The 57671-nt window shown below is 56.0% G+C and carries 49 protein-coding genes and 2 pseudogenes (1 of these 51 running past the window's edge); 45 read left to right on the top strand and 6 right to left on the bottom strand.

Annotation, left to right across the window (positions count from 1 at the left end; genetic code table 11):
* The 5 genes from glyS to QN399_RS16775 form a co-directional block, all read left to right on the top strand.
* Positions 1-2026: the 3' portion of a glycine--tRNA ligase subunit beta gene (gene glyS, locus QN399_RS16795; RefSeq protein WP_330201286.1), read on the top strand. Its footprint begins 29 nt before the window's first position; 2026 of the gene's 2055 nt are visible here — the last part of the coding sequence; its start codon lies off the left edge, out of view; its stop codon occupies positions 2024-2026.
* A 17-nt stretch (positions 2027-2043) separates the two neighbouring features.
* A complete protein-coding gene (gene gmhB, locus QN399_RS16790) occupies positions 2044-2583 on the top strand; it encodes a D-glycero-beta-D-manno-heptose 1,7-bisphosphate 7-phosphatase (RefSeq protein ID WP_330201285.1) in 540 nt (179 codons plus the stop codon).
* Between the two features lie 31 nt (positions 2584-2614).
* A complete protein-coding gene (locus tag QN399_RS16785) occupies positions 2615-3385 on the top strand; it encodes a lysophospholipid acyltransferase family protein (RefSeq protein ID WP_322177124.1) in 771 nt (256 codons plus the stop codon).
* A gap of 592 nt (positions 3386-3977) precedes the next feature.
* The gene (locus QN399_RS16780) at positions 3978-5255 is read left to right on the top strand and encodes a divalent metal cation transporter (protein WP_330201308.1); all 1278 of its coding nucleotides are present in this window, start codon (positions 3978-3980) and stop codon (positions 5253-5255) included.
* Positions 5150-5425 (top strand): type II toxin-antitoxin system MqsA family antitoxin, encoded by a 276-nt coding sequence (locus QN399_RS16775; protein ID WP_322278482.1) that lies wholly within the window; start codon positions 5150-5152, stop codon positions 5423-5425. The genes QN399_RS16780 and QN399_RS16775 overlap by 106 nt, the downstream gene beginning before the upstream one ends.
* 181 nt (positions 5426-5606) lie before the next feature.
* On the opposite strand, the gene QN399_RS16770 is transcribed toward QN399_RS16775, so the two are convergent.
* Positions 5607-6494 (bottom strand): LysR family transcriptional regulator, encoded by an 888-nt coding sequence (locus tag QN399_RS16770; RefSeq protein ID WP_330201284.1) that lies wholly within the window; start codon positions 6492-6494, stop codon positions 5607-5609.
* Positions 6495-6599: 105 nt separating this feature from the next.
* Here QN399_RS16770 and QN399_RS16765 point away from each other — a divergent pair, with 105 nt between their 5' ends.
* The 3 genes from QN399_RS16765 (at position 6600) to QN399_RS16755 (ending at position 8664) form a co-directional block, all read left to right on the top strand.
* Positions 6600-7967, top strand: a complete 1368-nt coding sequence (locus QN399_RS16765; RefSeq protein ID WP_330201283.1) for an MFS transporter — start codon at positions 6600-6602, stop codon at positions 7965-7967.
* Positions 7948-8358: a DUF4440 domain-containing protein gene (locus QN399_RS16760; RefSeq protein WP_330201282.1), complete on the top strand. Its 411-nt coding sequence runs from the start codon at positions 7948-7950 to the stop codon at positions 8356-8358. Before QN399_RS16765 ends, QN399_RS16760 begins: the two co-directional genes overlap by 20 nt.
* A 129-nt stretch (positions 8359-8487) precedes the next feature.
* Positions 8488-8664 (top strand): hypothetical protein, encoded by a 177-nt coding sequence (locus QN399_RS16755; protein WP_322177119.1) that lies wholly within the window; start codon positions 8488-8490, stop codon positions 8662-8664.
* A 382-nt stretch (positions 8665-9046) separates the two neighbouring features.
* Here the strand turns inward: QN399_RS16755 and gyrB are convergent, their stop codons facing one another.
* Genes gyrB through dnaA form a run of 4 tightly spaced genes read right to left on the bottom strand, consistent with a single transcriptional unit; the run spans position 9047 to position 15247 of the window.
* The gene (gene gyrB, locus QN399_RS16750) at positions 9047-11464 is read right to left on the bottom strand and encodes a DNA topoisomerase (ATP-hydrolyzing) subunit B (RefSeq protein ID WP_330201281.1); all 2418 of its coding nucleotides are present in this window, start codon (positions 11462-11464) and stop codon (positions 9047-9049) included.
* 4 nt (positions 11465-11468) lie between these two features.
* Positions 11469-12572, bottom strand: a complete 1104-nt coding sequence (gene recF / locus QN399_RS16745; RefSeq protein ID WP_219063378.1) for a DNA replication/repair protein RecF — start codon at positions 12570-12572, stop codon at positions 11469-11471.
* 24 nt (positions 12573-12596) lie between these two features.
* A complete protein-coding gene (gene dnaN, locus QN399_RS16740) occupies positions 12597-13700 on the bottom strand; it encodes a DNA polymerase III subunit beta (RefSeq protein WP_322177116.1) in 1104 nt (367 codons plus the stop codon).
* Between the two features lie 38 nt (positions 13701-13738).
* Positions 13739-15247, bottom strand: a complete 1509-nt coding sequence (gene dnaA / locus QN399_RS16735) for a chromosomal replication initiator protein DnaA (RefSeq protein WP_330201280.1) — start codon at positions 15245-15247, stop codon at positions 13739-13741.
* 593 nt (positions 15248-15840) lie between these two features.
* Here dnaA and rpmH point away from each other — a divergent pair.
* From rpmH to QN399_RS16550, 37 genes and pseudogenes are all read left to right on the top strand, one after another.
* Positions 15841-15975, top strand: coding sequence for a 50S ribosomal protein L34 (rpmH, locus tag QN399_RS16730; RefSeq protein WP_002551315.1), 135 nt, complete (start codon positions 15841-15843; stop codon positions 15973-15975).
* Between the two features lie 16 nt (positions 15976-15991).
* Complete coding sequence (gene rnpA, locus QN399_RS16725) at positions 15992-16393, top strand: ribonuclease P protein component (protein ID WP_322177114.1); 402 nt, start codon at positions 15992-15994, stop codon at positions 16391-16393.
* The gene (yidD, locus tag QN399_RS16720; protein ID WP_219063382.1) at positions 16386-16631 is read left to right on the top strand and encodes a membrane protein insertion efficiency factor YidD; all 246 of its coding nucleotides are present in this window, start codon (positions 16386-16388) and stop codon (positions 16629-16631) included. The genes rnpA and yidD overlap by 8 nt, the downstream gene beginning before the upstream one ends.
* 2 nt (positions 16632-16633) lie before the next feature.
* A complete protein-coding gene (yidC, locus tag QN399_RS16715) occupies positions 16634-18316 on the top strand; it encodes a membrane protein insertase YidC (protein WP_322177113.1) in 1683 nt (560 codons plus the stop codon).
* 79 nt (positions 18317-18395) lie between these two features.
* Positions 18396-19766 carry a tRNA uridine-5-carboxymethylaminomethyl(34) synthesis GTPase MnmE gene (gene mnmE / locus QN399_RS16710; RefSeq protein ID WP_330201279.1) on the top strand — a complete coding sequence of 457 codons (1371 nt, stop codon included), beginning with the start codon at positions 18396-18398 and terminating at the stop codon, positions 19764-19766.
* Between the two features lie 580 nt (positions 19767-20346).
* Positions 20347-22239 carry a tRNA uridine-5-carboxymethylaminomethyl(34) synthesis enzyme MnmG gene (mnmG, locus tag QN399_RS16705; RefSeq protein WP_322177111.1) on the top strand — a complete coding sequence of 631 codons (1893 nt, stop codon included), beginning with the start codon at positions 20347-20349 and terminating at the stop codon, positions 22237-22239.
* Positions 22240-22244: 5 nt separating this feature from the next.
* Complete coding sequence (gene rsmG, locus QN399_RS16700; RefSeq protein WP_322278481.1) at positions 22245-22880, top strand: 16S rRNA (guanine(527)-N(7))-methyltransferase RsmG; 636 nt, start codon at positions 22245-22247, stop codon at positions 22878-22880.
* An 18-nt stretch (positions 22881-22898) separates the two neighbouring features.
* Complete coding sequence (locus QN399_RS16695; protein ID WP_219063386.1) at positions 22899-23690, top strand: ParA family protein; 792 nt, start codon at positions 22899-22901, stop codon at positions 23688-23690.
* Positions 23691-23699: 9 nt separating this feature from the next.
* Positions 23700-24581 carry a ParB/RepB/Spo0J family partition protein gene (locus QN399_RS16690; protein ID WP_322177110.1) on the top strand — a complete coding sequence of 294 codons (882 nt, stop codon included), beginning with the start codon at positions 23700-23702 and terminating at the stop codon, positions 24579-24581.
* Between the two features lie 146 nt (positions 24582-24727).
* A complete protein-coding gene (locus QN399_RS16685; protein WP_219063388.1) occupies positions 24728-25135 on the top strand; it encodes a F0F1 ATP synthase subunit I in 408 nt (135 codons plus the stop codon).
* A 16-nt stretch (positions 25136-25151) separates the two neighbouring features.
* Positions 25152-26021, top strand: coding sequence for a F0F1 ATP synthase subunit A (atpB, locus tag QN399_RS16680; RefSeq protein WP_322218696.1), 870 nt, complete (start codon positions 25152-25154; stop codon positions 26019-26021).
* 133 nt (positions 26022-26154) lie between these two features.
* Complete coding sequence (atpE, locus tag QN399_RS16675; protein WP_019694395.1) at positions 26155-26412, top strand: F0F1 ATP synthase subunit C; 258 nt, start codon at positions 26155-26157, stop codon at positions 26410-26412.
* A gap of 58 nt (positions 26413-26470) precedes the next feature.
* Positions 26471-26941 carry a F0F1 ATP synthase subunit B gene (locus QN399_RS16670; protein ID WP_322177108.1) on the top strand — a complete coding sequence of 157 codons (471 nt, stop codon included), beginning with the start codon at positions 26471-26473 and terminating at the stop codon, positions 26939-26941.
* A gap of 12 nt (positions 26942-26953) precedes the next feature.
* On the top strand, positions 26954-27490 hold the full coding sequence (locus QN399_RS16665) for a F0F1 ATP synthase subunit delta (protein ID WP_322177107.1): 537 nt from the start codon (positions 26954-26956) through the stop codon (positions 27488-27490).
* 21 nt (positions 27491-27511) lie between these two features.
* Positions 27512-29056, top strand: coding sequence for a F0F1 ATP synthase subunit alpha (gene atpA, locus QN399_RS16660; RefSeq protein ID WP_322177106.1), 1545 nt, complete (start codon positions 27512-27514; stop codon positions 29054-29056).
* A 50-nt stretch (positions 29057-29106) separates the two neighbouring features.
* Complete coding sequence (atpG, locus tag QN399_RS16655) at positions 29107-29967, top strand: F0F1 ATP synthase subunit gamma (RefSeq protein ID WP_219063393.1); 861 nt, start codon at positions 29107-29109, stop codon at positions 29965-29967.
* A 28-nt stretch (positions 29968-29995) separates the two neighbouring features.
* Entirely contained in the window at positions 29996-31375 is a 1380-nt protein-coding gene (atpD, locus tag QN399_RS16650; protein ID WP_322177104.1) for a F0F1 ATP synthase subunit beta, read from the top strand.
* Between the two features lie 44 nt (positions 31376-31419).
* Positions 31420-31845 carry a F0F1 ATP synthase subunit epsilon gene (locus QN399_RS16645; protein WP_219063395.1) on the top strand — a complete coding sequence of 142 codons (426 nt, stop codon included), beginning with the start codon at positions 31420-31422 and terminating at the stop codon, positions 31843-31845.
* Positions 31846-31957: 112 nt separating this feature from the next.
* Positions 31958-33319, top strand: coding sequence for a bifunctional UDP-N-acetylglucosamine diphosphorylase/glucosamine-1-phosphate N-acetyltransferase GlmU (gene glmU / locus QN399_RS16640; RefSeq protein WP_322218691.1), 1362 nt, complete (start codon positions 31958-31960; stop codon positions 33317-33319).
* A gap of 196 nt (positions 33320-33515) precedes the next feature.
* Entirely contained in the window at positions 33516-34283 is a 768-nt protein-coding gene (locus QN399_RS16635; protein WP_322177102.1) for a DeoR family transcriptional regulator, read from the top strand.
* A 9-nt stretch (positions 34284-34292) separates the two neighbouring features.
* On the top strand, positions 34293-36128 hold the full coding sequence (gene glmS, locus QN399_RS16630) for a glutamine--fructose-6-phosphate transaminase (isomerizing) (protein ID WP_322177101.1): 1836 nt from the start codon (positions 34293-34295) through the stop codon (positions 36126-36128).
* Positions 36129-36904: 776 nt separating this feature from the next.
* On the top strand, positions 36905-38461 hold the full coding sequence (gene tssA / locus QN399_RS16625) for a type VI secretion system protein TssA (RefSeq protein WP_330201278.1): 1557 nt from the start codon (positions 36905-36907) through the stop codon (positions 38459-38461).
* Positions 38462-38493: 32 nt separating this feature from the next.
* Positions 38494-39000 (top strand): type VI secretion system contractile sheath small subunit, encoded by a 507-nt coding sequence (gene tssB, locus QN399_RS16620; RefSeq protein ID WP_322177079.1) that lies wholly within the window; start codon positions 38494-38496, stop codon positions 38998-39000.
* Positions 39001-39028: 28 nt separating this feature from the next.
* Positions 39029-40504 (top strand): type VI secretion system contractile sheath large subunit, encoded by a 1476-nt coding sequence (tssC, locus tag QN399_RS16615; protein ID WP_322177078.1) that lies wholly within the window; start codon positions 39029-39031, stop codon positions 40502-40504.
* Positions 40505-40517: 13 nt separating this feature from the next.
* Complete coding sequence (tssE, locus tag QN399_RS16610) at positions 40518-40925, top strand: type VI secretion system baseplate subunit TssE (protein ID WP_323565631.1); 408 nt, start codon at positions 40518-40520, stop codon at positions 40923-40925.
* A 120-nt stretch (positions 40926-41045) separates the two neighbouring features.
* Positions 41046-42836 carry a type VI secretion system baseplate subunit TssF gene (tssF, locus tag QN399_RS16605; RefSeq protein WP_322218680.1) on the top strand — a complete coding sequence of 597 codons (1791 nt, stop codon included), beginning with the start codon at positions 41046-41048 and terminating at the stop codon, positions 42834-42836.
* On the top strand, positions 42800-43807 hold the full coding sequence (gene tssG / locus QN399_RS16600; protein ID WP_330201277.1) for a type VI secretion system baseplate subunit TssG: 1008 nt from the start codon (positions 42800-42802) through the stop codon (positions 43805-43807). The genes tssF and tssG overlap by 37 nt, the downstream gene beginning before the upstream one ends.
* 6 nt (positions 43808-43813) lie before the next feature.
* Entirely contained in the window at positions 43814-46432 is a 2619-nt protein-coding gene (gene tssH, locus QN399_RS16595; RefSeq protein ID WP_322182957.1) for a type VI secretion system ATPase TssH, read from the top strand.
* Positions 46433-46442: 10 nt separating this feature from the next.
* Positions 46443-47960, top strand: a complete 1518-nt coding sequence (locus QN399_RS16590) for a sigma 54-interacting transcriptional regulator (protein ID WP_322177076.1) — start codon at positions 46443-46445, stop codon at positions 47958-47960.
* 79 nt (positions 47961-48039) lie between these two features.
* Positions 48040-48180 carry a type VI secretion protein gene (locus tag QN399_RS16585; RefSeq protein ID WP_322218678.1) on the top strand — a complete coding sequence of 47 codons (141 nt, stop codon included), beginning with the start codon at positions 48040-48042 and terminating at the stop codon, positions 48178-48180.
* A gap of 19 nt (positions 48181-48199) precedes the next feature.
* Positions 48200-49378 (top strand): type VI secretion system-associated FHA domain protein TagH, encoded by a 1179-nt coding sequence (gene tagH / locus QN399_RS16580; RefSeq protein WP_322177074.1) that lies wholly within the window; start codon positions 48200-48202, stop codon positions 49376-49378.
* A gap of 5 nt (positions 49379-49383) precedes the next feature.
* The gene (tssJ, locus tag QN399_RS16575; protein WP_322177073.1) at positions 49384-49884 is read left to right on the top strand and encodes a type VI secretion system lipoprotein TssJ; all 501 of its coding nucleotides are present in this window, start codon (positions 49384-49386) and stop codon (positions 49882-49884) included.
* 2 nt (positions 49885-49886) lie between these two features.
* Positions 49887-51218, top strand: coding sequence for a type VI secretion system baseplate subunit TssK (gene tssK, locus QN399_RS16570; protein ID WP_322177072.1), 1332 nt, complete (start codon positions 49887-49889; stop codon positions 51216-51218).
* Positions 51215-52111 (top strand): type IVB secretion system protein IcmH/DotU, encoded by an 897-nt coding sequence (icmH, locus tag QN399_RS16565; protein WP_330201276.1) that lies wholly within the window; start codon positions 51215-51217, stop codon positions 52109-52111. The genes tssK and icmH overlap by 4 nt, the downstream gene beginning before the upstream one ends.
* Positions 52108-55605, top strand: coding sequence for a type VI secretion system membrane subunit TssM (gene tssM / locus QN399_RS16560; RefSeq protein ID WP_330201275.1), 3498 nt, complete (start codon positions 52108-52110; stop codon positions 55603-55605). The genes icmH and tssM overlap by 4 nt, the downstream gene beginning before the upstream one ends.
* Positions 55605-56321: a PP2C family serine/threonine-protein phosphatase gene (locus QN399_RS16555; RefSeq protein WP_322177069.1), complete on the top strand. Its 717-nt coding sequence runs from the start codon at positions 55605-55607 to the stop codon at positions 56319-56321. The genes tssM and QN399_RS16555 overlap by 1 nt, the downstream gene beginning before the upstream one ends.
* Before the next feature lie 17 nt (positions 56322-56338).
* A pseudogene (locus QN399_RS16550) lies at positions 56339-57199 on the top strand (serine/threonine-protein kinase); the annotation flags it as partial.
* 224 nt (positions 57200-57423) lie between these two features.
* Here the strand turns inward: QN399_RS16550 and QN399_RS16545 are convergent.
* Positions 57424-57671: pseudogene (locus QN399_RS16545) on the bottom strand (hypothetical protein); the annotation flags it as partial.

Raw genomic sequence — 57671 nt, 5'->3', positions numbered from 1 at the left:
GGGCACCGAAGAACTGCCACCCAAAGCCCTTGGCGCTCTGGGTGACGCGTTCCTCGCGGGCATCGAAAAAGGCTTACAGGCCGCTGGCCTCAGCTACAGCGCCAAACAGGTCTACGCTGCGCCGCGTCGTCTGGCCGTACTGATTACCCAGCTCGCTACGCAACAAGCGGATCGCAGCGTCAACCTCGACGGTCCACCACGCCAGGCCGCCTTCGATGCTGAAGGCAATCCGACTCAAGCCGCACTGGGCTTCGCCAAGAAGTGCGGCGTAGAACTGAGCGAGATCGATCAGAGCGGGCCGAAGTTGCGGTTCAGTCAGAACATCGTCGGCAAGCCGACGACGAGTCTGCTACCAACCATCGTTGAAGACTCTCTGAACGACCTGCCGATCCCCAAGCGCATGCGCTGGGGTGCGCGCAAAGAAGAGTTCGTGCGTCCAACCCAATGGCTGGTCATGCTGTTTGGCGATCAAGTGGTCGATTGCACCATCCTTGCTCAGACCGCAGGCCGTGACTCCCGTGGTCACCGTTTCCATCACCCGGAAAGCGTGCGCATCACTTCGCCTGCCAACTACCTGCAAGACTTGCGTGGCGCCCACGTATTGGCTGACTTCGCCGAGCGTCGTGAGCTGATCAGCAAGCGCGTCGCCGAACTGGCAACACTGCAGGAAGGCACCGCGATTGTGCCGCCAAGCCTGCTCGATGAAGTCACCGCGCTGGTCGAATGGCCTGTACCGCTGGTGTGCTCGTTCGAAGAACGCTTCCTCGACGTGCCGCAAGAAGCACTGATCATTACCATGCAGGACAACCAGAAGTATTTCTGCCTGCTGGATGCCGACGGTAAGTTGCTGCCACGCTTCATCACCGTGGCCAACATTGAGAGCAAAGACCCGGCGCAAATCATTTCCGGCAACGAAAAAGTGGTTTGCCCACGGTTGACCGACGCCGAATTCTTCTTCAAGCAAGACAAGAAGCAGAAGCTGGAAACCTTCAATCTGCGCCTACAAAACGTAGTGTTCCAGGCCCAGTTAGGCAGTGTTTTCGATAAAGCCGAGCGCGTATCGAAACTGGCTGCCTTCATCGCCCCCCGCATTGGTGGCGATGCCAAGCGCGCAGCACGTGCAGGTTTGCTGTCCAAGTGCGATCTGGCGACCGAGATGGTCGGCGAATTCCCTGAAATGCAGGGTGTTGCCGGTTATTACTACGCCTTGGCCGACGGCGAGCCTGAAGACGTCGCACTGGCACTGAACGAGCAATACATGCCTCGTGGTGCTGGCGCCGAACTGCCAACCACTCTGACCGGTGCAGCCGTCGCCATGGCCGACAAGCTCGACACGCTGGTCGGCATCTTCGGTATCGGCATGTTGCCCACCGGCAGCAAAGACCCGTATGCACTGCGCCGCGCTGCGTTGGGCGTGCTGCGGATCCTGATCGACAAGAAGCTGGACCTCGATCTGGTGCAGACCGTGACCTTCGCCGTGACTCAGTTCGGTGCGAAGATCAAACCTGCCGGCCTGGCCGAACAAGTGCTGGAGTTCATCTTCGACCGCCTGCGTGCGCGTTACGAAGATGAAGGTGTCGAAGTCGCTACGTATCTGTCGGTACGGGCTCTGCAACCGGCTTCAGCCCTTGATTTCGATCAGCGGGTTCAAGCGGTGCAAGCCTTCCGCAAGCTGCCTGAAGCTTCCGCGTTGGCGGCGGTGAACAAGCGTGTGTCGAACCTGTTGAGCAAGGCGCAAGGCAATATCGCCAGCACCGTCGAACCTAAATACTTCGATAACGCGCACGAGTTTTCGTTGTACTCGGCGATTCAGCAAGCGGACCAAGCGGTGCAACCGATGGCCGCAGCGCGTCAGTACAGTGAAGCACTGGCTCGTTTGGCTGCGTTGCGCGAGCCAGTCGATGCGTTCTTCGAAGCCGTGATGGTCAATGCTGAAGATGCCAGCGTACGCGCCAATCGTTATGCCTTGCTGGCTCGCTTACGCGGCCTGTTCCTGGGCGTTGCCGACATTTCGCTGCTGGGATGATGTTGAAGGGGCAAGGCTTGAAGCTGCTGATTCTGGACCGGGACGGGGTAATCAATCATGACTCCGACGCTTACATCAAGTCGGTGGAGGAGTGGATTCCCCTTCCGGGCTCGATCGAGGCTATTGCACGCCTGAGCAAGGCCGGCTGGACGGTGGCCGTCGCCACTAACCAGTCCGGCGTTGCCCGCGGGTTTTACGATGTCGCCACACTCGAAGCCATGCACTCGCGCTTGCGCCATCTGGTGGCAGAGCAGGGTGGTGAAGTCGGCCTGATCGTTTTTTGTCCACACGGTCCGGATGAAGGCTGCGATTGCCGCAAACCAAAACCGGGCATGCTCAAAGCGATTGCCCATCATTACGCGGTAGATCTGGCGGGCATCTGGTTTGTTGGCGATAGTAAGGGTGACTTGGAGGCGGCGCTGGCCGTCGACTCTCAACCAGTTTTGGTAAAGACCGGTAAAGGTCTCAAAACAATGGGGAACCCTTTGCCCCCAGGCACTCTGGTTTTTGACGATCTGGCGGCGGTTGCCGCAGAACTTATCCACACTTGTAAATAGACGGGCATCGCCCGCAACGGTAAAAGCTCCTATGTCGATCATGCAGGCAATCAGAACCTTCTTCTTTTACCTGCTGTTGTGCACCACTTCTCTTCTGTGGTGCACACTGAGTTTCTTTGTCGCCCCGTTTTTGCCTTTCCGCGCCCGCTACCGTTTTATCAACGTGTACTGGTGCCGCTGTGCGTTATGGCTGACGCGGGTGTTTTTGAACATTCATGTCGAAGTAAAAGGTCAGGAAAATATCCCGCTACAGCCCTGTGTGATTCTGTCCAATCACCAGAGCACCTGGGAAACCTTCTTCCTCTCGGCGCACTTCGAACCTCTGAGCCAGGTGCTCAAGCGTGAGCTGTTGTACGTCCCGTTCTTCGGTTGGGCGATGGCGATGCTACGGCCGATTGCGATCAACCGTGACAATCCAAAAGCGGCACTCAAGCATGTCGCCAAAAGAGGCCATGAACTGCTCAAGGATGGCGTATGGGTGTTGATCTTTCCGGAAGGTACTCGCGTTCCTTTTGGACAGATTGGTAAGTTCTCCCGAGGTGGCACAGCGCTGGCCGTGAATGCAAACCTGCCGGTGCTGCCCATTGCACACAACGCAGGCAAGTACTGGCCAAAAGAAGGTTGGGCGAAAAAGCCGGGCACCATTGAGTTAGTTATTGGCGAACCTATGTATGCCGAGGGCACGGGCCCACGCGCCATCGCAGCGCTTAATGACCGGGTCGCGGCCTGGAATGAAGCAACGCAACGCGCTATGGGGTCAGTGGTTGCACCAGCACCGAGCGAAGAGAATGCGGTTGTTTAGGATCTGTGGATAACCTGTGCACCATTTTTGCAATCCTTTAAAAAAATCGCGCCAACTTATTAATTTATATACTTATTTCTTAAGCTGATTAATGAGCAAAAAAAGTGCATAAGTTTTCAGGATTGTGACGAAGCCGGCCCATGAGGCCGGCTTTTTTTATGACCGATTACATCGTATTTCACTCAGGCCATGCCTGTTGAGAATGAGGTAATGATTGATCAAAAAACATCTATTAATCTCTTACAAGTAGTCAAATACTTGACTTTATTTTGTTTTTCCACTGTCTTAGTCAGTGATTTGACAATGCCATTGCTTAGTGTATGGTTTCTTTGAGTTCCGCCAATAATGTCATGAAGTAACCGTGTTTTACCTTGGGTTGCAGGGGAGGAATATGAGTGCGTTAGGTGATCTGCCGTGGGCTTGTCTGACTTTTTATCCGTGGCTTTCAACCCATTCATTTTTTGATCGTTATAACCCACTGAGTGATTATTCTTACGGTGCCCCGGTACAGGAAATGAACACATCTCAGTGCTTCATTCTCGACATTAAAAGCTTATTGCACAGGGCAGCCCAGGAGTAAGTCGTGCGACTGATGCGTACCTGTGGGGTTCTTTGGAAGCGGCTGAAGGAGCACCCGTTGTCGCGAATCGGGCCGGGCCTCATTACCGGTGTGGCGGACGACGACCCAAGTGGTATTGCTACGTACTCCCAGGCTGGCGCGCAATTTGGCCTTGATATGCTGTGGACGATGCCCGTGGCCTATCCTTTGATGGCCGCCATTCAATCGATGTGTGCGAACATCGGCCGAGTTACAGGGAAAGGACTCGCTGCCAATATCCAGGATGCGTTCCCGCCCATCGTACTTCCGTGCGTTTTGTGTCTACTGCTCGTGGCCAACACCCTGAATATTGCCGCAGATGTCGCTGCCATGGGCGAGGTTGCGGAACTGGTTTCTGGCGTCAACCGGCACCTCATGACTGCTTTTTTTGTGTCCGTGACGATCCTGCTGCAGCTGTTCGTTCCTTATCACCGTTACGTCTTCATCTTGAAGTGGCTGACGGTCTCGCTATTGGCCTACGCCGCCGTATTGTTTACGGTTCATGTTCCCTGGGGGCAGGTCGCAACACACACGTTCTGGCCCCAAATCACCCTGGACTCGAGCACTGCTGCCATGGTCGTCGGGGTTTTCGGCACGACCATCAGTCCATACCTTTTTTTCTGGCAGGCCTCAGAAGAAGTTGAGGACATGGAAGCACACTCAAGCAGCATGCCACTCCTGCGCGATGCGCCCTCCGCCGCACCGGAACTCCGACGCATCCAATGGGATACCTGGAGCGGCATGCTCTACTCCAATCTCACCGCCTACTTCATCATTCTTGCGACCGCCGTTACGCTCCACGTGTCTGGCGTTACCGACATCAACACGGCAGCGCAGGCAGCAAGTGCTCTGCGACCGCTCGCCGGTGACTTTGCCTACATGCTCTTCGCGCTTGGCATTCTCGGTGTCGGCATGATCGGCGTGCCTGTGTTGGCGGGCTCTGGAGCCTATGCTCTTTCCGAAGCCATGGGCTGGAGGAAGGGCCTCGAACGAAAAGTGAATGATGCGCGTGGGTTCTACGCCATCATCTCCATCAGCGTACTTGCCGGACTCGGCATCCAGTATTCGCCAATAAGTCCAATGAAGGCGTTGTTCTGGAGCGCTGTCATCAACGGTCTGGTCGCCGTGCCCCTGATGGTTGTCATTCTCCTCCTGGTTTCGAAGAAATCTGTAATGGGTGCTTTTACAGCAAGCCGACCTCTGCTCATCCTCGGCTGGATAGCAACGGCAGTCATGGGAGCGGCAGCCGTTGGAATGTTCATCCCCGGTTAAATTTTCGTTATAAAAAAGCCAACGCTAAGCGTTGTGCTGGTGTGACGGGCGATTTTTGCCCAGCTTGCGCTGAGTGTGTTTTGAACGCAGTGGAGTCGAATAGTGTCATGAACGAAATGTGTGCTTTCTCGAAATTTGTCAACGTGGCCATTACTGATCCTGGCTTTTGAATCGCCCTTAGTTTCGTAGACGCTTTCAAGCGGCTGCTTCATGCCGAGGTTGTGTGAAAACACTTTCGAGCAATCGCAGCGTCCTAAAACGGAGCGATTTTCTTGCTTATTCGCACAATGATCGGAAATCCGGTTAAACGAAAGCCCCTGAATCTCTCATTCAGGGGCTTTTATTTGGTACTTACTGCGCCAGATGCAGCAACAGGAAATCAATGAACGCCCTCGATTTGTGGGGCAAATGCGGGCTGTTGGGAAACACCACGTTGACGGATTGCGAGGGCAACGAATAATCGGGCAACAGGCGAATCAACCGCTCGCTGACAATGTCGTCCTTGACCACCCACGCGGGTAGCACCGAGACGCCCAGCGACGACAACGTCATGGAGCGGATAGCCGTGGAAGAATTGGATTCAAACTGATTGATCCCGTTGATCTCGACAGTCCCCAAGTGCGGATGGCGCAACGTCCACTGGGTCGGTGCCTGCAGGTTGCTGTTGGCGATCCACGGCACCGAATTCAGGTCCTGAGGAGTTTGCACCGGGTGACGCGCAAGAAACGTCTCGGTCGCCACTAGGACAATTTCATAATCCGCCAGTTTACGGCTCTTGAAAGCCGAGTCCGCCAAACTGCCTAAACGGATAACGAGGTCTAACTTTTCCGCCACCAGATCATTGAGTGACGCGTTAAAGTTATAACAGAGTTTTATTTCCGGATAGCGCTCTATAAATTGCGGTATCAACGGAAGAATATAAGCCTCGCCGTATTCACTGGTGGAACTGAAGCGCAACTTGCCGGACACCCGATTATGCCCTTTTAATACATTATCGAAGGCGTTATCGATGTCCGCGACAATACCTTTGAATTCTTCATAAAAGTCCTGACCGATTTCGGTGAGGGATAGATTTCGGGTATTTCTAATCAACAACGTCGCTGACAGCACGTCCTCCAGCGCCTTGACATGCAGACTGGCCATGGCTTTGCTGATGCTCAGGTAATTGGCAGCCTTGGTGTAAGAACCAAAATCGACCACGGCCAGGAATGTCTGGACCCGATTAAGATGAGTGTGCATAGCAATAGGGCTCACTGTTAAATCCCGTCAAACATTGTTTCAAGAATAGTCGTATCGACAGTTCAAGTCGACCGCCCCTATGCTTTGCGGCAAAGGGGAAACAACATGACCTATCGCTACAAAGTTGCACTAATATTCCTGATCGGCTTTTTTATAGACTGCATTAACATCTTTATGTCGGCGGTCGCATTACCGAGTATATCGGCGGCGCTGCACGTTAGTACTTCAGACGTTGCCTGGGTGGCTAACGCTTATATTCTGGGGCTGACACTGATCATCCCGGTCAGCACCTGGCTGGCCGGTCGTTTTGGCAGTCGGGAAATCCTCACCGCCTCGATGATCGTGTTCACAGCCTCCGTGTGGATGTGTGGGCTGGCCAACAGTTTCAACGAGCTGGTGATCTGGCGCTTCGTCCAGGGGATTGGCGGCGGCCTGTTGATTCCTGTCGGCCAGGCGTTGACGTTCAACCTGTTCAAGGGTGAGCAGCGCGCGAAAATATCCACGTTGGTCATGGCCGTTGCCCTGATAGCGCCAGCCATTTCACCGACGATCGGCGGCGTCATCGTCGACAGCAGCTCCTGGCGCTGGGTGTTCTACAGCAACATTCCGTTCTCGCTGATCGCGGCGTTGCTGTCCTGGTTCTGGATCAACGAAGCGCGACCGACGAGTTTGCCTAGTCCGGACATCAAGGGCTTGCTGCTGGTCAGCGCCGCACTCGGCAGCCTGCTGATGGGTATGTCGTTGTATGGCGGCGACTCTCCGGCACTGGTGGCTGCCTTCTTCGTCATGGCCGGCGTTACGTTCGTCGTGCTGTACGGGCTGCACTACCGCACCTGCAAAAATCCGATCATTGAACTGAGCCTGCTCAAAAGCAAAAAACTCAGCACCTCCATCTTTATCTATTACGCGATTCCCGGTGTGTTCACGGGGGTCAACTTGATGAGCATCTTCTTCCTGCAAAACACCCTGCACTTCAGCGCCCGACTGACAGGGATGTTCATGATCCTGTACGCCATCGGCGCATTCATCGCGATGCTGATCTGTGGCCGGGTCTATAACCGGATGAGCGCCAAGCGGCTGTTTGCCCTCGGCATGCTGTTGCACAGCGCCGGCATCGCCACCTTGTTACTGGTGAACGATCCCTCAGACCTTTTGGTGATTGTCATCGCCTACAGCTTGATGGGGGTCGGCGGCGGCATCGGTGCCAACACCGCACAAACCACGTCATTGATAGACTTTGAGGGCCGCGATACCCACAAGGCCAGTGTCATCTGGAACATCAACCGACAGATGTCATTCAGCATCGGCGCCGCCCTCTTCCTGATGGTTTTCAACCTGCTCTTGAAGCATTTCGATACCACCCAGGCCTACCACGCGACTTTCGCCATCGCCGCACTGGTGGGCCTGTTTCCACTCTTTCAACTGAGTCAGTTGAACACTCAAAAGGACTGTCATGCACAACAAAATAGTTGAACAGGCACACCACAGCATTCATCACGTGCACGAGTTGATCCACACCCTGTTCACCGACGCAAACGGTAACGGGCAGGCCGCGCTCGAGCCGCTGATGTCGGCATTCGCCGAGCACTTCACCATGCTCACCACCTCGGCTGCCATCGTCAGCCGGGCGACGATCGAACAGATGTTCAGGGGTGCAGTCGGCGCCAAGCCAGGCCTGGAGATCGTCATCAGCGATCTGCAGACGGTCTGGCAGGAAGGCCACAGCGTGGCGATCCGCTACAAGGAAACCCATCGCCTCGACCAGCGCGAAAGCTCAAGGGTTTCGGTGGCGATCATTGGCCTGCATCACCGCAACGCCCAATGGATCTACCTGCATGAAACGCCGCTAAGCCAGGAAAGCTGATTCTCGTATGAACTACACAATCACTGATTGCCGAATGCTCTCAGCCTCTATCAAAGAAATCACCGTCAGCCCGATAGCACCGGGGTGCGCGGCGCTGGAAGCGGGCGCGCATTTCAAAACCTGACATCATTGAATCGAAGCGCCCACCTGCACTATTTCGCCAGGAGCGACGATGACGCGGCCTATGCCTTGCCAATGCAGGCACTGCTGCAGGAACGCTTGCACTTGCCCTTCTCCAGTCAGCCCGAGGGCCGTCGCTCTGTCAGCCAGGTGCTGGCCGATCTGGCACCACACTGTTGCCGCTGACCGTGAATTGATCTAGTAACAGCTGTCCTGCCGGCTGAAAACAGCCCCAAGTGTTCAGCTGCTCCCACTCAGCTTTCGAGCAAGAGCACATGGGTCATAAAATGTGGAATCAGCAGCCCGCCCTAGATTAAATTGCAATCGGCAGGGTGAGTCAGTTGTCAATCAGCGCCGACAGTCGAGTTAACGAATAACGTTTTGGATAGGGATTCCTCTCTGTCTTTTCTTATAAAAATCATCGACGTTATAAAGCTGAATCGCTTATCCAAAATCTATCAAACGCGCAGATACAAAAAAGCCAACGCTGAATAAGCGTTGGCTTTTTTGTGTAGCGTGATTCAACTATTTGTGAGAATTCTCATTTATTTTGAGAACCTACAGCCCCTTAGAAATCGAGGTTTGACACCGCCAGGGCATTTCGTTCGATGAAGTCACGACGTGGTTCTACCGCGTCGCCCATCAGGGTGTTGAAGATCTGGTCAGCACCAATGGCATCTTCAATCGTGACCTTGAGCATCCGACGTACGCTTGGGTCCATGGTGGTTTCCCAAAGTTGATCCGGGTTCATTTCACCCAGACCTTTATAGCGCTGGATGGTATGGCGTTTGGTACTTTCCGCCATCAACCAGGCAAGGGCTTCCTTGAACTCATTGACCGGCTTCTTGCGTTCGCCGCGTTGTACGTAAGCGCCTTCTTCAAGCAAGGTGCTTATTTGCGCGCCCAGAGCCGTCACGGTTTTATAATCGTTACTGCCGAAGAAGTCGCGGTTGAAGGTCACGTAATTGGACAACCCGTGAGAGATCAATTCAACCTCTGGCAGCCAGACGTTACGTTCACGATCTTCACGCAGGCTGGCTTTGTAGACCAGACCTGACTTCTCACCGACGCGCAAACGCGCATCAAACAGCGCCAACCATGCCTGCATGCCCGCGTGGTCAGAAAGCTGCTCAAGCGAAATTGGCGGCAGGTAAACGAAATGCTCGGTCAGTTCCTGAGGATACAAACGCGACAAGCGCTTGAGCGTCTTCATGACCATACGGAAATCGTTGACCAGACGCTCCAGCGCCTCACCCGAGATCCCTGGAGCCGATTCATTGAGGTGCAGGCTGGCATCTTCCAGAGCCGACTGGGTCATGTACTCTTCCATGGCCTCGTCGTCTTTGATGTATTGCTCTTGCTTGCCTTTCTTCACTTTGTACAACGGCGGTTGAGCGATGTAGATGTAGCCACGCTCGATCAACTCAGGCAGTTGACGGAAGAAAAAGGTCAACAGCAACGTACGGATGTGCGAACCGTCGACGTCAGCATCGGTCATGATGATGATGTTGTGATAGCGCAGCTTGGCGATGTTGTACTCATCGCGGCCAATACCGCAGCCCAGCGCTGTGATCAAGGTGCCCACTTCTTGCGAAGAGATCATCTTGTCAAAACGCGCTTTCTCTACGTTGAGGATCTTGCCTTTAAGCGGCAGGATCGCCTGAGTCTTACGGTTGCGTCCCTGCTTGGCGGAGCCACCAGCAGAGTCACCTTCCACAAGATACAGTTCGGAAAGGGCAGGGTCTTTTTCCTGGCAGTCAGCGAGCTTGCCTGGCAGACCGGCGATATCCAGCGCACCTTTACGACGAGTCATCTCACGGGCTTTACGAGCCGCTTCACGGGCGCGCGCAGCATCAATCATTTTGCCGACAACCGCTCTTGCTTCGCCCGGATTTTCCAGGAGGAAGTCGGAGAAGTGTTTACCCATTTCCTGTTCGACCGCAGTTTTCACTTCGGACGAAACCAACTTGTCTTTGGTTTGCGAGCTGAACTTTGGATCTGGCACTTTGACCGAAATAATTGCGGTCAAACCTTCACGTGCATCGTCACCGGTGGTGGCAACTTTATGCTTCTTCGCCAGACCTTCCTGTTCGATGTAAGTGTTCAGATTCCGCGTCAGAGCCGAGCGAAAACCTACCAGGTGAGTACCGCCGTCACGCTGAGGAATATTGTTGGTAAAGCACAACAGATTCTCGTTGAAGCTATCGTTCCACTGCAAAGCAATCTCGACAGCAATGCCATCGTCGCGCTGGATGTTGAAGTGGAATACCTGGTTCACTGGAGTCTTGTTAGTGTTCAGATACTCAACGAACGCGCGCAAACCGCCCTCGTATTTGAACAGCTCTTCTTTGCCGCTGCGCTCGTCTTTGAGGACGATGCCCACGCCAGAGTTGAGGAATGAGAGTTCTCGAATACGCTTGGCCAGGATATCCCAGCTGAAGTGAATATTCTTGAAGGTCAGGTCGGATGGCTTGAAGTGAATCTCGGTACCGGTTGAATCACTTTCGCCAACGATACGCATGGGTTCCTGTGGAACACCATGGATATAAGTCTGTTCCCAAACCTTGCCGCTACGACGTACGGTCAGCAGCAACAATTCGGAAAGGGCGTTTACCACTGAAACGCCTACACCGTGCAGGCCGCCAGATACTTTGTAAGAGTTATCATCGAACTTACCGCCAGCATGCAGCACGGTCATGATGACCTCAGCTGCCGAAATGCCTTCTTCTTTGTGCACGTCTACCGGAATACCGCGACCGTTGTCGCGGACGGTGATCGATTCATCAGAGTGGATAACGATGCTGATTTCGTCGCAATGGCCAGCCAAAGCTTCGTCGATCGAGTTATCGACCACCTCGAACACCATGTGGTGTAGACCGCTGCCATCGTCGGTGTCACCGATATACATACCGGGACGCTTGCGTACGGCATCTAGCCCTTTCAGCACTTTAATGCTGGAGGAGTCGTACGTTTGATTTTCGCTCATGCCTTCACTCCCGGTGGTCGTGGGTCTGGGTGATACGGCCTTGTTCCACGTGGAACAAAGCGACTGGCGTTTCCGTCTGCCAGCCTTCCCTCAATAATTCATGGTCTACACAGGTGATAAACACTTGGCAGCGTAAGTCTTCTAACAAGCGACAAAGCGCGCGGCGATGATGCTCGTCCAGTTCAGACGGCAAATCGTCCACCAGATAAATACATTGGCCGCGCCGTGCCTGGCTGACCAAATGGCCTTGAGCAATGCGCAGAGCGCAGACCACTAACTTCTGCTGGCCACGAGATAAAATTTCAGCGGCATTATGAGCGCCCAATCTAAGGCGCAAATCAGCTCGTTGCGGTCCGGCCTGGGTATGCCCCATTTGCTGGTCGCGGTGTAGGGAAGACGCGAGCACTGTACTCAGCTCTTTCTCCTTGTCCCAACCGCGGTAATAGCTCAGGGTTAAACCTTCAAGTTCAACCAACTCGCTCAAGGTTTTTTCAAAAACTGGCTTTAGAGCCTTGATGTAGGCTCGACGATATTCATCGATGTCAGCGCTGGCCAAGCATAACTCCCGGTCCCAAGCCGCTTGTGAAGCGACGTCAAGTGTACCATGCCGCAGCCATGAGTTCCGCTGCCGCAGGGCCTTCTGCAAGCGTTGCCACGTCGACATAAAGCGAGGTTCCACGTGGAACACTCCCCAATCGAGGAACTGACGTCGGATCTTGGGAGCACCTTCAAGGAGTCGAAAGCTGTCGGGGTTAATCAGTTGCAGAGGTAACGCTTCAGCCAGCTGTGCTGCACTTCGCGCATTCTGCCCGTCGATACGGATCTGAAACTCCCCCTGGCGATCCCGCGACACACCCAGACTGCTGTGCCCACCTTGAGCGAGTTCAACCTGACCAAAAACCGTGCAGGCGGGTTGCTCGTACTGAATCACGGGCAGCAATCGTGCGCTGCGAAATGAGCGAGCAAGACCGAGCAAATAAATGGCTTCCAGTACACTGGTTTTGCCACTGCCATTCGCGCCGTGAAGGATATTTATGCGGGGGGAAGGGGAGAGCGTCACCGGGTGCAAATTGCGCACCCCGGTGACAGAGACGCGGCTGAGGGACATCTAGGCTCTGCTGGACATTGGGAGTTACAGACGCATCGGCATAACGACGTAAGCGGAATCATCGTTATCCGATTCCTGCACCAGCGCGCTGCTGTTGGAGTCAGACAAAATCAGACGCACTTGCTCAGTTGTCATCACGCCCAACACGTCGAGCAGATAACTCACGTTGAAACCAATTTCCAGTGGGCCGCCGTTGTAATCGACGCCGACTTCTTCTTCTGCCTCTTCCTGCTCAGGGTTGTTCGCCTGAATCTTCAATTGACCATTGGCCAACTGCAAACGGATACCACGATACTTTTCGTTGGACAGAATCGCCGTGCGGCTGAACGCTTCACGCAATGCCTGACGATCACCCAATACCAACTTATCGCCACCTTTAGGCAGAACGCGTTCGTAATCAGGGAACTTGCCATCGACCAGTTTCGAGGTGAAGGTGAACTCGCCTGTGGTAGCACGGATATGATGCTGGCCCAGGACGATGCTCACAATCCCATCCTGCTCAGTCAGCAGTCGCGCCAGTTCAAGGATGCCCTTACGCGGCACGATCACTTGATGACGATCAACTTGCTCGATCTCGGCCGTCATGGAGCACATTGCCAGACGGTGACCATCAGTTGCGACGGCACGTAGCACGCCAGCGTGCACTTCGAGCAACATACCGTTGAGGTAATAACGAACGTCCTGCTGCGCCATGGCGAAGCTGGTGCGCTCGATCAAACGGCGCAACTTGCTCTGCACCAGATTGAACGTCAGCGACCCAGGACCTTCTTCCACTGTTGGGAAGTCATTGGCAGGCAATGTGGACAAAGTAAAACGGCTGCGTCCCGCTTTTACCACCAATTTCTGCTCATCGACTTTGATATCGATCAACGCATCATTGGGCAGGCTTTTGCAAATATCCATGAGTTTGCGCGCAGGAACAGTGATCTCGCCTGGCTCGGCGGGCTCTTCCAACTGAACACGGCCTACCAGCTCGACTTCCAAGTCGGTACCCGTCAGCGATAACTGCTGGCCTTCTACAACCAATAGCACGTTGGATAACACTGGCAAGGTCTGTCGGCGTTCAACGACGCCGGCGACCAGTTGCAGAGGTTTCAACAAGGCTTCGCGTTGAATGGTGAAGTGCATGGTCTAGTCCCTTGCCTTAATAAGCTGCGCTGGTGTCATCAGGTCGTGAGTGTCCGCAGCAGGTTCTTGTAGTCCTCGCGAATATCCGCGTCGGATTCCTTAAGCTCGTTGATTTTTCGGCATGCATGCAAAACGGTCGTATGGTCGCGTCCGCCAAACACATCGCCAATCTCAGGCAAGCTGTGGTTGGTCAATTCTTTGGACAACGCCATCGCGACTTGTCGAGGACGTGCAACCGAACGTGAGCGTCTTTTGGAAAGCAGGTCAGAAATTTTGATCTTGTAGTACTCAGCCACGGTGCGCTGAATGTTATCCACACTGACCAATTTGTCTTGCAACGCCAACAAATCTTTCAGCGATTCACGAATCAATTCGATCGTGATATCGCGTCCCATAAAGTGCGAGTGAGCGATCACCCGCTTCAGGGCACCTTCGAGCTCTCGTACGTTGGAACGAATACGTTGCGCAATGAAAAAGGCAGCGTCATGGGGCAGATCAACTTTCGCCTGATCCGCTTTTTTCATCAAGATTGCCACGCGGGTCTCAAGCTCCGGTGGCTCAACGGCCACCGTCAACCCCCAGCCAAACCGAGATTTCAACCGTTCTTCAAGGCCTTCAATTTCTTTCGGGTAACGGTCGCTGGTCAAGATGACCTGCTGACCACCTTCAAGCAAGGCGTTGAACGTATGGAAAAACTCTTCCTGGGAACGCTCTTTGCGGGCGAAAAATTGAATGTCATCGATCAGCAACGCATCAACTGAACGATAAAAACGCTTGAACTCGTTGATGGCATTGAGCTGCAGCGCTTTCACCATGTCAGCCACAAAGCGCTCCGAATGCAGGTACACAACCTTGGCATTCGGGTTCTTCTTTAATAGATGGTTACCCACAGCATGCATCAAGTGGGTTTTACCCAGACCCACCCCACCATAAAGGAACAATGGGTTGTAACCATGCTTAGGGTTATCCGCAACCTGCCAGGCCGCCGCGCGGGCCAGCTGGTTGGATTTACCCTCGACGAAATTCTCGAAGGTAAAGGTCCGGTTCAAGTAGCTGGTGTGCTTGAGTGCGCCCTCGACCTGAACGGTACGCTGCTCGGCACGCGCCGGCGCCAGCTGAGAGCTAGCGCCAGCCATGGGGTCAAAGCTCGCACGCGAAGGCTCATCGCTGACCGCAATCGTTTGGCTAGGCGCTGGCGAAGAGGTCTGCTGAACCGGCAACGCGGCAACCTGATTGACCGTAACAGCATGGGACGCCGCAGCAGCCAATGGTGCATTAGGAGCTGCACGCGGAGCAGAGCTGCGTTTGCTGCCTATTAATAAGGAAAGCGCAGGCGCGAGTCCTTGCCCATGCTCACCGAGCAGTTCAAGCAAGCGCCCCAGGTATTTTTCGTTGACCCAATCGAGAACGAAACGGTTCGGTGCATAGACACGCAACTCGTCGCCTTCGGCTTCGACCTGTAGCGGACGGATCCAAGTGTTGAATTGCTGGGCAGGCAGCTCATCGCGCAAAAGCTCCACGCACTGCTGCCAAAGTTCCACTGACACGGATATCCCCTAAGTTGAAAGCCGGTGAGGCAAAAACAGCCGCCATTGTAACGATCAGCGCCCGACTTATCCACATGTAGGTTGCTCTGAGATCACGATGAATCAAGGCCTTATCCAGAAATTACGCGACCAACGGCGTGCGCATAAGCTCTGTGGATAAGCGTGCTTCAGCCCATTGCATAAGTCAGGTCTGAACTCTGTGGATAACCTGCCTGTGGATAAGAGGCCATTCCATGCACAGCTTATCCGACAGTGCAGCACAGGTAGAGCACCGTTTCTCAACCGTATTATCATCCTCTGTACACATTGATTTTAAAGGGCTAGAGGCGGTTATCCACAGAAGATGCCTTCCCTAGCTTTTATAAGCATTACAAAAGAGCTTTAAATACTTTCCTTCTTTATTTCTATATTTGATCACAGGGTAGGTCCTGGTTTCTCAGACAAAAACGGCACGCCTGAGAAAAAGGCTGTTGAGAAGTAAATGAAGGAAACGCTGGTTGGAAATTGACCTAGAGGCTTGCTTTCTCTAGAATCCCCGGTCTCTTAAAACGGGGGCCATTCCGGCCCGTTGTGGACGAACCAGGTAACACGCCATGAAACGTACTTTCCAACCCAGCACCATCAAGCGCGCTCGCACTCACGGTTTCCGTGCTCGCATGGCCACCAAAAACGGTCGTGCAGTCCTGTCGCGTCGTCGCGCCAAGGGCCGTAAGCGTTTGGCAGTTTGATAACTCGGCACAGGTGGTGAGTCGAGACTTCAGTCGGGAAAAGCGTCTTCTGACACCCCGACACTTCAAGGCAGTCTTTGACTCCCCCACCGGCAAGGTTCCGGGGAAAAATCTCTTGCTCCTTGCGCGCAACAACGACTTGGATCACCCCCGTTTGGGGTTAGTGATCGGTAAGAAGAGCGTAAAGCTCTCCGTTGAGCGCAATCGCTTGAAACGCCTAATGCGCGAGTCCTTTCGCCTGCACCAAGATGATTTGGTCGGCTGGGATATCGTAATCGTCGCGCGCAAAGGTTTGGGTGAGATAGAAAACCCCGAATTGATTCAGCATTTCGGCAAACTCTGGAAACGTTTGGCACGCAGCCGACCAGCTCCAGAAGTTAAAACCGAAACTGTAGGGGTAGACAGTCCAGATGCGTAAACTGGCACTCGTTCCGATCCAGTTCTATCGCTATGCCATTAGCCCGCTAATGGCCAGCCACTGTCGTTTCTACCCCAGTTGTTCCTGCTACGCGTATGAAGCCATCGAAAATCATGGCCTTCTACGCGGTGGCTGGCTGGCCTTTCGTCGTTTAGGTCGCTGTCATCCGTGGAATGCCGGTGGTTTTGACCCGGTTCCACCCGTTCCTACCTCCCGTTCCTCTTCGATGGCCGAGTAATCATGGATATAAAACGCACGATCCTGATCGTCGCCCTGGCAATCGTGACTTATGCCGGGGTCCTGAAATGGAACCAGGACTATGGTCAGGCTGCCCTGCCGACTCAGAGTGTTGCTGCCAGTACCACCGCTTCGGGTATACCGGATACGGCGACTGGTTCGAATGCTTCTGCAAGTGCCGATGTTCCGAGCGCCAACACTGACGCCGCTGCTCCGACTGAAACACAAGTCGCCATCAGTAAAGATCTCATCCAGGTAAAAACGGATGTGCTCAATCTGGAGATCGACCCGGTAGGTGGTGATGTCGCACAGTTGCGGTTGCCCCTTTATCCACGACGCCAAGACCATCCGGAGATTGCGTTCCAGCTGTTCGATAACGGCGGCGAGCGGACTTATCTGGCACAAAGCGGGCTGACAGGTACCAACGGTCCGGATGCTCGTGCATCAGGTCGGCCTGTTTACACCAGCGTACAAAAGACTTATCAACTGGCCGATGGTCAGAATGAACTGGTCGTTGACCTGAAGTTCACAGATGCCGGCGTCAATTACATCAAGCGCTTTACCTTCAAGCGCGGCCTGTACGATCTGGGTGTCACCTACCTGATCGACAACCAGAGCGGTCAGCCATGGGCTGGTAATCTGTTTGCACAACTCAAGCGTGACTCGAGTGGCGATCCGTCTTCGACCACCGCGACCGGTACGGCGACTTATTTGGGCGCCGCATTGGGTACACCTGCTGAACCCTACAAAAAAGTGTCGATGAAAGACATCGACAAAGCCGCGCTAAAAGAAACCGTTCAAGGTGGCTGGGTAGCCTGGTTGCAGCACTACTTCGTGACTGCCTGGATTCCGAACAAGAACGACAGCAATGTCATGCAGACGCGTAAAGACAGCCAAGGCAACTACATCATCGGCTTCACTGGCCCTGTTTTGACCGTTGCTAGCGGTGCAACCGCTCAAACCAGTGCCACTCTGTACGCGGGTCCAAAAAGCCAAGCGGTGCTCAAAGAGTTATCCCCAGGTCTGGAACTGACTGTCGATTACGGCATTCTCTGGTTCATTGCCCAACCGATCTTCTGGCTGCTGCAACATATCCACAGCCTGGTCAGTAACTGGGGTTTCTCAATTATCCTGCTGACCATGCTGATCAAAGGGATTTTCTTCCCTCTGTCGGCAGCCAGCTACAAATCCATGGCCCGCATGCGTGCCGTCGCACCGAAACTCGCGGCGTTGAAAGAACAGCATGGCGATGACCGGCAGAAAATGTCGCAAGCTATGATGGAGCTGTACAAGAAAGAGAAGATCAACCCGTTGGGTGGTTGCTTGCCGATTCTTGTGCAAATGCCGGTCTTCCTCTCGCTGTACTGGGTTCTCCTGGAAAGCGTGGAAATGCGTCAGGCTCCATTCATGCTTTGGATCACTGACCTTTCGATCAAGGATCCATTCTTCATCCTGCCTATCGTCATGGGCGCGACGATGTTTATCCAGCAGCGTCTGAACCCGACTCCGCCGGACCCGATGCAAGCAAAAGTAATGAAGCTGATGCCAATCATCTTCACCTTCTTCTTCCTCTGGTTCCCTGCAGGTCTGGTGCTGTACTGGGTAGTCAACAACTGCCTGTCGATCTCGCAGCAGTGGTACATCACACGTAAGATCGAAGCCGCTACCAAGAAAGCGGAAGCTTGATCTAACCTGTTAGTAAGTCATGCAAAGCGCCCCCTCGTGGGGCGTTTTGCTATCCGCTATTTGCCTAGAGAGCCTGGCCATGAACGTCCCTCGTGAAACCATAGCTGCGATTGCAACCGCCCAAGGCCGAGGTGGTGTGGGCATCGTGCGCATATCGGGCCCATTGGCAAGCAGTGCAGCGCAAGCAATCATCGGTCGTGAGCCAACACCGCGTTATGCCCATTACGGCCCGTTCAGCGATGAGACGGGGCAGGTGATCGATGAAGGCATTGCTCTGTATTTTCCTGGTCCGAACTCATTCACTGGCGAAGACGTGCTCGAACTTCAGGGACACGGCGGTCCCATCGTGCTGGATATGTTGCTGCAGCGCTGCCTGCAATTGGGCAGCCGGCTAGCTCGACCTGGGGAATTCAGCGAACGCGCGTTTCTCAATGACAAGCTCGATCTGGCGCAGGCTGAAGCGATAGCAGACTTGATCGAAGCCAGTTCCGCTCAAGCGGCACGTAATGCGCTGCGTTCTTTGCAAGGCGCCTTTTCCCGGCGTGTGGATAACTTGACGGAAAAACTGATCAATCTGCGGATCTATGTCGAGGCTGCTATCGACTTCCCCGAAGAGGAAATCGACTTTCTTGCCGATGGCCATGTGTTGAGCATGCTCGATTCGGTGCGCGAAGAGTTATCCACAGTCTTGCGTGAGGCCGGGCAAGGTGCGCTGCTGCGTGACGGCATGACGGTCGTTATTGCGGGCAGACCCAACGCTGGCAAATCGAGCTTGTTGAACGCGTTGGCCGGCAGAGAAGCAGCCATTGTTACCGAGATAGCGGGAACTACCCGGGATATCTTGCGCGAACATATCCACATCGATGGCATGCCGTTGCATGTGGTCGATACAGCCGGGTTGCGTGATACCGACGACAAGGTCGAGAAAATTGGCGTGGAACGGGCGTTAAAGGCGATTGGTGAGGCTGATAGGGTCTTGCTGGTCGTGGATGCGACTGCACCTGAAGCGAATGACCCGTTTGCCTTATGGCCTGAGTTTCTTGAACAGCGGCCAGATCCGGCGAAGGTCACGCTGATTCGTAACAAAGCTGACTTGAGCGGTGATCCCGTCATCCTGGAGCGCAGCATCGATGGCCACGTGACGATCAGCCTGAGCGCAATGGCCGCTGGTGAAGGTCTGGAACTGCTGCGCAACCATTTAAAAGAGTGCATGGGCTACGAGCAAACCTCTGAAAGCAGCTTCAGCGCTCGCAGGCGACATCTGGAAGCATTACGTCATGCCAGCACGTCGCTTGAGCACGGCCGTGCTCAATTGACCCTTGCCGGTGCCGGTGAGCTCCTCGCTGAAGATTTGCGTCAGGCACAACAGGCCCTGGGCGAGATTACTGGCGCTTTCAGCTCAGACGACCTGCTGGGGCGAATTTTTTCCAGTTTCTGTATCGGTAAATAACACTCCCTGCTTCACAGGAATGCGCTTGCCCGCGATAGCTGTGTACTGACACCACGCATCAAAGGATCGCTGGCAAGCCCGTTCCAACAACCAACCCCGCCGCTCATTTATCCAACTGAACAGAAATACTCTGGCCTCGGTTGCCTACCTGTACCTTTTTTTTAACAAGCAGCCTGCTTTTTTGTGGATTAAGCCCTGTGAATAACTGCCCCTCAGCTCGGTTGATAAGTAGGCCTAAAAACAGAGGATAAAGCGCCCTGTGGACAAGTACCTGTTTAATCCACAGGCTTAAACCACTTATCCAAGGGCCTCACAGGCACATGACCACAGACTTTTGAATCGCTGTACATATTGAATATAAAGGCCTGTAAGATTTTATCCACAGAAATGTAGCTCAGTAGAAATAAACATAAAAACAAAGATTTATAAATTTCTTTCTTTTTAATTTCTATATCTGCCAGTCATCCACAGCTGGTTAAATTTTGTGCACGAAGGTTCCTTCGTGGGGGGGAAGTCCCTATACTTGCCGACTGCCCTGATTTCCCATTCCTATTTCTCAAGAGCAGGCACGAGGTGCGTGGTGCAATTCCCTTCCCGTTTTGAAGTGATCGTCATCGGCGGCGGTCACGCCGGTACCGAGGCCGCACTGGCGTCGGCACGCATGGGTGCCAAAACCCTGCTGCTCACGCACAACGTGGAAACCCTCGGCCAGATGAGCTGCAACCCCGCAATTGGCGGCATCGGCAAAAGCCACTTGGTCAAGGAAATCGATGCCCTTGGCGGCGCCATGGCGATTGCCACCGACAAAGGCGGCATCCAGTTCCGTGTGTTGAACAGCCGTAAAGGTCCAGCCGTTCGCGCTACTCGCGCTCAAGCCGACCGCGTGCTGTACAAGGCGGCTGTTCGCGAAATCCTCGAGAATCAGCCCAACCTGTGGATATTTCAGCAAGCCTGCGATGACCTGATCGTTGAACAAGATCAAGTTCACGGTGTAGTGACACAGATGGGTCTGCGTTTCCTGGCCGACTCGGTTGTTTTGACGACAGGGACCTTTCTCGGTGGACTTATCCACATCGGGATGCAGAACTATTCCGGTGGGCGTGCGGGCGATCCGCCATCAATTGCCTTGGCTCAACGGTTACGTGAGTTACCGTTACGGGTAGGTCGCTTGAAAACCGGTACGCCGCCACGCATCGATGGCCGTTCGGTGGATTTCTCGGTGATGACCGAGCAACCAGGCGATACGCCTATTCCCGTCATGTCGTTCATGGGGTCCAAAGAGCAGCATCCTGCGCAAGTCAGCTGCTGGATCACCCATACCAACGCCCGGACGCATGAAATCATCGCGGCCAACCTTGATCGCTCGCCCATGTATTCCGGGGTGATCGAGGGTATTGGTCCACGTTATTGCCCATCGATTGAAGACAAGATTCACCGCTTTGCCGACAAGGAAAGTCATCAGGTCTTCATCGAACCCGAAGGACTGACCACCCACGAGCTCTATCCGAACGGCATCTCCACTTCACTGCCTTTCGATGTTCAGTTGCAGATCGTGCGGTCTATTCGCGGGATGGAAAACGCCCATATCGTTCGTCCTGGCTACGCCATCGAATACGATTATTTCGATCCTCGTGATTTGAAATACAGTCTGGAAACGAAAGTAATTGGCGGCCTGTTTTTCGCAGGGCAGATCAACGGTACGACAGGCTACGAAGAAGCCGCTGCCCAAGGTTTGCTTGCGGGTGCCAATGCCGCACTCCGCGCCCAAGGCAAAGACAGCTGGTGCCCGCGGCGCGACGAGGCGTACATCGGTGTACTGGTCGACGACCTGATTACCTTGGGAACGCAAGAACCCTATCGGATGTTCACGTCTCGAGCCGAATACCGGTTGATCCTGCGTGAAGACAACGCTGACTTGCGCCTGACCGAGAAAGGCCGTGAGCTGGGACTGGTCGACGATGCGCGTTGGGCGGCTTTCTGCACCAAACGTGAAAGCATCGAGCTGGAAGAACAGCGCCTGAAAAGCACGTGGGTACGCCCTGGCACCGAGCAGGGAGATGCTATCTCCGCGCATTTCGGCACGCCGCTGACCCACGAATACAATTTGCTCAACCTGCTGACACGTCCGGAAATCGATTACGCCAGTCTGGTAGCGATTACCGGTGATGGGTGTAGCGATCCACAGGTCGCCGAGCAGGTTGAAATCAAGACCAAATACGCCGGTTATATCGACCGTCAGCAGGACGAAATCGCCCGGCTGCGCGCCAGCGAAGACACCAAATTGCCAGAAGACATCGACTACGTTGGTATTTCCGGCCTGTCGAAGGAAATCCAGAGCAAGCTGGGGATAACTCGTCCGGAGACCCTCGGGCAGGCCTCGCGGATTCCTGGCGTCACCCCGGCGGCGATCTCGCTGTTGATGATCCATTTGAAAAAACGCGGCGCGGGCCGTCAGTTGGAGCAAAGCGCTTGAGTTCTATGGTCACCCCGCAACATGCCGAAGAGTTATCCCGAGGTGCCCAGCAACTCGGTGTCGACTTGAGCGACAGCCAACACAGCCAGTTACTGGCTTATCTGGCGCTGTTGATCAAGTGGAACAAGGCTTACAACCTCACGGCTGTACGCGACCCGGATGAAATGGTCTCGCGGCATTTGCTCGACAGCCTCAGCGTAGTGCCCTTCATCGCCGGCGATCGCTGGCTTGATGTAGGCAGCGGTGGCGGAATGCCCGGTATTCCGTTGGCGATCCTATTTCCTGAAATGAAAGTCACAGTGCTCGACAGCAACGGCAAAAAAACCCGTTTTTTGACTCAAGTGAAACTCGAGCTGAAGCTGGATAACCTGGAAGTTATCCACAGCCGTGTGGAAGCGTTCAAACCTGAGCTACCCTTCACCGGAATCGTTTCCCGAGCGTTCAGCAGTCTGGAAGACTTTACTGAGTGGACCCGGCACCTGGGCGACACGGATACGCGATGGTTGGCGATGAAAGGGCTGCATCCCGCCGATGAGCTGGTAGCATTGCCGACAGATTTTCACCTCGATAGCGCACAAGCCTTGACCGTTCCAGGTTGCCAGGGCCAACGTCATCTGCTGATACTGCGCCGCACGGCATGATTGGGAACACAAGCAAGAATGGCTAAGGTATTCGCGATAGCGAACCAAAAAGGTGGTGTGGGTAAAACCACCACCTGTATCAACCTCGCAGCGTCACTGGTCGCGACCAAGCGCCGTGTGTTGTTGATCGATCTCGACCCGCAGGGCAACGCCACGATGGGCAGCGGTGTGGATAAACACGCGCTTGAGTATTCGGTTTATGACCTACTGATCGGCGAATGCGATCTGGCCCAGGCCATGCAGTTCTCCGAACACGGCGGGTATCAGTTGCTGCCAGCCAACCGTGATCTGACGGCGGCCGAAGTGGTTCTGCTGGACATGCAGTTGAAGGAAAGTCGTCTGCGCAACGCTCTGGCGCCTATTCGCGAGAATTACGATTACATCCTCATCGACTGTCCTCCGTCGTTGTCGATGCTTACCTTGAACGCTCTGGTTGCCGCTGACGGGGTCATTATCCCCATGCAGTGTGAGTACTTTGCGCTCGAAGGGCTGAGCGACCTTGTGGATAACATCAAGCGCATCGCCGAGCTGCTCAACCCGCAGCTAAAGATCGAAGGCTTGCTGCGCACCATGTACGACCCGCGACTGAGTTTGATCAACGATGTTTCCGATCAGCTCAAAGAGCATTTCGGGGAACAGCTCTACGACACGGTCATCCCACGTAATATCCGTCTGGCTGAAGCACCGAGTTTTGGCATGCCGGCGCTGACGTATGACAAAACATCGCGTGGCGCCTTGGCCTACCTTGCCTTGGCTGGTGAGATGGTTCGCCGTCAACGTCGCAACTCGCGCACCGCTCAGGCAAATTAAGGAATCCGCATGGCCGTTAAGAAACGAGGTCTCGGACGTGGGCTGGACGCGCTCCTAAGCAGTCCGACCGTCAGTGCGCTGGAAGAACAGGCTGTTCAGGCCGATCAACGTGAACTGCAGCATTTGCCACTGGACCTGATCCAGCGCGGTAAATACCAGCCACGCCGCGACATGGACCCCCAGGCGCTTGAAGAGCTTGCTCTGTCGATCAAAGCCCAAGGCGTCATGCAGCCAATCGTGGTGCGTCCGATTGCCGACAAGCGCTTTGAAATCATTGCAGGTGAACGTCGCTGGCGTGCCGCCCAGCAGGCAGGGCTGGAAACTATTCCAGCCATGGTCCGCGATGTGCCCGATGAAACGGCTATCGCCATGGCATTGATCGAGAACATTCAGCGCGAAGACCTCAATCCTGTCGAGGAGGCGGTCGCTTTACAGCGTCTCCAGCAGGAATTCCAACTAACTCAGCAGCAAGTCGCGGATGCGGTGGGTAAGTCGCGCGTTACTGTGGCCAACCTGCTGCGTTTGATTTCTTTGCCTGAAGTCATCAAAACCATGCTGTCCCACGGCGACCTGGAAATGGGCCATGCGCGTGCATTGCTCGGTTTGCCCGAAGAACAGCAGGTTGAAGGGGCGCGACATGTTGTCGCACGCGGCCTTACTGTGCGCCAGACTGAAGCATTGGTTCGCCAGTGGTTGAGTGGCAAACCAGCCTCTGCCGGGTCCTCTGAACCGGTCAAATCCGACCCCGATATTAGTCGCCTGGAACAGCGCCTGGCCGAGCGCCTAGGCTCTGCGGTGCAGATTCGCCACGGTCAGAAGGGAAAAGGACAGTTAGTGATTCGCTATAATTCACTGGATGAGTTGCAGGGTGTCCTTGCTCACATTCGCTGAAACAATTGCTTTGTAGCGTGTAGTCGGAAATCACTACCTAACAGTTGAATAGGGGGTAAAGCGCCCCTATACTCTGCGCGCATTTTGTCGGCACAAATGATGCCAAGTTATTGATTTTGGCGGCCGGCATTCGAGGAGCAGTTGTGATGGAAAGCCGCACGCAAAACCGCCTGCCGTTCCATCGCTTGGCGGTTTTTCCGGTACTGCTGGCTCAATGTGTAGTCCTGCTGCTGGCAGCTTTGGCGCTGTGGCAGTGGCACGGAGTCGTAGCTGGGTACTCAGGCCTTTGCGGAGGTTTGATAGCTTGGCTGCCCAATTTGTATTTTGCTCATAAGGCGTTCCGGTTTTCCGGTGCTAGAGCAGCGCAAGCCATAGTCCGGTCTTTTTATGCCGGCGAGGCTGGCAAACTGATTTTGACGGCAGCGTTTTTTGCGCTGACCTTTGTAGGTGTGAAGCCACTGGCGCCGCTGGCTGTATTCGGCGTGTTCATGTTGACCCAGTCGGTCAGCTGGTTTGCTCCCCTGCTTATGAGAACAAGACTTTCGAGACCTTAGGGCGTTTGAGGCAACCATGGCAGCAGAAACCGCTTCGGGCTATATCCAGCACCACTTGCAGAACCTGACCTTTGGTCAATTGCCAACCGGCGGTTGGGGCTTTGCCCACTCCGCAGCTCAAGCCAAAGAAATGGGCTTCTGGGCTTTCCACGTCGATACCCTCGGCTGGTCGGTAGCATTGGGTTTGATCTTCGTATTGATTTTCCGCATGGCGGCTAAAAAGGCGACCTCTGGTCAGCCGGGCGCCCTGCAGAACTTCGTCGAGGTCCTGGTGGAATTCGTTGATGGCAGCGTAAAAGACAGTTTCCACGGTCGTAGCCCTGTCATTGCGCCATTGGCACTGACCATTTTCGTCTGGGTGTTCATGATGAACGCCGTCGACCTTGTACCGGTCGACTGGATTCCGAAACTGGCTGTCCTGATCACTGGCGACTCGCACATTCCGTTCCGTGCGGTATCGACGACAGATCCTAACGCGACCCTGGGCATGGCCTTGTCGGTGTTCGCGCTGATCATTTTTTACAGCATCAAGATCAAGGGCATCGGCGGTTTCGTCGGCGAAATGACCCTGCACCCATTCGGCAGCAAGAACATTTTTGTTCAGGCGTTGTTGATTCCGGTGAACTTCCTGCTTGAATTCGTGACGCTGATTGCCAAACCAATTTCGTTGGCACTGCGACTGTTCGGCAACATGTACGCTGGCGAGCTGGTCTTCATCCTGATCGCGGTTATGTTCGGCAGCGGTCTGCTCTGGCTCAGTGGCCTGGGTGTTGTGCTGCAATGGGCGTGGGCAGTTTTCCACATCCTGATCATCACCCTGCAAGCGTTCATCTTCATGATGCTGACCATCGTCTACCTTTCGATGGCTCACGAAGAGAACCATTAAGACTCGCCTGGCGTGTCTGATGACCCTCTTGCGTTGGTGAGAGGGTGCCCGGAAGGGCTGCTGTAAAAACGATTTTGCTTTACCGCTTTAATCTAAAAACCTAACCAATACGACGTAAAAGTCGGGAGGAAAGATGGAAACTGTAGTTGGTCTAACCGCTATCGCTGTTGCACTGTTGATCGGCCTGGGCGCACTGGGTACCGCAATTGGTTTCGGCCTGTTGGGCGGTAAATTCCTGGAAGGCGCAGCTCGCCAACCAGAGATGGTCCCAATGCTTCAAGTTAAAATGTTCATCGTCGCTGGTCTGCTCGACGCCGTGACCATGATCGGTGTTGGTATCGCTCTGTTCTTCACCTTTGCGAACCCCTTCGTTGGTCAACTGGCTCACTAATTACTCGGTTTTTCGAGTTGAGCAAGTGTGATGGACAACGAACGAGCGAGGTGTTGGCGTGAACATTAATGCAACCCTGATTGGCCAGTCCGTTGCGTTCTTCATTTTTGTACTGTTCTGCATGAAGTTCGTATGGCCTCCGGTCATCGCGGCTTTGCACGAACGTCAGAAGAAGATCGCGGATGGATTGGACGCTGCTAGCCGAGCAACTCGTGACCTGGAGTTGGCCCAAGATAAAGTGGGTCAGCAACTGCGCGATGCTAAAGCTCAGGCAGCTGAAATCATTGAGCAAGCAAAGAAACGCGGTAATCAGATTATCGATGAAGCCCGTGAACAGGCTGTTGTCGAAGCTGACCGTGTGAAGGCTCAGGCTCGGACCGAGATCGAGCAGGAACTGAACGGCGTCAAAGACGCGCTACGCGCCCAATTGGGCAGCCTGGCAGTCAACGGTGCCGAGAAGATCCTGGGTGCCACAATCGATCAAAACGCGCACGCGGAGCTGGTTAATAAACTGGCTGCTGAAATTTAAGCGAGGGCGATCATGGCAGAACTGACCACGTTGGCCCGACCTTACGCTAAGGCAGCCTTTGAGCACGCCCAGGCCCACCAGCAACTGGCCAATTGGTCAGCCATGCTCGGCTTGGCTGCAGCTGTGTCGCAAAACGACACAATGCAGCGCGTACTCAAGGCCCCGCGACTGACGAGCGCAGATAAGGCCACCACTTTTATCGAAGTGTGTGGCGACAAGTTTGATGTAAAAGTACAGAACTTCATTCATATCGTTGCCGAAAACGACCGTCTCCCGCTATTGCCGGAGATCGCCGCACTGTTCGACCTGTACAAGGCTGAGCAGGAAAAATCGGTTGATGTGGACGTCACCAGTGCTTTTGCATTGAACGAAGAACAGCAAGACAAACTCGCCAAGGTTCTCAGTGCACGGCTCGGCCGGGAAGTGCGCCTGCACGCTGCGGAGGATGCCACCCTTATAGGTGGTGTCATCATCCGCGCCGGCGACCTGGTTATCGATGGCTCAGTTCGTGGCAAACTCGCGCAACTGGCCGAAGCATTGAAATCTTGAGTTTGAAGGGGCAGCAGAGCAATGCAGCAACTCAATCCTTCCGAAATAAGTGAAATTATCAAGGGTCGCATCGACAAGCTCGATGTAACCTCCCAAGCCCGTAACGAAGGCACTGTCGTCAGCGTATCTGACGGCATCGTGCGGATTCACGGTCTGGCCGACGTCATGTACGGCGAGATGATCGAGTTTCCGGGCGGCGTCTTCGGTATGGCGCTTAACCTTGAGCAAGACTCTGTAGGTGCTGTGGTATTGGGCGCTTACACGACTCTGGCTGAAGGCATGAGCGCCAAGTGCACAGGCCGCATCCTCGAAGTTCCGGTTGGTCCGGAACTGCTGGGTCGCGTAGTCGACGCACTGGGTAACCCAGTTGACGGCAAAGGCCCTCTGAACAACGTCCTCACCGACGCTGTCGAGAAGGTTGCTCCGGGTGTGATCTGGCGTAAGTCGGTAGATCAGCCTGTGCAGACTGGCTACAAGGCTGTAGATGCCATGATCCCTGTCGGCCGTGGCCAGCGCGAGCTGATCATCGGCGACCGTCAGATCGGTAAAACCGCTCTGGCGATCGATGCGATCATCAATCAGAAAAACAGCGGCATCTTCTGCGTCTACGTGGCAATTGGTCAGAAACAATCGACCATCGCCAACGTGGTTCGCAAACTCGAAGAGAACGGCGCGTTGGCTAACACCATCGTCGTTGCTGCCAGTGCTTCCGAATCTGCTGCGTTGCAGTTCCTTGCTCCGTACTCCGGCTGCACCATGGGCGAATACTTCCGTGACCGCGGTGAAGACGCGCTGATCGTTTATGACGATCTGTCCAAGCAAGCAGTGGCTTACCGCCAGATTTCCCTGCTGCTTCGTCGTCCACCAGGCCGTGAAGCTTACCCAGGTGACGTGTTCTATCTCCACTCCCGTCTGTTGGAACGCGCATCGCGTGTTTCCGTAGAATACGTAGAGAAGTTCACTAACGGTGCAGTAACCGGCAAAACCGGTTCCTTGACCGCACTGCCGATCATCGAAACCCAGGCTGGCGACGTTTCCGCGTTCGTTCCGACCAACGTGATTTCGATCACCGACGGTCAGATCTTCCTGGAATCGGCCATGTTCAACTCCGGGATTCGTCCTGCTGTGAACGCCGGTGTTTCGGTATCCCGTGTGGGTGGTGCCGCTCAGACCAAGATCATCAAGAAGCTTTCCGGTGGTATCCGTACCGCTCTGGCTCAGTACCGTGAATTGGCGGCATTCGCCCAGTTCGCTTCTGACCTGGACGAAGCCACTCGCAAGCAGCTTGAGCATGGTCAGCGCGTTACCGAGCTGATGAAGCAAAAGCAATACGCGCCGATGTCTATCGCTGATATGTCGTTGTCCCTGTATGCCGCTGAACGTGGCTTCCTGGTGGACATCGAGATTCCAAAAATCGGCAGCTTCGAGCAGGCTCTGATTGCTTACTTCAACCGCGATCTCGCCGATTTGATGGCGAAGATCAACGTGAAGGGTGACTTCAATGACGAAATCGACGCTGGCCTCAAAGCCGGTATCGAGAAGTTCAAGGCCACCCAAACCTGGTAAGCCGCAGCGGGGGCCGAGAGGCTCCCGCTTGCTAACCTGATAGGTGTTACATGGCAGGCGCAAAAGAGATTCGCAGTAAGATTGCGAGCATCAAAAGCACGCAAAAGATCACCAGCGCCATGGAAAAAGTGGCGGTCAGCAAAATGCGCAAGGCTCAAATGCGTATGTCCGCTAGCCGTCCTTACGCGGAGCGCATCCGCCAGGTAATCGGACATCTGGCCAACGCCAACCCGGAATACCGCCACCCGTTCATGATCGATCGCGAAGTAAAGCGTGTTGGTTATGTCGTTGTGAGCAGTGACCGTGGTCTGTGTGGCGGCTTGAATACCAACCTGTTCAAGGCTTTGGTCAAGGACATGGCGGTAAACCGTGAAAACGGCGTAGAGATCGATCTGTGCGTGGTCGGCAGCAAAGGTGCGGCATTCTTCCGCAACTTCGGCGGTAACGTCGTCGCTGCGATCAGCCACTTGGGCGAAGAGCCGTCGATCAATGACTTGATCGGCAGCGTCAAGGTGATGCTGGATGCCTATCTGGATGGCCGTATTGATCGCCTGTCCGTGGTATCCAACAAGTTCATCAACACCATGACGCAACAGCCAACGGTGGAGCAGTTGATTCCGCTGGTGGCAACCCCGGATCAAGGACTCAAGCACCACTGGGACTATCTCTACGAACCCGACGCCAAAGAGCTGCTTGACGGCCTGATGGTGCGCTACGTGGAGTCGCAGGTGTACCAGGCGGTGGTCGAGAACAGCGCAGCTGAACAAGCCGCGCGGATGATCGCAATGAAGAACGCCACTGATAACGCCGGTGATTTGATCAGCGATTTGCAACTGGTCTACAACAAGGCGCGTCAGGCTGCGATCACCCAAGAGATCTCGGAAATCGTCGGCGGCGCTGCCGCGGTTTAACGGTTCAAATATTCAGAGGATCCAGCTAATGAGTAGCGGACGTATCGTTCAAATCATCGGCGCCGTGATCGACGTGGAATTCCCACGCGAAAACGTACCGAGCATCTACAACGCGCTGTTGGTACAAAGCGCGGCCGGGACCACCCTTGAAGTTCAGCAGCAGCTGGGCGACGGCGTGGTCCGCACCATTGCGATGGGTTCCACCGAAGGCTTGAAGCGCGGTCTGGAAGTCAAAGACACTGGCGCAGCCATCTCCGTACCTGTCGGTAAAGCGACCTTGGGCCGGATCATGGACGTTCTGGGCAACCCGATCGACGAAGCTGGCCCGATCGACACCGAAGAGCGCTGGGGCATTCACCGTCCTGCGCCAACCTTCGCGGAACAGGCAGGCGGCAACGACCTGCTGGAAACCGGCATCAAGGTTATCGACCTGATCTGCCCGTTCGCCAAAGGCGGTAAAGTCGGTTTGTTCGGTGGTGCCGGTGTAGGCAAAACCGTAAACATGATGGAACTGATCCGTAACATCGCCATGGAACACAGCGGTTATTCCGTGTTCGCTGGTGTGGGCGAGCGTACCCGTGAGGGTAACGACTTTTACCACGAGATGAAGGACTCCAGCGTTCTCGACAAAGTGGCGCTGGTATACGGTCAGATGAACGAGCCGCCGGGTAACCGTCTGCGCGTAGCACTGACCGGCCTGACCATGGCCGAGAAGTTCCGTGACGAAGGTAACGACGTTCTGTTGTTCGTCGACAATATCTATCGTTACACCCTGGCCGGCACTGAAGTATCCGCACTGCTGGGCCGTATGCCTTCCGCAGTAGGTTACCAGCCGACTCTGGCTGAAGAGATGGGCACGCTGCAAGAGCGCATCACTTCCACCAAAAACGGTTCGATCACCTCGATCCAAGCGGTATACGTACCTGCGGATGACTTGACTGACCCGTCGCCTGCGACCACCTTCGCCCACTTGGACGCCACCGTCGTACTGTCCCGTGACATCGCCTCTCTGGGTATCTACCCAGCGGTCGATCCACTGGACTCGACTTCGCGCCAGCTGGACCCGAACGTTATCGGCCAGGATCACTACGACACCGCTCGTGGCGTTCAGTACGTGTTGCAGCGTTACAAAGAACTGAAGGACATCATTGCGATCCTGGGTATGGACGAGCTGTCGGAAGTCGACAAGCAGTTGGTTAACCGTGCTCGTAAGATCCAGCGCTTCTTGTCGCAGCCGTTCTTCGTGGCTGAAGTCTTCACCGGTGCATCGGGTAAATACGTTTCCCTGAAAGACACCATTGCTGGTTTCAAAGGCATCCTCAACGGTGACTACGACCACCTGCCAGAACAAGCGTTCTACATGGTAGGCGGCATCGAAGAAGCGATCGAGAAAGCCAAAAAACTGTAATCCCGGCGCCCGGCAACGGGCGCTAATCAGGTTGAGGCAAGCAAATGGCTATGACAGTCCATTGCGATATCGTTAGCGCGGAAGGAGAAATTTTCTCCGGTCTGGTCGAGATGGTGATTGCGCACGGCAACCTGGGTGATATTGGTATCGCTCCAGGCCACGCGCCGCTGATCACTGATCTGAAGCCAGGTCCGATCCGCTTGATCAAACAGGGCGGGGAAGCTGAGGTGTACTACATCTCAGGCGGTTTCCTCGAGGTTCAGCCGAACATGGTCAAGGTACTTGCCGACACCGTGCAACGTGCTGCCGACCTGGACGAAGCCTCCGCTCAGCTGGCTGTTAAGGCTGCTGAGAAGGCGCTGCATGAAAGAGGCGCAGATTTCGATTATGGCTCTGCGGCCGCACGTCTGGCCGAGGCTGCAGCTCAGCTGCGCACGATTCAGCAAATTCGCAAAAAGTTTGGCGGTTAGTCCCGTCTGCTTTCTGCGCGATTGAGAAAAAGGGTAGCCTCGGCTACCCTTTTTCTTTTTTTGAAAATCACCCCCGGTCACAGTCGCTGACCCCCAGGATTGGTAGCCAGTCATGTCACTCGATATCGTTATTCTCGCCGCAGGCCAGGGCACTCGCATGCGTTCCGCGCTGCCCAAGGTTCTTCATCCGGTGGCCGGGGATTCCATGCTCGGCCATGTTATCCACAGCGCCCGTCAACTTAATCCACAGAGCATCCATGTGGTGATCGGTCACGGCGCCGATATCGTTCGTGAACGTTTGGCCGCAGATGACTTGAACTTTATTTTGCAGGATAAGCAGCTGGGCACCGGCCACGCCGTTGCTCAGGCGCTGCCTGAGTTGACTGCCGAGAACGTGCTGATCCTGTATGGCGACGTACCGTTGATCGAAGTAGAAACCTTGCAACGCCTGCTGAAAAAGGTCAGCGCCGAGCAGTTGGGCTTGCTGACGGTCAATCTTGCCGATCCCACTGGCTATGGTCGCATCGTGCGTGATGAACAACAGCGAGTCAGTGCGATCATCGAGCATAAGGATGCGACCGAGGCGCAGAAAGCCATCACTGAAGGCAATACCGGTATTCTCGCGGTGCCTGGCAAGCGACTGGCAGACTGGCTGGGTCGCCTGTCGAATAACAATGCGCAGGGCGAGTATTACCTGACCGACGTCATTGCCATGGCCGTGAACGATGGCCTGGTGGTTGCCACTGAGCAGCCTCTGGATGCCATGGAAGTCCAGGGTGCTAATGATCGCAAGCAACTGGCCGAGCTGGAGCGTCATTACCAGCAACGGGAGGCTCGGCGGCTCATGTCTCTGGGGGTGACCTTGCGCGATCCCGCACGTTTCGACGTGCGAGGCGACGTCAGCGTGGGTCGCGACGTTCTGATTGATATCAATGTGATCCTCGAAGGGCGTGTCGTCATCGAAGACGATGTGGTCATTGGCCCGAATTGTGTGATCAAAAACAGCACCCTGCGCAAAGGCTCGATCATCAAAGCCAACAGCCATATCGATGGGGCAGTCTTGGGGGAGGGCAGCGATGTCGGTCCGTTTGCTCGTCTTCGCCCAGGCAGCGTGCTGGATGCGCGCGCGCATGTGGGTAACTTTGTCGAGCTGAAGAACGCGCATTTGGGTGAAGCCGCGAAGGTCGGGCATTTGACTTACCTTGGCGATGCCGAAGTCGGGGCGCGAACCAACATCGGCGCTGGCACCATTACCTGCAACTACGACGGCGCGAACAAACACAGGACCGTGTTGGGGGAGGACGTATTCATCGGTTCCAATAACTCCTTGGTTGCACCTGTGGATATCTCATCCGGCGCCACCACGGCGGCGGGCTCCACCATCACTCAAGACGTTGCTGAAAAACAGTTGGCAATCGGCCGTGCACGTCAGCGCAATATTGATGGGTGGAAGCGACCGGTAAAAATCAAATAACCCTGTAGGAGCTGGCTTGTTTGCTAAGGCCGCAACTCGGTGTGCCTGAAGGACCACCTTGCCTGGTTCGCAGATAAGCCAGCGCTTACAGTTATCCACAGGTGAAATGTTATCCACTGTATTTTTCAGCTTGACGGAAATACGCTAATAGGTTTTGATTGCTTTCGTTTTCTTTCGAATCGAAACTTAAGCTGTCATGTCGAAACGTAATACCCCCCAGCGTCGTCACAATATTCTGGCCTTGCTCAACGAGCAGGGCGAAGTCAGTGTCGACGAATTGGCGAAACGCTTCGAGATCTCGGAGGTGACGATTCGAAAGGATCTTGGCGCGCTTGAAAACAATGGTTTGCTGTTGCGTCGTTATGGCGGTGCCGTCACCATGCCGCAGGAGCTGATAGGCGATAGTTGCCAGCCCGTGTCGAAGTACAAGCAAGCCATCGCTCGCGCTGCGGCATCATGCATTAGCGAGCATGCGCGCATCATCGTCGACAGTGGCAGTACCGCCGCCGCGTTGATTCCTGAGTTGGGCCGACAACCTGGCCTGGTGGTGATGACTAACTCGCTGCACGTTGCGATAGCCCTGAGCGAACTTGAACATGAACCGGTGTTACTCATGACGGGTGGCACATGGGATCCTCATTCCGAATCCTTCCAGGGACAGGTCGCTGAGCAGGTGTTGCGCTCATACGATTTTGATCAGTTGTTCATTGGTGCCGATGGTATTGATTTGAGCCGCGGGACTACGACGTTCAACGAGCTGTTGGGTTTGAGCAGAGTCATGGCGGAGGTCGCGCGCGAAGTCGTCGTGATGGTCGAAGCCGATAAAATAGGTCGCAAAATTCCTAACCTGGAGCTGCCCTGGAGCAGCATCCATACCCTTATTACCGATGATCGTTTACCCACCGAGGTACGCGAACAGATTCAAGCCCGGGGCATAACCTTGATTTGCGCCGCCGTTTGCTAGGAGAGAACCATGTGTGGAATCGTCGGCGCCGTTGCTGAGCGCAATATTACTGCCATTTTGCTCGAAGGCCTGAAACGCCTTGAGTACCGTGGCTACGACAGCGCAGGCGTCGCTATTTTCAGCAATGCCGGGAAGCTGGAACGTTGCCGTCGTTCGGGCAAGGTTGTTGAGTTGGAGCAAGCCCTTGCTGGCGAGCCGTTGGTTGGCCGTTTGGGTATCGCTCACACCCGCTGGGCAACCCATGGCGCCCCGTGCGAGCGTAATGCCCACCCGCATTTCTCCGCTGATGAGGTGGCGGTCGTGCACAACGGCATTATCGAGAACCACGAAGAGCTGCGCGAGCGCTTGAAAGGGCTGGGTTACGTCTTCACGTCGGACACCGACACCGAAGTCATCGTCCACCTCCTGCACCACAAGCTCAAAGACTGTGGCGACCTGACCGTCGCGCTGAAAGCCGCTGTCAAGGAATTGCACGGTGCTTACGGTCTGGCCGTGATCAGTGCCAAACAGCCTGACCGCTTACTCGCCGCCCGCAGTGGTAGCCCGTTGGTGATTGGTCTGGGTCTGGGCGAGAACTTCCTGGCATCCGATCAGCTTGCTTTACGGCAGGTGACTGACCGTTTCATGTACCTGGAGGAAGGCGATATCGCCGAAATCCATCGTGACAGCGTGCAGATCTGGACCCTGGATGGTCTGCCAGTCGAGCGTGAAGTCGTGCAATATCGTGAAGACGCCGAAGCCGCGGATAAGGGCAAGTTCCGTCACTTCATGCTCAAGGAAATCCACGAACAACCTAAAGTCGTGCAGCGCACCCTGGAAGGCCGACTCGGTCAACAGCAAGTGTTGGTGCAGGCGTTCGGTCCGCAAGCTGCTGAATTGTTCGCCAAAGTACGTAATGTGCAAATCGTCGCCTGCGGCACCAGCTACCACGCCGGTATGGTGGCGCGTTATTGGTTAGAAGGTTTGGCTGGTATCCCGTGCCAGGTCGAAGTGGCCAGCGAATTCCGCTACCGCAAAGTAGTGGTGCAGCCTGACACGCTGTTCGTGTCGATCTCGCAGTCGGGCGAAACCGCGGACACCCTCGCGGCCTTGCGTAACGCGAAAGAACTGGGCTTCCTTGGCAGCCTCGCCATTTGCAACGTGAGCATCAGCTCACTGGTGCGTGAGTCCGACTTGACCCTGCTGACCCAGGCCGGTCCGGAAATCGGCGTTGCCTCCACCAAAGCCTTCACCACGCAATTGGTTGCCCTGCTGCTGCTGACCCTGGCGCTTGGACAGGTCAAAGGTACTCTTGAGGACGGCGTTGAAGCTGAACTGGTTGAAGAGCTGCGCCGCCTGCCGACCCGTCTGGGTGAAGCGTTGGCCATGGACAGCACCGTCGAAAAAGTCGCAGAGCTGTTTGCTGAGAAGCACCACACCTTGTTCCTTGGCCGTGGCGCGCAGTTCCCGGTGGCCATGGAAGGTGCGCTCAAGCTCAAAGAGATCTCTTACATTCACGCGGAAGCTTATCCTGCCGGCGAACTCAAACACGGCCCGTTGGCACTGGTCGACAGCGACATGCCGGTCGTGACCGTCGCACCCAACAACGAGTTGCTGGAAAAACTCAAATCCAACCTGCAAGAAGTCCGTGCACGCGGCGGTGAATTGATCGTCTTCGCTGATGAGCACGCCGGTATGAGCAACGGCGTAGGCACCCACGTCATCGCCATGCCGCATATCGTCGACACCCTGGCGCCGATTCTCTACACCATCCCGCTGCAACTGCTGTCCTACTACGTGGCCGTACTCAAAGGCACAGACGTCGACCAGCCGCGCAACCTCGCTAAATCAGTGACTGTGGAATAAGTTATCCACAGGTGGATAAACCGTGGTTATAGACAATAAAAACTGTCGCTGAGTAAAAAACTGTCGCACTAGGAGGAATGACGCGCGGACGTCCCTCCTGGCGCTCACAGCAACCTCTTAGTTTGCAATTGAAAGACTGTCGCAGAACGCTGATCTTGTTCTGATCAGCGCTCATCTTCCGGATGTTGCTCCCTTGGGGGCAGTACACCTTCCCCGCACATCTTTGCCAAGATTTGGCCCCAATAGCCCGAATTTTCATTCGGGCGCGGGCGGCTGGACTGAGCGCGAGCACTCATCTCATACCCAAACGTGCACGATGCCACCGGCACAAAGAAAAGTACCAGACGAAAGTGCATCGTGATATTGATCAGTTTAATAGCATCACGTTGTATTAGTGATAAAAGTCATTGTTACGGCTAGAACAAACAGTGCCTGAATATAATATTAAACGTTATTTAGGCCATTTAATAATCTCTAGTTTCCGACTTACATGAGGGAAACTTCCTACAAACTTTTGCGAGCTTAAATGTGCGAAGTTTGAGGTAAGAAACCGGCCACTATTCTCTCAGACGTTTCTGTAAGGCGCGGTGGCGTTTTCCTACATACGCAGAGACTGTCTCCTCTTAAGATCGCCGCCATTGTCCGAGGTAGCTGATTATGGTGTGCGATAAAAGGATTGTGCTCTGCACGCCCGCATGGAGTTGGTTTAGCGCACCTGCATTAGGTACTCATGCATTGATGTGCGTTCCGTATTGTGCAGACAGTGCGTGCCTCGGATGACTTACTCGCTTGAGTTGTCTGCCCGTTACCTGGATCTTGCCAGGACCCCCATCTCCAAGGAGCACTTCGCCGGGGATGATATTCGTTTTTCCAACGAATACGAGGCGGTGGAAAGTGAGCTGGGCAAGGCCCATTCGCTGCATGAGAACAGCCGAATCGACTGGCAAAAAATCCTTGATGACAGCGAGTTGATCTTGCGTGATCACTCCAAAGACCTGCGTGTGGCGGTTTGGCTGGCGTGGGCACTGTACCAAAAAAATTCGTTTGCAGGCTTATTGGCGGGGTTCGGCCTGCTTCATCACCTTTGCAAAGACCACTGGGAGTGCTTGCACCCGCTCAAATCGCGTACCCGCGTAGCCGCCTTCAATTGGTTGTTGCCGCGTCTTGAGCAGGTGTTGGCAGAGAGCGTGCCGATTAAAGAGCAGTTGTCCCTGTTCAGGCGTCTGGTTGAACACTTTGAGGGCCTGGATGCCCTGCTGACGCTGCAGTTGGGCAATGACGCCCCGTTGTTGTTGCCAATCCGGCGACGACTGGCAGCCATGGTGCAGCGCGCAGCGAGTAACCAGCCTGAGCCAGGGGCGATGGGCGCGGCGCTCGCCCAGGTGAAACAGGCGGCCACTCAACTCTTCACCCCGGGTTCGCCCATCGACAATGAAAAGGACGCGCAAAAAGCCCTGCGTGTGCAGCAGGAAAATGCACGGCCTTTGTGCGCCTGGTGGCTACGCCAGAAAGCCACCGACCTTCGTGCCTTACGCCTCAATCGGACCCTGTTGTGGCTGACGATTGAGGCGCTCCCGGAGCGTAACGCCGAACACATCACCGTCTTGCGCGGGCTGCCGGCGGACAGGCTGAAAAGCTATCAGGAGCGCCTGGATCAAGGGCAGTACGCCGATTTACTGGTCGATCTGGAGGCCAGCCTTGCTGTTTCTCCGTTCTGGTTCGACGGCCAACGCATGGTGTGGGAGTGCCTGCAGCGGCTCAATGCCGATTTGGCCATGCGCGAGGTCGAGGTTCAGCTTTCGCTATTGCTGCAGCGTTTGCCGGGAATAGTCGACCTGCGCTTTCACGACGGTGTGCCGTTCGCGGATGACGCTACACGTAGCTGGATCAGCGCCCATGTGTTGGTTCATCTGCAAGTGGTCGATGCGCCCGGCGCGCTGCAAAGCGATAACACTCAAGCCGTCTGGGAAGACGCCTTGCAAGACGTATTGCCCGTTTTGCGCCGGGATGGTCTCAAGGCTGCCGTGCAGATTCTCAAGCAGGGCTTGCAGAGCGCTCAAGGTGGAAGGGTACGTTTTTTCTGGCAATTGAGCCTCGCTCGACTGTGTTACCAGGCCAAGAAGTACGAACTGGCCAAGACCCAGCTTGAGACTCTCGATCAGCAATTACGGGATGCCGGCCTTGATGCCTGGGAGCCCGACCTTGCGCTGCAAGTGCTGCACCTCCTGTATAGCTGCTGCGAACTGTTGCCGCAAAACCAAGTGGTGCGAGAGCGCAAGGAAGATGTTTACCACCGGTTGTGCCACCTCGATCTTGAAGTAGTACTTCCCTAGGCCCTCGGGTCATAACCGCAAGGAGAAACGCCATGGCCAAAGAAGGCTCGGTTGCCCCTAAAGAACGCATCAACGTCACCTTTAAACCCGCGCTTGGCAATGCTCAAGAAGAAATCGAGCTGCCGCTGAAGCTGCTGGTACTGGGTGATTTCACCCAGCAAGCGGATGAACGCAAAGTCGAGGATCGCAAGCCGATCAGCATCGACAAAAACAACTTTGACGACGTGCTGGCCAACCAAAAACTGCGCCTGACGCTGAGCGTACCCAATCGTCTTCAGGAGGAGGGCTGCACCGATGAGCTGGCGATCAACCTCAAGGTCGGCTCGATGAAAGATTTCGGCCCGGCCAACCTGATCGAGCAGATTCCAGAGTTGAAAAAACTGATGGAGCTGCGGGATGCGCTTGTGGCCCTCAAAGGTCCGCTGGGTAATGCGCCAGCTTTCCGAAAGGCTATCGAAGGTGTACTCGCCGACGATGAAGCGCGTGCCCGTGTTCTGGGTGAACTGAGCATGAATGCCGCCGCTACGCCGGACGCTTGAGACCTCATCAGCAAAGGAAGCCATCTCTATGAGCACTAAAGCTGCACAGCAAAAAAGTACTGAACTACTCGAAGGCGGCATCCTCGACCGCATCATTGCCGAGACTAGACTCAGCCCCAACGATGATGCCTACTCAATCGCCAAGCGCGGTGTCTCGGCCTTCATCGAAGAGTTGCTCAAGCCGCAGAACAACGGCGAGCCTGTAAAGAAAGCCATGGTTGACCGCATGATTGCCGAGATCGATGCCAAGCTCAGCTGCCAGATGGACGAGATTCTGCACCACTCGGAATTCCAGGCGCTGGAAGCTTCATGGCGTGGTCTGCAGTTGTTGGTTGAGCGCACCAACTTCCGTGAAAACATCAAGATCCAGGTGCTTAACGTTTCCAAGCAAGATCTGTTGGACGATTTTGAAGACTCGCCGGAAGTTATGCAGTCGGGCCTTTACAAGCATGTTTATACCGCTGAATACGGTCAGTTCGGTGGCGAGCCCGTAGGCGCAATCATCGCCAACTACTTCTTCTCGCCAAGTTCGCCCGACGTCAAAACCATGCAGTATGTTTCCAGCATTGCGTGTATGGCACACGCGCCGTTTATTGCGGCTGCGGGCCCGAAGTTTTTCGGTCTGGAAAGTTTTACCGGCTTACCTGATCTGAAAGACCTGAAAGATCACTTCGGAGGTCCGCAATTCGCCAAATGGCAAAGTTTCCGGCAACAGGAAGATGCGCGTTATGTTGGCCTGACTGTGCCGCGCTTCCTGCTGCGTAATCCTTACGACCCTGAAGAAAATCCGGTGAAGACCTTTGTCTACAAAGAAAATGTCGCCACCAGTCACGAACACTATTTGTGGGGCAACACGGCCTACACGTTCGCGACCAAGTTGACCGACAGCTTCGCCAAGTTCCGCTGGTGCCCGAACATCATCGGCCCACAGAGCGGAGGGGCGGTTGAAGATTTACCGCTGCATCACTTCCACAGCATGGGCGAAATCGAAACCAAAATTCCAACCGAAGTATTGGTCTCTGACCGTCGTGAATACGAGTTGGCGGAAGAAGGTTTTATTTCCCTGACCATGCGCAAGGGCAGTGACAACGCTGCGTTCTTCTCGGCCAGTTCGGTGCAGAAACCGAAGTTTTTTGGCAACAGTGAAGAAGACAAAACTGCCGAGCTGAATTACAAACTGGGCACCCAGCTGCCTTATATGTTCATCATCAATCGTCTAGCGCACTACCTCAAAGTGCTGCAACGCGAACAACTGGGCTCCTGGAAGGAACGTACCGACCTTGAGCAAGAGCTGAACAAATGGATTCGCCAGTACGTCGCAGACCAAGAAAACCCTAGTTCTGAAGTCCGTGGCCGCCGTCCGCTGCGCTCCGCAAAAATCGTCGTCAGCGACGTTGAAGGCGAGCCTGGCTGGTATCGCGTCAGCTTGAACGTGCGCCCGCACTTTAAATACATGGGGGCGGATTTCACCTTGTCGCTGGTTGGCAAGTTGGACAAAGAGTAAGCGGAGCAACGTCATGACGGCATACGGCAGCCTTTTCGAGCGCCTTGGCGGCGACACGCGTAAGCGAAGTGAATCAAGTCGCGAGGATTGCGCCATGGACTCGGTGGCTGCCCACTTGGCAAAAATGCTCAGTACTCGTGCAGGCAGCGTACAGACGCTTCCCGACTACGGGCTGCCGGACCTGAACAATATGAGCTTGAGCCTGCATGAGTCCTTGAGTCAGGCCGGCTCGGCCATAGAGGGTTTCGTGAGCGCGTATGAGCCGCGTCTGGCCGATGTGAAAGTCCATTCTCTTCCGAACGAGAACGACCCCTTAAGACTGGCATTCACCATCGAGGGTTTGCTCGAAGTAAATGGCATCAAGCGCCTGGTGAGTTTTGCCGCGCGCCTGAACAGCAACGGACAGGTCACGGTTAAGTAGCAAGCCTCCCTTGTTATCAGCGAAAGCGCGTGTTCCACGTGGAACATTTTTTATCTGAAGCGGCACTGTCGCACCCGAAAAAATCAACCACGCAGTGTGCGTGCAGGAAGGTTATCGCCCGTGTCGTTTAATCAGTACTACCAAAGCGAACTGAACGCACTGCGTCAGTTGGGCGGTGCTTTCGCTGAACGTAACCCTGCGTTGGCGCCTTTTCTTGGGCAGAGCGGGTGTGATCCCGATGTGGAACGTCTACTTGAGGGTTTTGCGTTTCTTACGGGGCGTCTGCGACAGAAACTCGATGATGAGCTGCCCGAGCTGACCCATTCGTTGATGTACCTGTTGTGGCCGAACTACATGCGCCCGTTGCCGGCGTTCAGCATGTTGCAGTTCGACCCCTTGAAGCAGGCGGGTCCGGCACTTTTGGCTGAACGCAATATGCATGTTGAAAGTCAGTCTCTTGATGGTGTGGTGTGTGGTTTCAGCACGTGTTATGCCACCGAGGTATCGGCCCTGCAATTGGGTGCTTTGAATTATTCGGAAAATGGCGACGGCGCCTTGCTGACGCTGCGGCTGGATATGACGTGTGACGGGCATCTTGGCGAGCTCGATCTAAGCCGTCTTCGTCTGCACTTTGCCGGTGACCGCTACATCAGCCAGACGCTTCATCTCAGCCTGCTGCGTCATCTGGACAGCATTGAGGTGATTCCGTTGGACGCTAAACATGAGCACATGAAAGGTGTGGATCTAGGCAACACGTTGTCATTCCTATTGCCAAGTGAAAACGTCCAGCCCGTCGGGTTTGCCGAAGATGAGGCATTGATTCCTTACCCGCTGAACACCTTTCGCGGTTACCGCTATTTGCAGGAATATTTTGCGTTCCAGGACAAGTTTCTGTTCGTTGACCTGTCCGGGCTGGGTGTTCTCGGACGTATCCCTGAAGACACGCTCAAGCGCGCGCGGAGTGTCTTGCTGCGTTTCACCATCAATAAAAACGGCATGCAGCGCCAGCGCCCGACGCTGAATAACGTGAAGCTGTATTGCACGCCCATCGCCAATCTGTTCAAGCACCATGCGTCGCCGATCAGGTTTGATGGCAGGGAGGACGAGTACCTGTTGCTACCCGATGAAAAGAATCGGGGGAACTACGGTGTGTTTTCCGTTGATAGCGTGAGCGCCAGTCAAAAGGGTGAAGCTGATGCGAAGGTGTTCGTGCCGTTCGAGTCCTTCGAGCACGACCCCAGTTTCGACGCGTTACAGGCCCGCCCGCATTACAGCGTTCGGCAGCGTCAATCATTGCTGCACGAGGGGTTGGACACGTTCCTGCGTTTTGGCCTTCATGACCCTGACAGTACTGACACGGTGTCCATCGAACTGACCTGCACCAATCAGAATTTGCCACGTCAGCTCAAGAAAGGGGATATCTGCGTGGCGGCATCAGGTGCGCGTGAGTCCCTGACTTTTCGCAATATCCTCAGCCCGACGTCGAGTTATCCACCCCCCCTGAATAGCGACTTCTTGTGGAAGTTGATCAGCAACATGTCGCTGAACTACGTGTCCCTTGTCAACGTCAACGCGCTCAAGGTGATTCTCGAAACCTACGACCTGCCGCGCTATTACGACCAACAGGCTCGTAATGCCAGCAAAACCCGTCTTAACGCCCTGAAGTCCATCAGCCATCAACCCGTTGACCGTCTACATCGCGGCTTGCCTCTGCGCGGTTTGCGCACGGAACTGATCATCGACCCTCAGGGCTACGTCGGCGAAGGCGATTTGTTCCTCTTCGCTTCGGTGCTCAACGAGTTCTTCGCGCTCTATGCCAGCCTCAATTCGTACCACGAACTACACGTGAAAAGCACACAGGGTGAGGAGTACCAATGGACACCACGAATGGGTCTGCAGCCCCTGCTTTAAGCGGGTTGAGCAAGGCCATACGCGAGTATTCGATCTTCCAGGCGGTGCCGCAGATCATGGCGCGGTTGCGTCAATCCAACGCCCCGATGAATGACGAGCAGCTGTATGACCTGCTGGAATTTCAGGCCAACCCAAGCTTTGGCTTTCCTGGCAGCGATATAGACCGCGTGCAGTTTTTTGAAGAGCACGGGGTGATGCGGGCGCGCCTGCGTCTTAACTTGATCAGCCTGATGGGGGCGGGCTCGCCGCTGCCCGCCTTCTATGGCGATCAAGCTCTAGGCGACCGCGAAGAGGGCAATTCGACACGCGATTTCCTCGACCTTTTTCATCATCGCTTGCAACGTTTGCTGCTACCGATCTGGCGCAAATATCGCTATCAAGCGCGTTTCGAAAGCAAAGCGCAGGACCCGTTTTCGGCACAGCTTTTCGCCTTGATCGGGCTGGGTGGTGAGGCTATTCGCGAAGCCAGGGAGCTGAACTGGAAACGGTTGCTGCCTTACCTGGGCCTGCTCAGCCTGCGTGCTCATTCGGCAGCGCTGATCGAGGCCGTGCTGCGGTACTACTTCAAGCACGCCGAACTGGTTATTGAACAGTGCATCGAGCGCACGGTGCAGATTCTCGAAGAGCAGCGTAATCGTCTGGGAACCGCCAATAGCCGGCTGGGCGAGGACCTTGTGCTGGGCGAGCAAGTGCGCGATTGCGGCGGCAAGTTTCGCGTGCACATCCGCGAACTGAGTTGGCAGAGCTTTCACGACTTTCTCCCCATTGGCACGGGCTATCAGCCGTTATGCGCGCTGGTGCGTTTCACCCTGCGAGACCCGCTTGATTACGACATTCGACTGGTACTGCGTCATGAAGAAATTCGTGAGCTGCGCCTCGACCCGCAGAACGACTGTCGTCTTGGCTGGACCAGCTGGCTCGGACGCGAACGCGCCGACGGCATCGTCACCCTCGGCAGCAAAATCCATTAAGGACGCCTGATTTTGATCAACGTAGACCTGCAACAACTAATTCAGGCGCTCGACGCCGAAACCCGCCGCGACCTGGAAGGTTCTGCCGAGCGTTGTGTGGCTCGTGGCGGTAGCAAAATCCTGGTCGAAGACCTGCTGCTCGCGCTACTTGAGCGACCGCAGGGGTTGTTGGCGCGAGCACTGTTGGATGCACAGGTCGATGCCGGTGAGCTGGCTGCTGCATTGCAACCGCGAGTCGAGCACAGCGCTTCGCGCAATCCGGTGTTTGCGCCCGAGTTGGTGCAATGGCTGCAAGACGCCTTACTGGTTGCCAATCTGGAACTGGGCCAGAGCCAGGTGGCCCAGTCCGCGTTGATTCTGGCGCTGCTGCGTAACCCGATGCGTTACGCCGGCAGTCGTTATCAGGCACTGCTGGCCACGTTGGACGGTGATCGCCTGAGGGACTTTGCGTTGTCAGAAAAAGCCGAGCCGGACGCTGCCGGTAAACCCGCTGTAACAGGTGAGTCGCTGCTCGCACGTTTTACTCACAACCTGACTCAACAAGCCCGCGACGGGAAGCTAGATCCGGTGCTGTGTCGCGATGGGGCTATCCGCCAGATGATCGACATCCTGGCCCGTCGGCGGAAAAACAATCCCATTGTGGTGGGTGAAGCGGGGGTCGGCAAAACCGCCATCGTTGAGGGGCTGGCCTTGCGCATTGCGCGGGGCGAAGTGCCGCAGGCGCTCAAGGGCGTCGAATTGCTGTCGCTGGACATGGGCTTGCTGCAAGCCGGTGCCAGCGTCAAAGGTGAGTTCGAACGGCGCTTGAAAGGCGTGATCGATGAAGTAAAAGCATCACCCAAACCGATCACCCTGTTTATTGATGAGGCCCACACCTTGATCGGTGCGGGAGGCCAGGCGGGAGGTTCGGACGCCGCCAACCTGCTCAAGCCGGCGCTGGCCCGGGGAGAGTTACGCACCATCGCTGCGACCACCTGGGCCGAGTATAAAAAATATTTTGAAAAAGACCCGGCATTGGCGCGGCGTTTCCAGCCAGTGCAGCTGCATGAGCCTACGGTCAGTGAGGCGATCACTATTCTGCGTGGCCTGGCACCGATTTATGAAAAGAGCCACGGCATCTATCTGCGTGACGATGCGGTCGTGGCAGCGGCCGAATTGTCGGCGCGGTATCTCTCGGGTCGACTGCTGCCGGACAAGGCTGTTGATGTGCTCGACACCGCGTGTGCCAGGGTGCGCATCAGCCTCGCCGCCGCGCCGGAATGTCTGGAGCGGGTGCGCAGCGAGTTGGCCGAAGGAGGGCGCCAACGTATTGCGTTGCGTCGGGATGCCGAGGCAGGACTGCTGATCGATCAAGACGCATTGAGCGTATTGGAAGAGCGTCTTGAAGAAGCCGAGCGCGAACAACAAACACTGGAAAAAAGTTGGGGTGAACAACGGCAGCTCGCGGAACGCCTACTTGAGCTACGTCAGCAAGTGGCCCAGGCGCGCTCCGTTGAAAACGATGAAGTCGGTGCAACCACTGAGGATGCAGCAGCCGGGCTGCTGGCCCTTGAAGCCGAATTGCAGGCAACCCATCGCACGCTGATTGAGGCGCAAGCGCTGGAACGACTGGTGAGTTTTGAGGTGTGCCCGCGACAGGTTGCCGAAGTGATCAGCGCCTGGACGGGCGTGCCTCTGGCGCAAATGGCGCGCGAACACAATGCCAGGGTTGCCAGCTTCGCCATCGATTTGCGCGCGCGTATTCGGGGGCAAGAGCAGGCGGTGCATGCACTGGATCGTTCGATGCGCGCTACCGCGGCCGGGCTGAATAAACCGGATGCGCCGGTCGGGGTCTTTCTGTTGGTCGGTCCTAGCGGCGTGGGTAAAACCGAAACCGCGCTGGTGCTGGCGGACTTACTGTACGGCGGCGAGCGTTTTCTCACCACCATCAACATGTCCGAATTTCAGGAAAAGCACACCGTTTCCCGGTTGATCGGTGCGCCACCTGGCTATGTCGGTTATGGCGAAGGCGGCATGCTCACCGAAGCGGTTCGGCAGAAGCCGTACTCGGTGGTGCTGCTCGACGAGGTCGAAAAAGCCGATCCCGACGTCCTGAATCTCTTCTACCAAATCTTCGACAAGGGCATCGCCAATGACGGCGAGGGGCGCGAAATCGACTTTCGCAATACGCTGATCCTGATGACCTCGAACCTGGCCAGCGAGCGTATCAATGCGCTCTGCAGCAACGGTAATCGTCCCACTGCCGAAGCGCTGGAAGAAGCCATCCGCCCGGTGCTCAGCCAGCACTTCAAACCGGCACTGCTGGCGCGAATGCGAGTGGTGCCTTACTACCCGGTCAGTGGCCCGGTATTGCGCGAACTGATCGAGATCAAACTGCAACGTCTGGCCGAGCGTCTGACGCGACGCCGATTGGATTTCAGCCATTGCCAGGCGCTGGTCGATCATCTTGCCGAGCGCTGCACCCAGAGCGATAGCGGCGCGCGCCTGATCGACTACTTGCTCGATTCCCACGTGCTGCCACTGATTGCCGACCGGCTGCTCGACGCCATGGCTGCTGGAGAAACGCTCAAGCGGGTGCACGCCACTCTCGATGAGCAAGGCGCTGTCGTGTGCGAGTTTGCGTGAGGTGGACGTGATGTTCACACATGTGCCGCAACCCTTGCGTTTCGCTCAGGCGCTGTTGGCGCAGTTTACCCATCTGTCCCGGGCTGACGATGGGGCGACGTTGCTTGGCGATTTCGTGCGTGCGTCCGCCGAGCTCAGCGCGTGTGAACTCAGCCAGTTGTATCTGCTGGATGCCACGCATACCCGCCTCATTCTGAATGCCGAATATTGGCAGGGACTTTTACAGCCAAGAGCCGCCACGAGCCTGCCTGCGGATTACGATGGCGAGCAGTTGCTGCAATACGCGTTGTGCCAGAACAAAGTGGTCAGCCTGTGTGAGTTGAATGCCAGCCTGCACGAGACCGATTTTCTGCCACCAGGCGCAAAGCCCTGGAAATCGCTGCTGTGCGTACCCCTGCTCGATCAACACAAGGCCGTCAGCGGATTGCTGGTCTGCGCGAGCCGTGATCATCGCGAACTCGCGGGATTCGCCGATTCGCTGGGTCAACTGGGTGCGTTCGCCCTAGGGCAGATGCGCCTGCTGCAGCCATCGCGCCGATCACCCGGCGCGCCGCCTTCTTCGGTCGACGTGGTGCCGGTCGCCAGTGGCTACGGACTGATCGGTAAAAGTCCTGCCATGCGCCAGACCTGCAAGCTGATCGGCAAGGTGCTGAATAACCCTTATACCGTGCTGCTCATGGGCGAAACCGGTACCGGCAAGGAAGTCGTGGCGCGCGCCATTCATGACAGCGGGTCGCGGAGCTCCAAGGCATTCATTGTGCAGAATTGCGCGGCGTTTCCTGAGAGCTTGCTGGAAAGCGAGCTGTTCGGTTACCGCAAAGGTGCCTTCACCGGCGCTGACCGTGACCGCATGGGCCTGTTCGATGCCGCTGATGGCGGGACCCTGTTGCTCGATGAGATTGGCGACATGCCCCTGTCGCTGCAAGCCAAGCTTTTACGTGTGCTGCAAGAAGGCGAGATCCGCCCGTTGGGTTCCAACGACACGCACAAAATCGACGTGCGCATCATCGCCGCGACTCATTGCGATCTTATTGCACGGGTGGCCGATGGTCGCTTTCGCGAAGACCTGTATTACCGCCTGGCGCAATTTCCCATTGAGCTGCCAGCGCTTCGGGACCGTGGCGGTGATGCGCTGGATCTCGCGCGGCATTTTGCCCGTCAGGCCTGCACCTTTCTCAAGCTCGATCAGTTGGACTGGTCCGATGCCGCGCTCGACCACCTGTGTGGCTACGCCTTCCCCGGCAATGTCCGTGAACTGAAGGGGCTCGTCGAGCGCGCCATCCTGTTGTGCGAAGGCGATGAGTTACTGCCCGAGCACTTTGCCCTGCGGCGTGCGCTGGAGCCTGCTGACAGTGGGCTGAACCTGCGCGCACGCCTGAGCCAGATCGAACGCGGCTTGTTGCTCGATTGCCTGCGCAAGACCGATGGCAATCAAACCATCGCCGCCCGCCAACTGGGACTGCCACGACGCACCCTGCTGTATCGCATGGCTCGTTTGAATATTCGCGCTTGCGATGTGGGGAGTTGAGCCGCGCATGTCGATCCCGTTTTCACACCCATCCCGTTCCCTTGCAGCTCTGCCTGCACTCACTCATGGAGACCCTCTGATGTCTGTTCGTCACTGGCCGGCTGTCTTGCTGGCGCTGCTCGTTTCAAGTGCCCTTGGCGGCTGTAGCGGCAACTACAAATTCAACGACGACACCTATCGTCCCCTGGGTGACCCGCATGTGGTCAATCGCGGCAAGTGACCGCAAGGAGAGCAGCACAATGGAACTGGTTCTGGAAATACTAAACAGCGAACAGTCGGACCCTTCGCAGGTGAACCGCAAAGTGTTCACGGTGGCGGGCGGTTCGATTGGCCGCAGAGGGCACTCCGGCTGGGTGATTATCGACTCCACTAGCCAAGTGTCTCGCCAACATGCGCTGGTCAGCTATTGCGGCAGCCATTTTTGCCTGACCGACCTCAGCACCAACGGTACCTGGGACAACACCAGTGGCGAGCGGATGAAGCACGGGGATGAACAGCGCATCGTCGACGGTGGTGAGTACCATTTGGGCCGGTTCAAAATCCGGGCGCAGGTGCTGCGCGATTTGGTCGAGCCGGCCGCCGAGGTCAGCCTTCCGACACCACTGTCGGGCAGCGGGATGACCATTCCCGAGGATGCCTATTTCGGGGAGATGCCAATGGCTTCTGTGGATCAACCAGTCGCCTCGAACATGCCCGTGCTAGAACCGCAGCAGTGCGCGGACTACGCGCCCATCGAGAGGGAGCACGTGCGGACCCCGACGTTGGTGGCGCCGGCTGCTGAGCCCATTCCCGAGCCGCCACCGGCACCACCACCAGCACGTCAGGGCGAAGCGTTCTGGCAACAATTTGCCCAGGCGCTAGGCATCGACATCGATGATCTGGACCCGGAGGGCAGAGAAGCCTTGGCGGTCAACACAGCGCGACTGTTCAAGCAGTGTGTGGGCGGCTTGCAGCAGAGTTTGCGCACCCGCAGCGAGCTGAAAAACGAACTGCGCCTGGCACTGACCACTGGGCAGTACACCCACAAAAATCCGCTCAAGCATGCCGTGAATGCCAGCGAAGCCGTGAACAGTTTGCTGCTCGCCAGCAAGCCGCAGTTAAGCGCGGAACAGGCGATCAGTCGGACGTTTCATGACCTGCAAGCGCACCAGGTGGCTTTGCTCAGCGCCAGCCGCGCGGCCCTGCGCAGCACCCTGGAGCATTTCGCGCCGCAGCACCTGACCCTGCGTTTCGAGCGTGATGGACACAACCCGCTGTTTGCCACAGCCGGCAGCCAGTGGCGCGCATATGGCCGTTATCACCAGGCATTGAGCCAGGACGATGACTGGAGCGAACGCCTGTTGGCGCGCGACTTTGCCCAAGCCTACGAAGAACAGGTCCGGCTGGTCGACAGTCTTCACACCGATTACCAAGGATGATGCGCATGTCCAGTTTGAATATGTCCCGTTTCAAAACTCTGGCCGCCATGGCGACCCTGTTGCTCCTGGCGGGGTGCTCGACGCTGTCGCCGTATTCCAAACTGACCAAGCTGGATTTAAAGCTGACGGCCAGTGACCAACTCAACCCCGACCTCCACGGTCGACCCTCGCCGATTGTGCTGCGCTTGCTGGAGTTGAAGAACCCGGTGGCGTTCGAGAATGGCGATTTTTTCAGCTTGTATGAACGGCCCAAGGAATCGCTGGCGCCCGATTGGGTGGCCGGTGAAGAGCTGGAGTTACGGCCGGGCGAAAGCATCGACCTCAAGCTCAGCGTCGACAGTGGCAGCCGCTATGTCGGCGTGCTGGCGGCCTACCGTGACCTGCCAGAAACCAAATGGCGCTATGTGATCCAGCTGTCGCCGACCGAGCGGACCTACGCCGAGCTGCGCCTGGATCAGGCCGGTATCCACAACGCGCTTAATCCACTCGCCACGGCAGGAGACTGACCATGAACGCCCATAAAGTGATTTGGCGCGAAGGCATGCTTCTGCGCCCACAGCACTTCCAGCACAACGACCGTTATTACGACCACCAGATGAAAACCCGCACCCAGTTGCTGGGGCGTTACATGTGGGGGTTTCTTGAGCTGGAGATCGAGGTAGAACCTTTAAAAATCGGCAAGCTGGTACTCAGTCGCGCAAGCGGCATTCTCCCCGACGGAAGCTTGTTTAACCTGGAGGGTCTTATCGAGCCGCTGATGGTGCAAGTGCCGCACAACATCGGCAAAACCGCGGTCTACCTCGGGCTGCCGCTGATGACAGGCAACTACATCGAAGCCCGAGAGGAGACAGATAAAGACGTGCTGGCGCGCTACACCATCTACGACATGTCGATTGCCAATTCAAATGCCGGGGAGGGCATTGAAAGTCAGGTGCACTGCGGCCGACCGAATTTTTGTTTGCTGCTGGGCGAGCAACAAAGCGATCAGGTTTTTGTAACGCTGAAGGTGGGAGAGATCACTGATTGCACGGAGGATGGCGGGGTCACGATGAATGACAGTTACTCGCCGACGGTCATTCATTCCAAGGCTTCGAAGTATTTGCTGAGACGTTTGGACGAAGTGATCCGGTTGGTGGACACCCGTTGTGCGGCCTTGGCCGAGCGCCTGAGCTCCAACGGCAAGATGGGTGGCTCTGAGGTGGGTGATTTTATGCTCATGCAGATGATGAATCGCACGCAGTTGATCCTGCTTCATTACAAAGATCTGCAACACGTCCACCCCGAGGAGTTGTACCGCACGCTACTGACGGTGGTGGGTGAGTTATCGACTTTCGCCAGCGCCAACAGGCGCGTACCCGTGACGCTCAACTATAGACACAGCGATCTGAGCCTGAGCTTTGAAGCGCTGTTGAATGTTTTCCGCCAATTGATGGCGATGGTGCTTGAAGAACATGCGACGCCGCTGCCGATCACAGCTCGCGATTACGGTGTCCAGGTCGCGATAATCGCCGACCATCAACATTTCGACAGCTCGACCTTCGTGCTGGTAGCCGGCGCCCATTGCACGGCTGAAGAACTGCGCAATCGCCTGCCTGCCCAGCTCAAGATCGGCACGGTTGAAACCATCCGCAATCTGGTCAATCTACACCTGCCGGGCTTCAAGCTCAGACCGCTGCCCGTCGCCCCCCGGGAACTCGCGTTTCATGCCGACAAGGCCTATTTCATTCTTGATCTGGACACCGAGGAATCGGCGCAACTGAAGAAGTCCGGTGGTTTTGCGTTCCATGTGTCTAGCGAAATCGCTGCCCTTGAACTCGATTTTTGGGCGATCAAGAAATGAGTGATCTAACGACAGATAAACAACTCGGCGCGGATGACTTAACTGTTTTCAACGGTGCATCTGGCCCCGGCCCTGGCATAGAGCCTCTGACGGGTGCGACAGCTTCGACCCAGACCCAGGATCTGGAAGCCCAAAAAAACCAATCCGCCCAAAGCCATTCGCTCCACACCTACAGCGCAAGTATTAACCCGCTGGTCGCCGCAGCCGCTCATGTGCTGTCGGCCGTTGCGGGGCTCAAAAAACTGGACAAGAAGGCCAGCCTCGAAACCCTACACAGCACGTTATCGGATGACCTCGGGGGTTATCAGGCGCGTGCGGCGGCCCTCGGTGCCGAGAGCCATTTGCTCAACGATGCGTCCTATGTGTTGTGTACGTTCGTCGATGAGGCAGTGCTGCAAACCGAAGCGAGCAAGGCCAGTAATTGGTCCAAGAATACGCTGTTGAACGCGCTACATCATAAAACCTCAGGAGGTGAAACGTTCTTCGAGATATTGACGAGCCATAGCGTGAATCCGGTCAAACACCTGCACCTGCTTGAACTGATGTACCTGTGTATGGCATTGGGATTCAGGGGTAAATACGGCGTCCATGGCCAGGAAAAGGCTGAATTGGATGACCTCCGCGATGGCGTTTACCGAACCATTCGCCACCTGCGCGGCGACGTCCCGCGTGAGCTGTCACCCCATTGGCATGGACTTCAGGACAAGCGCCGAAATCTGGTGCGCATCGTCCCGTGGTGGTTGGTCGTCCTGTTCACCCTGATGTGTCTGGCGGTCATGTATTCCGGGTTCGCCTGGGTACTGAGCGAACAGCGCGAGACTGTTCTTGAACCTTACCGTCAGCTTGATGCTGCAACGACTCAAACGCCGTTGCAGGGCAGGGAAGCACGATGAAAATATTCTTTAAAAAGCTGGCGACCTTCCTCGGAAAGACGTGGGTCTGGACGCTGTTGCTGGTCCTGTTGGCCGCGCTTGCAGTGTGGTTTCTGGGGCCGCTGCTGGCCGTTGACGATTACAAGTTCTGGGAAGACGCGAGCGCTCGTTTGCTGAGCATCAGCGCGCTGTTTCTGGCATGGGGTCTGTTCGTCGTTTTTGAAAGCTGGCGGAGCACACAGCGTAAACAGGAAGCCGAAGGAAGCGAGGCTGGCAACGCCCGTCTGAAGCTTGAGCAGGACATCGCGGATAAAAATAAGCGCTTGCGCAAACTGTTCAAAAAAGCGCTTCGCACCCTGAAAAGCGCCAGCCTGTATCGCGGCCGCAGCGAGCGCTGGCGCAACGATTTGCCGTGGTATTTGTTGATCGGCCCGGAGAAGAGCGGCAAGAGCAGCCTGCTGAAACACTCGGGTCTGGAGTTTCCACTTAACGAAGTCGACACCAAGGCAGAGCCGAGCCCAACGTTTTACGAATGGTACTTCGGTGAACAGGGTGTGTTGATTGATACCGGTGGATCCGCTCTGGATTCGAAGGACGATGCTGACCAACACACCTGGAAAACCCTCCTCAATCTACTGCGCATGCGTCGCCGAAACCGACCACTCAATGGGGTCATCATTACGGTTCCAGCCGAGCTGTTGGGTCGCAAAAAAAGCGATGGGCCGGATGAACTAAAGCGTCTCTCAACGACATTGCGCAGCCGCCTGAAGGATATTCGTCAGCAACTACGCGTTGATCTGCCGGTGTACCTGGTGCTCAGCAAAGCGGATGAGATTGCGGGCTTCGAGGTGTTTTTCGATCAGCTCACAAAACAGGAGAGCGATCAGGTGTTGGGTGCGAGCTTTGCCGATGATCAGAACGGCAATGATCTCAAGGTGTTGCGCCAGGAATTTGAAGCACTGCTGCAACGCCTCAATAGCCAGGTGATCACGCGCATGCATCAGGAGCGTGTGCCTGAGAGAAGTGCCGTCATTCTCGATTTCCCGCATAAATTGGGCGCGATTGGCCCAGGCCTGTGCGAGTTCGTGAAGGACACATTGGGCGGCAATCGCTACCAAAGTGCCAGCCGACTTCGTGGCTTCTATCTGACCAGCGCCACTCAGTCAGGCGTCCCGCTCAAGGGCGCAGGAAAAAGCGACGCGGCATTTCCGCTATTCACCGGCTCGGCCCGCTTCATCAATCACCTGCTAAGCCGAGTGATCTTCCCCGAAGCCGAACTCGCGGGCCTCAACAAGCGCGAGCGCCGCCGTATCCACTGGGGTCAGCGTGCGTTGTACGTGACGGCATTTTCTGCGCTGGGAGTATGCGGTCTGCTCTGGGCCCTTGGCTTTTCTGCCAACCACAGCCGTCTTGAACAACTGCGAGAGTTCGCGCAAAACCTGACTAAACAGCACGCCGAGTTGGGGCCTCAAGATGACGCCATGGCGGCGCTTCAGCTGTTGGACACGGGCTACGCTGCAAGTCGCGTATTCCCTGCGCTCAGTGATGTGCAGTTGCATGAACGCAACGGGCTTTATCAGGGCGAGCCGAGTTACCCGGTGCTCGACGATGCCTACCAGCGTGAATTGAAAGAACAGCTGTTGCCACGCGTCGCCCGCACCCTTGAAGCGCAAGTACGCGCCAACATGAACGACCGCGAACGGCTGTTGGGCAGCCTGCGCGCCTACCTGATGCTCAACCTCACCGAGCGCCGTGATTCGACTTGGCTCAAGGAATGGGTTGCAGCCGATTGGTCGCTGCGCTACATCGGCAACGCCCCGGTGCAGAACGGCTTGAACGAGCATTTCAGTCGCCTGCTCACACACGGATTTGTCTATCCACTTAACGACGGTTTGGTGGCCCAGGCACGTCAGGTCCTGCGGGCCGAATCGCAATCCGCTGTGGTGTATCGCGCCCTGGGTGAACAAGCCCACAGCTTGCCGGAATACCGCCTCAGCCAGCACCTCGGCCCACAAGGCGCGTTGTTCAGCGGCACCGATTACCTGATTCCTGGCTTCTATACCCAACGCGGTTATCAGCAATTTTTCACCACCCAGGGTGCGAGTCTGGTGAACGAAATCCTGCGGGATAACTGGGTACTGGGTGAAAGCACCGGCATCAGCGGCATGGACTTGCGGCGCTTGATGGTCGAACTGGAGCAGCTGTATTTCCGTGACTACGCCAACCATTGGGGCGAAGCCATCGGCCAAATGGGTTTGCAGCCATTCAGCAGCGCGGGCGAGGGTGCTAGTCAACTTGCTGGCCTGACTGCCGCCAATTCACCGCTGCTGCAACTGTTGGTGGAAGTACGCGACAACACCCGTTTCCCGGACCTCAGCGAAAGCACCGAGCAACTGGCCGAAGCGGTCGGCGATGCGGGCGGCAAATTGGGCGCCATAGGCAAAGTCGCCGCTGCGGCAGCCGGTAAGGCGCAAGGCACACTCGCCAAAAGTCTGCCGGACACTGCAAAGAAATCCATGCAGCGCCGTTTCGAACCGTTGCATCAACTGCTGGACGCCAACAACGGTCCGGCAGCAGAGCTGATGCCAACCCTGCAAGCGCTCAACGATCTGCAATTGCAGGTCGCGAGCCTGGCGCGTTCCAGTCAGCCGGAACAGGCGGCTTACGAAATGGCGAAGCTGCGCATGAGCGGCCAGCGTGATGCGCTGAATAGCCTGCGCGGTGCAACCAGCCGTTTGCCACGCCCCATCAGTGGCTGGCTGGACGTGTTGGCCGAAGACACCTGGATGCTGGTGCTCGACGACACCTATCAGTACCTGAATCAGCGTTATCAGACGGAACTGCACGCGTTCTACAGCAAGGCGCTGCATCAGCGTTATCCGTTCAATGCCCACAGCACCAGCGACGTCGCCATCAGCGATTTCCGCGAGTTCTTCAAGGCCCAAGGCGTTGCGGATCGATTCTTCGATACCTACATGCGGCCCTTCGTCAGTGGCAGCGCGGGCAACTACCGTCTGCGCAGCATCGACGGCCGCAGCTTGCCGATGTCTCGTCTGTACCTGGCGCAAATGGGCCACGTGCAGGTCATCCGTCAAAGCTTCTTTGCGCAGAACTCGAACGAGCCACAGGTGCAATTCAAGCTTGAGCCCTACACCCTGGACCCAACCGTGAGCCGTGCCGAATTCCGTTTCGGCAATCAGCAGATGGACTACCGCCACGGCCCTATCGTGCCGATGTCGTTCAGTTGGCCAACCGACGCCGAAGACGGGCGCACGAGTCTGGTGCTGGAAAAAATGGTCGGTCGCCCGGTGGGCATCGAGAAAAATACCGGCCCGTGGTCGTTGTTCCGCCTGTTCGATCTGATGCAAACCGAATACCTGAAAGGCCGCGATGTGATGGTGCTCAAGGCCGATGTGGGTGGCCTGCGCGCCAACTACCTGTTGCTCAGTCAGCGCTCGCCGAACCCGTTCGACGTCGAAGGCTTACGCAGCTTCCGTCTGCCGGCGCAGCTCTGATGGGGCCGGCCAACCCTTGGCGCAGTGTGGCGCGTACCGACACCGGCAAGGTGCGGGCGCGCAACGAGGACGCGTTTCTTGACTGTCCGCAGCACGGATTGTGGGCGGTCGCCGATGGCATGGGCGGTTATCAGTGTGGCGATGTCGCCAGCCAGATGATTATCACCCACCTCGCCGAACTGCCCGAGGAGGGCCGCTTCGACGAGCGTGTGATTGCCGTGCGCAAGTGTCTGCACTGGCTCAATCGACGAATGAGTCAGGAGTTGACCATCACCCCGGATCGCCGCGACAGCATCATGGGCAGTACGGTGGTGGCACTGTTGATCGACGGCACACGCGGCGCCTGTGTCTGGGCGGGTGACAGCCGTTGCTACCTGCTGCGCGAGGGTCGTCTGCATCAATTGACCCGCGATCACTCGCTGCTGGAGCAACTGATCGACGAGCAAAAAATGACGCCCGAACAAGCCAGCCAATCCCCCAACGCCCGCGCACTGACCCGCGCCATAGGTGCCACCGACCAGCTGAAGCTGGAAGTGCTGGAGTTGGAGGTGTGTTCGGGCGATGTGTTTTTGTTGTGCAGTGACGGGTTTTATCAGGGCCTCGACAACGAAATGTTGCGCGAAGCCTTGAGCCTGGAATCGATGCACGCGCTGTTCGACGAAGTACGACGTGGCAGCGCGCGGGACAACCTGACCGCCGTGGTGATCAGCCAATGACCGAGCCCCTGCCACCGCTGCCCGACGTGCTGGCTGGCCGTTATCGCATTGAGCGTTTGCTGGGTGCCGGTGGCATGGGCACGGTCTATCGGGCGCGGGATTTATTGCATGAGCAGTTCGGTGAAACTGGCGCCGAGATAGCCGTGAAAATCCTCGGCGAAGCGTTCGCAGAAACGCCGGATGCCAACGCGTTGCTGTACAGCGAGTTCGCGTTGACCCGACACCTGCGCCACCCCGGCGTGATGCAGATGTTTGATTTCGACGTGGACTCGGCCTGTGGGCGGGCCTTTATCACCATGGAGCTGATGCAAGGTCTGCCGCTGGACCGCTTGCTGTGCGAACGGCCACTCGGCGTACCCTGGATCGAACTGCGCGATATCGCCATCGAATTGCTGGACGCCCTAGCGCATGCCCATGGCCGAGGCGTGCTGCACGGTGACTTGAAGCCCAGCAACGTGATGCTCACCGAAGACGGCGTGCGCCTGTTCGACTTTGGCCTCGGGCAGGCCATGGACGGCGTCCTTCCAGGGCTGCCGACCCTGAGCCGCGAGCGCATCAAGGCCTGGACACCTAACTACGCGGCCCCCGAGTTACTCGAAGGCGGCCCCTTGTCGATGAGCACCGATGTTTACGCTGTCGCCTGTGTGCTGTTCGAACTGGCGGGCGGCAAACATCCTTTCCAGCGACTGACGGGCGTCGAAGCCCGCGAGAAAAAACTGGACCGAAAACTGAAAAAGCCCAAACACCTGCCCAAAACCTGCTGGCCGGCCCTGCGAACCGCGCTGGCGCTGAACCCGAAAAAACGCACGATAGATGCCGCTGCATTACGCGATTTTTTCCGAGCCGCACCCCCCGCCAAATCCTGGCGCTGGTTCTAATCCCGGCAAGCCTGCTCTTATCAAGCAAGCAATAACCGTTTGAAATAGAACATTACTTGTAGATACCGTCTTGCCCCTCACCGCGCAAGCGCAAATTGTGAGTTAAACCCAAACCTGCCGGAAGCCCGTACCGGGCTTATTCGCAGACAAGTCAGCTCCTACGGACGAGTGCGTTCCATTATGGGAGCAGGCTTGCAACTACGCGTCCCGCTGCGAAGCGGTCATCAACTTACCCCGCTACCCAATGCTCCCTTCACCTGATCCAACAACCCCATCTTCGATTCATCGGGCAACGTGTCGAGCAGGTCCTTAACCTTCGCCAAAGCCTTCGCCGTTTCCGTGGCCTTGAGCAGTTTTTGCAACTCAGGCGTGGTCGCGGTTTCTGCGCTGAGGGCCGGCGGTGTGGGCAAGGCCTTCACCATTTTCAGCATATCGCCAGGGTCTTTGCTGAACGCCCGAATGTTGTCGAGAT

This window comes from Pseudomonas sp. 10C3 (assembly GCF_036346185.1).
Classification (GTDB): domain Bacteria; phylum Pseudomonadota; class Gammaproteobacteria; order Pseudomonadales; family Pseudomonadaceae; genus Aquipseudomonas.
The sequence above is the reverse complement of the archived record's forward strand: the minus strand, read 5'-3'. Positions and strand labels throughout refer to the sequence as shown.

Excerpts from the sequence above, each read along its gene's own strand:
- QN399_RS16765 (WP_330201283.1), top strand. The coding sequence starts at position 6,600 with ATGACCTATCGCTACAAAGTTGCACTAATATTCCTGATCGGCTTTTTT.
- QN399_RS16665 (WP_322177107.1), top strand. The coding sequence starts at position 26,954 with ATGGCAGAACTGACCACGTTGGCCCGACCTTACGCTAAGGCAGCCTTT.
- atpB (WP_322218696.1), top strand. The coding sequence starts at position 25,152 with ATGGCAGCAGAAACCGCTTCGGGCTATATCCAGCACCACTTGCAGAAC.
- QN399_RS16555 (WP_322177069.1), top strand. The coding sequence starts at position 55,605 with ATGGGGCCGGCCAACCCTTGGCGCAGTGTGGCGCGTACCGACACCGGC.
- glmU (WP_322218691.1), top strand. The coding sequence starts at position 31,958 with ATGTCACTCGATATCGTTATTCTCGCCGCAGGCCAGGGCACTCGCATG.
- tssG (WP_330201277.1), top strand. The coding sequence starts at position 42,800 with ATGGACACCACGAATGGGTCTGCAGCCCCTGCTTTAAGCGGGTTGAGC.
- QN399_RS16760 (WP_330201282.1), top strand. The coding sequence starts at position 7,948 with ATGCACAACAAAATAGTTGAACAGGCACACCACAGCATTCATCACGTG.
- QN399_RS16690 (WP_322177110.1), top strand. The coding sequence starts at position 23,700 with ATGGCCGTTAAGAAACGAGGTCTCGGACGTGGGCTGGACGCGCTCCTA.
- atpD (WP_322177104.1), top strand. The coding sequence starts at position 29,996 with ATGAGTAGCGGACGTATCGTTCAAATCATCGGCGCCGTGATCGACGTG.
- icmH (WP_330201276.1), top strand. The coding sequence starts at position 51,215 with ATGAGTGATCTAACGACAGATAAACAACTCGGCGCGGATGACTTAACT.
- tssE (WP_323565631.1), top strand. The coding sequence starts at position 40,518 with ATGACGGCATACGGCAGCCTTTTCGAGCGCCTTGGCGGCGACACGCGT.
- tssK (WP_322177072.1), top strand. The coding sequence starts at position 49,887 with ATGAACGCCCATAAAGTGATTTGGCGCGAAGGCATGCTTCTGCGCCCA.
- QN399_RS16695 (WP_219063386.1), top strand. The coding sequence starts at position 22,899 with ATGGCTAAGGTATTCGCGATAGCGAACCAAAAAGGTGGTGTGGGTAAA.
- glmS (WP_322177101.1), top strand. The coding sequence starts at position 34,293 with ATGTGTGGAATCGTCGGCGCCGTTGCTGAGCGCAATATTACTGCCATT.
- mnmE (WP_330201279.1), top strand. The coding sequence starts at position 18,396 with ATGAACGTCCCTCGTGAAACCATAGCTGCGATTGCAACCGCCCAAGGC.
- atpG (WP_219063393.1), top strand. The coding sequence starts at position 29,107 with ATGGCAGGCGCAAAAGAGATTCGCAGTAAGATTGCGAGCATCAAAAGC.
- rsmG (WP_322278481.1), top strand. The coding sequence starts at position 22,245 with ATGGTCACCCCGCAACATGCCGAAGAGTTATCCCGAGGTGCCCAGCAA.
- atpE (WP_019694395.1), top strand. The coding sequence starts at position 26,155 with ATGGAAACTGTAGTTGGTCTAACCGCTATCGCTGTTGCACTGTTGATC.
- QN399_RS16590 (WP_322177076.1), top strand. The coding sequence starts at position 46,443 with ATGTTCACACATGTGCCGCAACCCTTGCGTTTCGCTCAGGCGCTGTTG.
- tagH (WP_322177074.1), top strand. The coding sequence starts at position 48,200 with ATGGAACTGGTTCTGGAAATACTAAACAGCGAACAGTCGGACCCTTCG.
- atpA (WP_322177106.1), top strand. The coding sequence starts at position 27,512 with ATGCAGCAACTCAATCCTTCCGAAATAAGTGAAATTATCAAGGGTCGC.
- yidC (WP_322177113.1), top strand. The coding sequence starts at position 16,634 with ATGGATATAAAACGCACGATCCTGATCGTCGCCCTGGCAATCGTGACT.
- QN399_RS16635 (WP_322177102.1), top strand. The coding sequence starts at position 33,516 with ATGTCGAAACGTAATACCCCCCAGCGTCGTCACAATATTCTGGCCTTG.
- tssM (WP_330201275.1), top strand. The coding sequence starts at position 52,108 with ATGAAAATATTCTTTAAAAAGCTGGCGACCTTCCTCGGAAAGACGTGG.
- QN399_RS16685 (WP_219063388.1), top strand. The coding sequence starts at position 24,728 with ATGGAAAGCCGCACGCAAAACCGCCTGCCGTTCCATCGCTTGGCGGTT.
- tssJ (WP_322177073.1), top strand. The coding sequence starts at position 49,384 with ATGTCCAGTTTGAATATGTCCCGTTTCAAAACTCTGGCCGCCATGGCG.
- QN399_RS16645 (WP_219063395.1), top strand. The coding sequence starts at position 31,420 with ATGGCTATGACAGTCCATTGCGATATCGTTAGCGCGGAAGGAGAAATT.
- gyrB (WP_330201281.1), bottom strand. The coding sequence starts at position 11,464 with ATGAGCGAAAATCAAACGTACGACTCCTCCAGCATTAAAGTGCTGAAA.
- QN399_RS16585 (WP_322218678.1), top strand. The coding sequence starts at position 48,040 with ATGTCTGTTCGTCACTGGCCGGCTGTCTTGCTGGCGCTGCTCGTTTCA.
- yidD (WP_219063382.1), top strand. The coding sequence starts at position 16,386 with ATGCGTAAACTGGCACTCGTTCCGATCCAGTTCTATCGCTATGCCATT.
- QN399_RS16770 (WP_330201284.1), bottom strand. The coding sequence starts at position 6,494 with ATGCACACTCATCTTAATCGGGTCCAGACATTCCTGGCCGTGGTCGAT.
- dnaN (WP_322177116.1), bottom strand. The coding sequence starts at position 13,700 with ATGCACTTCACCATTCAACGCGAAGCCTTGTTGAAACCTCTGCAACTG.
- rpmH (WP_002551315.1), top strand. The coding sequence starts at position 15,841 with ATGAAACGTACTTTCCAACCCAGCACCATCAAGCGCGCTCGCACTCAC.
- QN399_RS16780 (WP_330201308.1), top strand. The coding sequence starts at position 3,978 with ATGCGTACCTGTGGGGTTCTTTGGAAGCGGCTGAAGGAGCACCCGTTG.
- recF (WP_219063378.1), bottom strand. The coding sequence starts at position 12,572 with ATGTCCCTCAGCCGCGTCTCTGTCACCGGGGTGCGCAATTTGCACCCG.
- QN399_RS16785 (WP_322177124.1), top strand. The coding sequence starts at position 2,615 with ATGTCGATCATGCAGGCAATCAGAACCTTCTTCTTTTACCTGCTGTTG.
- tssB (WP_322177079.1), top strand. The coding sequence starts at position 38,494 with ATGGCCAAAGAAGGCTCGGTTGCCCCTAAAGAACGCATCAACGTCACC.
- tssC (WP_322177078.1), top strand. The coding sequence starts at position 39,029 with ATGAGCACTAAAGCTGCACAGCAAAAAAGTACTGAACTACTCGAAGGC.
- tssA (WP_330201278.1), top strand. The coding sequence starts at position 36,905 with ATGACTTACTCGCTTGAGTTGTCTGCCCGTTACCTGGATCTTGCCAGG.